This window comes from Roseburia sp. OF03-24 (assembly GCF_003463035.1).
GTDB classification, from domain to species: Bacteria; Bacillota; Clostridia; order Lachnospirales; family Lachnospiraceae; genus Roseburia; species Roseburia rectibacter.
Genome location: NZ_QSCK01000001.1, coordinates 1 through 57671 on the forward strand (window position 1 = coordinate 1; position 57671 = coordinate 57671).

The window sequence follows — 57671 nt, forward strand, 5'->3', positions numbered from 1 at the left end:
TTGGGAAGATGTAATCATGTTTTGATTACATTTTGCGGAAACTCAAGATTCCAATCACAAGACTTTTTCTTTACTAAAATTACATACATTCCATCCACGTTTCACCTGTAAATTTCAGATTTTATTTTATCACATTTATTTCTTTCCATATAATATCCCCATCCCACTGATCATCCACGGCGTCGTCACAAATCCCGGAATAAAATCAAGTTTCTTTTCCAGATCACCGATATAGTGTATCTCAGAGATTCCTTCGGCTTTTAATACCTCAACAAATGCATCCATATCTCCGTACAACGCTTTCTGTGAAAACATATCCTGAAATGAAAATACCCCTCCTTTTTTTACCACCCGGAGTGCCTCTCTCACCACATTCCGCTTATCTTTCGTCGACCGTACTTCATGAAACACAAAATTGCTCACTGCCGCATCAAATGTTTCATCCGCAAAATCCAGCTTTGCTGCGTCTCCTTTTTGAAATGACACGCGGTCTGCAACACTCTCTAGTCTTACATTTCTCTCACACTGCTCCTTTGCGTAACTCCACTCTGCTCCCCAGTAATCCATCGCCGTGATCTGCGCTTTCGGGAAAGCCTTCGCGCACCGGACCGTAAGTGCAGCAGCACCACATCCGATATCGAGCATTTTCCCTTCTCCATCCCAGTCAAGATGCTCTACCAGATGTTTATGCACACCTGCCATCATATTTCCCTTTCCAAATGCAAACGCTTCATGGCAGACCAGCATATAGACCGCCATCGCAAATGTCAGCGCACAAACCACTCCCGCGATCACCGTGATAACCGGTATCTGTACCATAACTCCAAGCAGCACCGTGACCACAAGAAATACCCCCGCCAGTCCAAACAGCAGATACAGAGCCTTCTCCGGCACCCAGTTTCCATAATTTGTTTTTTCTTTCATGATGAAATCCTCCTTTTTCCTCCTTGTTTTGCGAGCGCATAACAATTTTTCTGATCTGTTATGTTTTGCAATAGAAAAAGCCTACCGCATCATCTGCGATAGACTTCTCTTTGTTCTTTTAAATATTGAATTAATGCCATCGATCCTGCGTCGGCATGTATGCCTATCTCCCTCGCAAGCTTTAGTCTTTCTTCCACGGTATAATCTCCTTCTATCAGTTCCATGTATCCGCGAAGCCGCATTGCAACCAAAATCCGGATCATTTCCGAATCCGGCTCACTTCCCATAAACTTTGAAAAATAGCTGGTAAATGCCGCCTGCATCTGGCTGTATACTTTTTGCCGGAAGCCCTCATAACGGCTGCCCTCTGATCTTTCCATCAGAATGATTGCCTCCGCCCGGTGCTCCGATAAATATTCCATGATCTGCCGTTCATTATCATCCGCTGTACCGGGATCCTCTTCTTCCCTTTGCGCCAGTTCGGCGCACATATGCTCATAATCAGCGATCACCGGATCTAAAATGGCTGTCATTAACGCTTCTTTACTCTCAAATGAGAAATAAAATGCTCCAGTCGTGACACCGGCTGCTTTGCAGATATCCCGGAGACTGGCTTTTACATAACCCTTTTTTAGGAACTCTGCCCTGCCGGATCTGATCAGTTTTTGTTCTGTCTGTTTTCTGCGCTCATCTTCCATAACACAAGTTATGTTAGCACAAACTAACTGTTTTGTCAATTTTTGATCTGAACACTCACGCCATCACCATATATATATCCCATATTTATTTCTTTCTTCCATATAAATGCAAATCTCCATTACATCACACGACATCCATTCTGATCTCATCAATGATACTCTTATCCTTTTGCTTAGTTGTTTCAGCCCATGTGATAATCATCACTACCACAGTCAAGACGACCACTCCTGCTATTAACATTCCCCATGGAATATGATATAACACCGGAAACGCTTTTCGTATAGACAGATTCATTGCAAATGGTATTGCAATTCCGAGTACAGTTCCTGGTATCAGTGCTTTTATAATGCATATCAGGCTTTCACAGTAAAGCATTTTTTGAATGGAAGCATTTGTCATTCCAACACTTTTTAAAATTGCAAACTCTCGTCCTCTGATCCTGATATTTGCCGCAAGCGTGTTGATCACACTTGCAAATCCCATAAAAATCAACAGAATAACAAATCCATATAGAATAATTTCCGCAAGGATAATTGCGATATTTAACATTTTTGCCATCGTATCCATGCGGCTTATTCTCACCGTATATCCCTGATCCACATAGGAATCCTCTGTAAGTACCGGATAATATTCATCCATGATTTTTCTGGCATATTCTGCAAATGCCTGTTCATCATCCGGTGTACAAAACCAGTCGAAATATCTGGCAGTAACATCCGGCACAACAATCCTTACCGGATCAGGAGACATATCACGAAATCCCGGTTCTTTCAGATCTTCCTGATATAAAAAACCTCCAATTTCAATCCTTTTCTTCTCTTCGGCTGCATTTATCAAAGTGATTTCCGTAACCGTTTCTCCAAAGGGTTTTATGCTCTTTGTTCTCCCATTATCATTATACTGGTAACTGTTTATCAAAAGATTACTGCCGTAAGGAGCTCCTGCTCTGTCACACAGCTTCTGATATAATTTTTCATCCACCGATATGAGAGAAACCCCTGCTTCTGCATTCTCATCAAAAATGTCTGGAGCCTCTGACATATCCTTAGACAGGAAATTCTTATCCAGGATTGCCTGATATGTACATGCATCATTTCCTACTCCATATACTTCTATATTACCATATTCAGCTAATCTTTTTGTTATTTCGTTATAAGTTATAGAGGATATTGGTGATACGATCTTTTCTTCGGTACGTCCGGTTCGTTTATTCACCTCTATATTGCGAATTGAACAATAATCCACATCCATCTCTTTTGAATCCGGCGTCATCCATTCCTGAAACTCTTTCGCTTGTTCTGCCAGTCCACCTGTCATCAAAAACAGTAAAATTGCAAGTGATAATGCCCGTACTGTTGCTTTGTATCCTGATTGATTCCTTTTAATATTTTTCCATGCAATCTCTCCTTCACATCCAAAAATTTTTCCAGCCAATCCACCTTTTACAGCAAGCTCTTTTAGATTTATGTCTGTCGTTATACCTTTTACACACTGTATTGCAGTAAGCCTTCCAACAGTTTTTGCAGGCTTGTACGCAGATCTAAGAACAATCAAAAATGAAAAAAAGGAAGCAAACAGATATGTCCATACCGAAATATGAAATGACAAAGAAAAGGAAAACGGTCTCATAATAATACTTTTTGAAAGTTGATCGATATTCGAAACAAAATATCCTGTGATTTTTATACCAATATATCCAAGCAAAGTTCCTGCCATAAGTCCAAGCGGAATACCAACCACACAAAGCCACAAACTTTCACAGATAACACATGCTCTGATCTGTTTTCCGGTTCCACCTACACATTTTAAAATACCAAATTCCTGAATCCTTTTATTGGCACTTGCCACAAAAATATTTGATATCACCGTTACCGACATAAGAGCGATCAATATCCCTAAAATTAAAACCGGAACGAAAATCAAAAGAAAATACACACTGCTATAGTCTCCATATCCCGGTTCTAAAAAAACCGTAAGCATCCTGTTGCCACTGGTTACAAAACACATAACTGCCGTAACAAGTGCTGTTGCCAGTGAAATAGCAGAAATCCCTGCCATTGTTCTTTTTTTATTTAATTTTAGCTGACTGAGTGCGAGCTGTGATGTAATTTTCATGATTTCATCACCTCATCTTTTACAATTTTCCCGTCTCCGATCGTAATGATCCGGCTCGCCTGCAAGGCAATTTTTTCATCATGCGTAACTAAAAGAATCGTCTGCTTATACTTTTGATTGGCAAGCTTTAAAATATCCATAATCTCTCTGCCCGTCTTACTGTCAAGGTTTCCAGTCGGTTCATCCGCCAGTATAAAAGCCGGCTCATTGATCAGTGCCCTTCCGATTGATACTCTCTGCTGCTGTCCACCGGACATCTGTCCCGGAAGATGTTTTGCCCGTTCCAAAAGCCCAAGCAGCTGCATCATTTCTGTTAATCGTTTTTTATTTTCTTTTCTTCCATCCAGTTTCCATGGCAGCATAATATTTTCCTCTGCAGTAAGCGTAGGAATCAGATTGTAAAACTGATAAATAATTCCCAGATTTCTTCTTCGAAAAATAGCAAGTTCATCCTCGTTCATTGCAGCAATATCATTTTCCTCGATCACGACAGAACCACTGGTTGGATGATCAAGTCCTCCGATCATGTTCATAAGGGTAGATTTTCCTGAACCGGAAGCTCCGACAATCGCAACAAATTCTCCTCTTTCAACAGAAAAAGAAACATGATCAAGTGCGGTCACTTCCGCTTCTCCCTGACCATATTTCTTTGTCAGCTCTCTTACTTCTAAAACAGCCATCGCATTATCCTCCCTTTTCACTACTGATCTTAACAATGTAAAATGACTGTTCCGTGACAAAACCAAAATCAATTATGACAATTCTGTCACTTAAAAAATTTTATGATAAACGTCGTACCGCATCCATAGTTTCCAAAATCAATATCTATATCTCCGCCCTGTCCTTTGACAATTGATAACGCAAGCGGCATCCCAATCCCAAAGCCATTTTCATTTGTGGAATATTCAAATCTTTTAAAAAGGGCTGCGTACTGCTCTCTACTCATTCCTGCACCGCTATCCTTTACCGAGATCCAGCTATACAACGGATTTCCACCGCTGTCTATTTCGATTTCACTATCTTTCGGAGAATACTCGATCGCATTTTTTACAAGATTCGTAAGTGCCTCCACCGTCCATTGCTTATCACAACTGATAACGCTGTCATTTTTCAGTATAAGTTTCTGATTATTAATATCTAAAAGTATCGCAACCGAAGGATTTACAGCTTCAAGCAATTCTGATGTCTTTATATCTTTTTTTATAAACTCAATGGCATGTGCATCAATCTTTGCCATCTTAAGCAGTGCGCCTACAAGCCACTCCATCTTGTTTAAAGAAACTCTGATGTTATGAATAAATTCCGCCTGTTTTTCCGGTTCTGCATCTTCTAATAAATCTGCCATGATCATCATGGAAGTGATAGGTGTTTTAAGCTGATGAGAAATATCTGCCATATAGTCAGAAAGAATGTCTCTTTCCGATTCGATCACCTTGATCTGTTCATTTTTCCTGTTAACCAGAGCATAGATGTCATTTTTTAAAATCTGAAATGCACCCTCTCTGTTATCACGGATATCAAATTTCTCACCGGAAATATAGCCTTTCACAAACTCAGACAATTTTTCTACTTCTTTTTTCTTAATCCACACGATATCCCATTCCTCTCACAGTCTCGATCTGTAATGCCGCCCCGAGTTTTTCACGCAGTCTTTTCACGTAAACAGTGAGTGTATTATCCTCCACAAAATTACCATCTATATCCCAGATTTTATCTAAAATCTGCTGTCGGGATAATAAGACTCTCTGATTATTAGCAAAAATAAGAAGCAGTCTGTATTCTAACGCAGTAAGATCAACAATCCTGTCATCCACATAAACTTTTGCCTCATCCGTATTGATCTTGACCTGTCCTATGCAAATGATATGATTCTTTCCCGTCTGCTTATTCTGAACCGATAACACACGCCTTACTCTCGCAAGCAGTTCCCTGATCCGGAAAGGCTTTACGACATAATCTGCTGCACCTTCATCAAAAGCCCTGACAATCGTATTTTCATCATCAACTACAGTCAGAAAAATGACGGATGTATCTGTATTTTTTAATTTATTGCCTATATCAGCCCCCAGTCCGTCCGGCAGCTGCATATCTAAAATTGCAAGATCAAAATATCTTTTTTCGATGAAACCACACGCATCTGCAACGGTCACAGCATGACAGACTTCATAGCCTTCCATTTCCAGTGCATATATAATTCCCGATGCGATCATAGTATCATCTTCTACCAGTAAAATATAATTCATCTGCAACCCCTTTCTCATTCTGACCAGTCACTGCTTTTCAAAAAATCCACTGTAAAATAATAACACAAAATAAAGAAAAAGCCTACCGCATCCGCTGCGACAGGCTTCTCTTTATTTTTCAATTTTTTATTATCACAGGCATTCCTGCATCAGCAGCATAGCAATTATGTCCTTATGCCTCAGCCTGCTCTGCGATCTTCTTATATCCATCCATGTCATCATAGATGCTGTTTGTCCATGGATTCTTTTTCTTCTGGACAGATTTGTAGATCATAAATACAAATACTGTAACGTTAGCGATCAATGCTAAAGCACTTACGATGTTGTAGATTACCGGATTGTAGGTAGAGTTTACAACAACTACCTCATCCTGGAACATCGGCCAGCACTGCGCGAAGAAGCACCAGATGGAAAGTGTTCTGGCACGGTTCTCAAGCCATGCACCCTTGTTGATAAGAAATGCTGCTGTTGTCGGAGCTAACAGTAATGCAAGTCCGCAGTACCATGCGTGGCTCGGCAGACAGTTATATGTATAAGCAAAGTTCCATAAATCGTATGCAACGATCCAGAACCACATCATATCCGGCCAGATCATATCGCGTGAACTGTCTTTGTCACTCTTTTTACGTACACATACGCCAAACCAGCCTGCGATCGTAACCGCATTTAAAATACCTGCGATACCATTCATAATATTCCATGGTCCGCCAAGTACGAACATGCCCGGCTCATCGGCGAGTTCTGTGATATTGCCCCAGTACTGCATTGCAACCTGGAAATCACGGGAACAAGCCTCGAAAATATTGATAGCAAGGATTGCCGGAATTAAAAGCATGAAGATCTTGTTGTTTTTCAGTTCCCAGGTCGTACCGTCTTTTCTTGTTCCCTTGACATAACGGAAACACCAGAAGAAAATACAGCCTGCGGTGGATGAATAATACTTTGCAAGGTGGAACCAGTCGGTATAGGCAATACCTTTTAATACCGTAAACCATGTAACTGTTCCAATGACCGGAAGTATGAACCAGAAAAAGAAACCGCTCCACTTCCATCTTCTTGATACTTCATTAAGCAGAACCAAAGCTGCAAATACTGCTACCCAGATCAGAATTACCGTAAGATTCGAAAATCCATTTCCCGCTGCGGTAAATCCTGAAGGGCCTTCATGAAATGTAAACATATACATTCCTCCCTTATATAGATTAGTTTTATCTGGTCATACCAGACATTGTTATAATTTTAACATTAATTTTATAAAGTTTCAATATAATTTATGTTTTTCTGCAAAAATGGCACTTTTTCGTCCTTTTGAACCAAAAAGTGCCATTTATTTCTTGTGGTATAACCAGTTTTATTTTTCATCCTCGATCGTAAGCGTTCCAGGTCTCACGTTCAGATAGATACTGCCTTTATCGGGAGTTTGACACATTGAAATGCAAAAAAGTACCGCAAAGCCTTGAAATAGGCTTATTTTTTTGTCAAATTTTTATTTTTATTATATAGTAATATTTAGTGATATCGTCTTGAAACACTGAAATATAAAAGTGAAAAAGAGGATGCTACTGTCATGATCCCATTTCATTCCAACAGACTCATGGACTATAATAAGCAGAAACTTTTTTCTGGCGGATATCTTTTTCTTCAGTCTATTTACTATGGACTTAAGCTCGATTCTGTCTGCCGAAAAATCAAAAGCCGACATAAATTCGAGTATGATCTTAATTCGATTTTATCTGATTTAATTTATACAAGGGTTCTAGAACCTTCCAGCAAAAGTTCTTCTTTCCGAGCAGCAAAACAGTTCCTTGAGCCTCCCACTTATGAACTTCATGATGTGTACCGAGCTCTTTCTGTTCTTGCTTCTGAAATGGATTTTATTCAATCAGAAGTTTATAAAAATAGCTTTTTTCTCGGTGACAGAATGGATCGGATCCTTTATTATGATTGCACAAACTACTACTTTGAAATCGAACAGGAAAATGGAGATAAAAAATACGGAAAAAGCAAAGAGCACCGTCCGAATCCCATTATTCAAATGGGTCTCTTTACGGATGGTGACGGAATACCTTTGGCTTTCTCACTCTTTCCTAGAAACCAAAATGAGCAGAAATCCTTAAAACCTTTAGAAACAAAGATTCTCCAACAATTCGGCTGTGATAAGTTTATCTATTGCAGTGACGCCGGACTTGCTTCTGAGGATAACCGTGTTCTTAATCACATGGGACAGAGGGCATTTATTGTCACTCAGTCCATCAAAAAGCTGCCTGCTGAAGACCGGGCATGGGCTTTAAAGAAAACTGGCTTTAAACGTCTCTCAGATGATAAACCTGTTGACCTCACAAAACTGACAGATGATGACAAGAACCAGCTTTATTATAAAGACGAACCATTTACAACAAAAAAACTGGATCAAAGATTGATCATAACCTACTCCCCTAAATATGCCGCTTATCAGAAATCCATCCGTGCGGAGCAGATCTGTCGGGCAGAAAAAATGGTTGCAAATGGCTCTCTAAAAAAACAGCGCAAAAATCCAAATGATCCTGCAAGATTTGTAAATAAGGTAGCTGTAACCAACGAAGGAGAAAAAGCTAAGATCCACTATTATCTCGATACGGATAAGATTGCTGAAGAAGAAATGTATGACGGGCTTTATGCGGTATGTACAGACCTGCTTGATGATAACGTTGCAGATATCTTAAAAGTCAGTGAAGGAAGATGGCAGATTGAAGACTGTTTCAGAACTATGAAAACAGACTTTGAAGCCAGACCCGTTTACTTAAACCGTGAAGACCGAATTAAGGCTCATTTTCTTACCTGTTTTCTTGCTCTGTTACATTTCCGGTTATTAAACCGCTCCTTGAAAGGGACTTATACCACAGAACAATTACTTCACACTTTAAAAGACATAAAATTTACGGATATAGAAGAACAGGGCTTCATGCCGGTATATGAGCGTCAGGAAATCACTGACGATCTCCATGAAACCTGCGGATTCAGAACGGACTATCAATTCATAACAAAACGGAAAATAAAAGGAATTCAGAAAAAAAGTAAGCGGAGATAAAACATTACTATATTTCGTGTATGCAGATAAAAGTGCCACACCCCTTGTATTTACAGGGATTGTGGCACTTTATTAACTAATCAACTGTCAAAAATGAGATTATACACGCCTGTTCTCAAAATGCAAGGTTTTTATCCTGAGCCATATAGAGTTCCGCAAAATATGGATCTTACTTCATCAGTTTCTCAAAAGTCCCCTGGCAGAATCACGAACCGGGCAGGAAAGATTCACCTTTTCCAGTGCCATCATGATCTCATTCGGAAACTGCCTTTCCACGCGGAATATGACCAGTTCCATAAATCCGCGTATCAGATAATGATTTAACATTTCCTCATGATTAAGGACTTTCTCTTTCATTTGCATCAAAACTTTCAGCAATACATTCGACACTACAAAAACAACCAGATATCCGCATAATTCAATAGAAAAGAATTAAATACCCCAGGCACGAGACAGCCAGATGTAACTAATAAGTTATGATCGATCACAGTGGTAATATTACATCAAAAACCGTTCCTCCAGACGGATTTGATCTGACTGCAATACTGCCATCATGCACTCTCACGATTTCACGGACAAGCGCAAGTCCAAGTCCTACACCGCCAAGTTCCCGGCTTCTGGATTTATCCACACGAAAGAATGGTTCAAACACGCGTTCCCTGAGTTCCTCAGGGATTCCGTTTCCCGTATCCTCCACGGACAGATAAACATGTTTTTCCTTCCGGTATGCAGTTACTGTAACCTGTCCGCCTGAATGATTATATTTTATGGCATTCTCAACAAGATTGTATACCAGCCTGTAAATAAGAATGTCACTTCCAACCATCGTTATATTTTTACATTTTCCAGTAAGTTTTATATTTTTTTCCTGTGCAAGAGGATCCAGATCTGCTAACACTTCATCAACAAGCGCGTCAACCATAATTTCATCATCCCGTCCCACAGTCTGGAGTTCACTCATATCAAGGAGCGTTTTTACCATTTTACTGAGTCTTCCATTCTGCTCGGTAACCATCTTTATTGTCTGCAATGTATCAGCATCATTATCCGGATGCCGTGTAGAATTATAAAGATCAAGCTGTACCTGCATCAAAGATAATGGCGTCCGCAGTTCATGTGCTGCATTTGCGGTAAATTGCCTCTGTATCTCAAATGCGTCCGAGAGACGTTCAAGCATCTTATTATACGAAACGCTAAGCTGGTTCAATTCTTTAACTTTATTTTCTTCTATTCGTGAAGCTGCCAGATTTTGCGCCTGTACTTCTTCAATTTTATCAGAAAATTCACGGATTGGTCTGAGTGCATGCCCACTTATAAAATATGTAACTACCCCGCCAATAAGAGCCAATATGGCTGATATCAGCAGACTGTTTTTTTTGTAATCTTCCTTATTATTATATGCCTGGATAGAAAAATCATTGGCAAACTCATCCCACTTATCATCTGGAATGCTGATATATATTTCATCCGTATCCTCCCCGTTATCCTCTCCCTGGGCATCCACAGTCTCCTGCAGGGAATCGATATAATACACGCCATTTTTATAGACAAACATCGTCAGACATCCACATATAACTGCAATATATACTGTAATGATACAGGTAAGCCTCCACTGCAGTGACATTCTTTTCATCGTTCAGACTCCTCCCGTATTTTATATCCCTCTCCCACCTTGTTTAAAATCGGATCATATCCAAGTTCAGCCTTAAGCTTTTTCCTAAGCGAAGACATGTGTACTCTGATGGCACCACTAAAGCTATCCACGGATGCATCCCAGACATGTTCCATCAATTCCTCCTGACTTACCGGTCTTCCAGGATTCAGAAGTAAATATTCCAAAATGCCATTTTCTTTTCTTGTCAGGGAAATCATTTTCCCTTTTGCATATGCCTCACGTCTTACCGTATCGAACTTTATCCCACCACTTTCCAGACACACATCTTTCTGCACAAATTTTCTTCTTGTCAGACTTCTGATACGCGCCTCAAGTTCCTGCAGATGAAATGGTTTTTCCATATAGTCATTTGCCCCTGCATCCAGTCCTTCAACCTTATCCGCAATCTGCCCTCTTGCAGATAATATAAGAACCTTTGTCTCCTCATTTCTCTGTCTGAGTTCCTTTAAGATCTCCATTCCATCCATACCGGGCAGATTCAGATCCAGAACGATCAGATCATAATTCTCCGTCAGGACACTTTCAAAAGCCTCTTCCCCATCATAACAGGTATCCACCTCGTACCCTGCATCATACAGCCGTTTTGCAACCATGTCACACATTTGTTTCTCATCTTCAACTATCAATAATCTCAAAATTCATTCACCTGCTTCTTAACACAAATTTTACAACAGCTATTGTATAATACTAACATCAGCTGGTCAATAAATACAACAAATGAAAGGAGTAAAATATCTTGAAGTGCAAAAAAATCTATCAGTCGATCCTGCTCATCTCAGGTATCACCATGATAAGTTACGGTGCGGTCAGAGGAGAAGCAGCTGTCGTGCTCGGTAAAGCAATAAAATTATGTCTGGAGTGTGTCGGAATTGGATAAAAAAAAGAATTTTCTATCAAAAAAAATAGCTGTACTACGCGGATGGATACAGGCAGCTGCCACACTGCTCACGAATATCCATATTCCTAATTTATGGAAAGGAAAAATATATCAGGGCAGCGTAAAAAACGTATGTGTACCAGGATTAAATTGTTACTCCTGTCCGGCGGCAACAGGAGCATGCCCAATTGGCGCTTTTCAGGCGGTTGTTGGTTCATCAGGATTTAAATTTTCATACTACATAACCGGATTTTTTATTTTACTCGGTGTAACACTCGGAAGATTTATATGTGGTTTTCTGTGTCCGTTTGGATGGTTTCAGGATTTACTTCATAAAATACCTGGGAAAAAATTTTCTACAGCCCGGCTCAAACCGCTGCGCTATTTAAAATACATCATCCTGATCATTTTTGTTATACTTCTTCCGATGCTGGTAACGAACTCTATCGGAATGGGAGATCCTTTCTTCTGTAAATATATTTGTCCTCAGGGTGTCCTGGAAGGAGCTATCCCTCTCGCACTTGGAAATGCCGCTATACGTTCTGCACTGGGAAAACTTTTTTCTTTTAAATGCCTTATTTTAATCACAGTTATTGTGTTAAGTATTTTGTTTTACAGACCATTCTGTAAATGGATCTGTCCTCTTGGAGCAATCTACTCATTATTTAATAAGGTCAGCTTTCTTTCTATTAAAATTGAGAACAGCAGATGCATCGGATGCGGGCAATGCCAAAAGGCATGTAAAATGGATGTGGATGTGTGTAAAACTCCAGATCATCCGGAATGCATACGATGCGGAGCCTGTATAAAAGCCTGTCCTAAAGATGCGATCCACTACCAGTTTATGGGGAAATCATGTAAAAAAAAGAACAACAGTAACCAGCAGTCATAAACCAGTAACTATCAATCTTATTACAATTTAAAAAGGAGCAATTATCCATGAAAACAAAAATTACATTTATTTCAGTTGTCACACTCAGCATCGCACTGCTGCTTACATCCTGCAGCGGAAAAGGAACTGTAAGCACCACAGAACCACAGAATACCACGGCTGAAGACAGCACGGCATCAGCGGACAATTCCAACACAAAGCTGGATGATTTATATCAGCAGGAGAACCGGATCTTTGCAGAGCATAAAGATATATGGGACAAATTATTTGGTCTGATGAATAAAAACACTGCAGATTCAAACGGAAATTATGCTGATTATCTGGCTGATACCGCTGAATCAAACAAAGATTCTTTTACTGATGACGAATTCAAAACACTTACTGATGATATTGAAACCATACGAAAAATCGAAGAACAGATCGCAGAAATTGAAAAAGGAACTACAGAATCCGATAAAAATGGGCAGAATACTAATTCTGAAGATGCATCACCATTCAAAAATTTCTCAGGTCAGGATTTCGATGGTAATTCTGTTGACGAAAGTCTTTTTTCCGAAAATGCAGTAACTGTCATCAATTTCTGGTTTACCGGCTGCAAACCCTGTGTTGCTGAGTTATCCAAACTGAATGAATTAAATGATGCAGTCAGGGCAATGGGAGGAGAAGTAGTCGGCATCAACACAGAAACCTTCGATGGAAATGAATCGGCTATCAAAGAAGCTGCCTCTGTTCTTGAAAGCCAGGGTGCTAAATACCGCAATCTTTCTATTGATTCATCTTCAGATGCAGGCAAATATGCCTCCAATATCATGGCATTTCCTACCACAATACTCGTCGACAGAAATGGTAACATCGTGGGTGATCCGATGCTCGGTGGAATCGATAATCAGGATAACTATGATACTCTGATGAAACAGATCCAATCTGTAATCGATGCAGACAGCTCAAATAAATAACCCTTTTATGATACTCTTTTGTACATAACCGGCACATCATACCCAACGGTTCTATTTTCATTCACTCCCGGACTTTCAGATACCTCCCGGCAGGTATCTGAAAGTCTCTCACATTACCGGTATAGCTTTCTTTTTATCTGAATTCTCCTTATGCTTTCTTAAGTCGTTCTCTTTAACGTTCCAATATAATCTCCATTATGATAAACAAATGGTCCGGGTTCTCCCTCTTCTCCAAAATATTCCGGTCTTAAGGACAAGATATCGAGCAGTTCATCAATCGTCTGCACCTTAGTTGCCTGATATGGCTGTTCAAATGCAATCTTTTCTACAAACAAATAATAATCACTATACTTTATCAGGATACCAGTATGACCTACAAAAACTGCATCCGAATATGGATCATATATTACGATACTAAGAAGTGATATTCTGTCATTATCTATTTGAAATCCATATTCTTTCCAGCGGTCGCAAAATGCAGATTCCGGATGTCTGTCATCCGTAACACTCTTTTCACCATAAAGTGTGGTAAACATGTCTTTGTTCTCTTTTATGATTTCATATCTGTCCACATTATCTATCGCTTCTGTGTCAAACATCAGATAGGTTCCCTCATAATGATCTTCCGTTAATTCTGAGTGGATCACCCCATCTAACAGGAGAAAAGCTGTCATTCTACAGTCCGCATCTGAATACTCATGATTCTGTTCCCAGCCATCCATACATTTACCGATATCCGCTTTCATTTTCCCAGGATCTGACCATGTATCTTCCAGCTTCGCATTTTTTCCTGCGGAATCTGCAAAATCAACCGCCCATTCCCGAAATATATCTACATGAGCAGCTCCCGCAGAGTCAAGTTCTTTACAGATCTCAGTAATCGTATTGTTCCCTCCCATATATGTTGCACCAGGTATCTTTTGTTTCTGCACTGTTTCTGTGCAGGCCGCCAGCATCATAAATGCAGACACAATCATAGCAGACAGTTTCATTGCTGTTTTTGTTCTGGTTTGTCTTTTCAACAGATATTACCTCTTCTCCCCTAAATGATCATGACGTAAAAGTCGTTCCTGTCAATTCTTTTCATCCTCGATCGTGAGTGTTCCAGGTCTTACATTCAAATAGATACTGCCCTTGTCCACTTTATACATATCAAGCAGCATTACCCAGAGACGGTGTATTGCATCAAGTAATACATTCGATACCTCTATGCTGTATGGCAGCAGCGCATGAATATCAAAAAAACGCATCCCAAGTGGTGGTAAAAATACCATATTGCTGGATTTTACTTTCTGCTCTCCTGTGCTGCTGTTTGCAGTCTTTAACATTTCATAAGTGATCAGACAGAAATCTTTTCCTTTGTATTTGCAATAATAAGAAACATAACACTCATCAATCGTCCAATCCAATCCATCTTCATGCTCAACGGGTTTTTCTTCTACCGGATTTGCCTCCGTAGTCTGAACCTCTACACTCCAGCGGATTCTTCCCTCTTTTGTCTCTCCCATCATATCCTGGATCTCATGGAAAATTTCTTCCTGTTTTTTCATATTAATCTCCATTTCTAAGCAGCTAATGATATTATTTTTTTCATAAAAGCTATATATTTTGCCCGGAAACAAATAGCCGTACTAGTCCCTCACATAAATATCCGAAAGGTTCTCAAGAATCGCTCCTGCAACATCCGGTTTGTTCATCGTATAAATATGTACATGGTTGACACCGTTTGCGATCAGATCGATGATCTGGTCTGTCGCATAGGCGATACCTGCCTGTTTCATAGCAGCCGGGTCACTGCCAAAGCGGTCGACGATTGCAAGGAAACGGCGTGGCACCAAACTTCCCGACAATGCAATGCTCCGTTTTACCTGATTTGCGTTAGTGATCGGCATGATTCCTGCCACAACAGGTACATCGATTCCATGTTTTAGTGCTTTGTACATAAAGTTATAAAGAATATTATTGTCAAAAAACATCTGTGTTGTGAGGAACTCACATCCGGCATCCACTTTTTCTTTCAGATGGATCAGATCTTCCTCTAATGTCTGTGACTCAGGATGTCCTTCCGGATAGCAGGCTCCGCCGATACAGAAATCTCCCTGTGATTTGATATCATAGATCAGCTCACTTGCATGTTTATACTGATTTGGCAGCGGGAAATCCGCGTTCTGCGGGATATCTCCGCGCAGTGCAAGTACATTTTCAATCTGCTTTTCTTTTAACTCCTGAATCACAGAGGCAACTTTCTCCTTAGTCGAAGATGCACAGGTGAGATGTGCCAGTGCCGGAATATGATTCACATTTCGCACTTCATTTGCAAGTTCTACCGTATAATCAGAAGTTCCGCCGGTTGCACCATAAGTAACACTCATATATGCCGGTTTCAATGCTGCCATATCTCCGACAATCTTTTTGTAGTTGTCTAACTGTGCACCCTGTTTCGGCGGGAACAGTTCACAGGAAATCGTTACATTCTCTGTATTTAATAATTCTGTAAGTCTCATAAATCCCTCTTTCTGCTAAAAGCGTCTTATTTTATCGGAACCGTCATCCACGGTATTCTCGATCTTCCGTATTACGACATAATAAGAATAATTCTCATTGACAGCCACTTCCACGCGGTCACCAACCTTATGTCCAAGCAATGCCTTTCCAAGCGGTGACTCATTGCTGATTAAATTTTTTAAAGAATTACCGCGGACTGTTGTCACGATCTTATAAACCTCTTCCTCGTCGTCCTCCTCAAAATAAACCGTCACCGTATTATTCATACCAACTTCATCCTCTGCAGAATCCGTTGAAATCACTTTTGCTGTTTTGATCATTCTCTCTAAATAGCGGATACGGCTCTCATTCTGGTTCTTATCTTTCTTTGCCGCATGGTACTCGAAATTCTCACTTAAGTCTCCCTGCGCTCTTGCCTCCTTCACTGCCTCTAAGGCCTCTTTGCGCACCACAAGTTTTCGGTACTCAATCTCCTCTTCCATCTTTTTTATATCCTGTTCGGTCAATTCGTCGTACATGAATCTTCCTCCTTACTTGTCATTTCAGCGATTATTATAAATTCTTTCCAGTTTTCCGTCAAATAAATTTCTGTGTAAACATCTCTTTACTGATCCATTGAATTTCGCATTTTGTACATTTTTTCGCACATACTGACAATATATATCCACTTGCGGGATCATAGCTTTGCAGATACCATTCTCCCGTCTGCCCCGCTTTTAAAAATTTAACCTGATCCTGCAGTACACAAAACGATGCAAGATCCAATGCTATCCCTTTTCCAACCGCTTTGATATAACTTTCTTTTCTTGTCCATAACTCTGTAAAATAACAGTCTGCTTTTTTCATTTTTCCCTTTTGTAATGCCAGATATTCCTCCGGACAGAAAAAATGTTCTGCCACTTTCATCTGTCCTTTCCGGATCTGTTCCACATCAATTCCCACTTCACTGTCCGAAAAAACACCTGCCACATATCTTCCCGAATGTGACAGGTTGAAATATATGCCGATATTCTCTTTTAATACCGGCTTTCCATTCTCTCCGAATGTAAGAACCATTTGCTGCATTTTCCCAGGTAACAGACTGATTCCATATTCCCGCAACGCATACTCTAACAGTATCCCTGCTGCCAGTGATCTGCACCGGTCTTCTTTTTTCTTTAATTGAACGATTTTATTTTTCCGGTCTTCTGTAATAAAGGGCAGCATCTGCGAAAATATCTTTTCATCCTCCAATGGAAGCGTATCTGTCATATAAATCTTCACGTATCTTATTCTCCCTTTGTCTGGATAATGCTTCTAAGATGTTCCCTTTCATCCAGCAATTCCTCATACACCGGCATCAGTCCATCATTTTTCCCAGCACGAAGCGGCTCTACGATTTTTACAACCGTCTCAAACATCGGGGTAATACCCATATTTGCAAATACACCCTTTAATGTATGTGCGCAGTCAAATGCCTTTTTTCTCTCATCTGCTGCAAGTGCCTCTTTCAAACCATCAAAAGACTCGTCCTCTACCACCATCGGAAGACAGCTTTGATATAATTTTTCATCCCCTAAAAAACGCTCTAAAGCTCCTTCTAAGTCGCATCCCCACGCATTTAATCCTTCCAATACCTCATTCATTTTCTATCATTCCTCCGATTGTTCTTTTGTCTGTTCCCTCTCCCCGGATTTACGCTTTCCGGATAACAGCAGTCTGTATTTTTCTAATTCCCATTCCAGTTGTTTTGGTTCTGTCACATTCAAAAATACACCATATATGATATGTTTATTTCCTACGATCCCAACATCATATAGTTTTAAAAAAATATAAAATTCTTCCCCTGCCTCATTTTTCTTTGAGAACTCACATTGTGTTTCATGTCCGGTATCTGCTGTATGAGAAAATGCATCCAGAACACGTTTATGATACCGTTTGGGAATTTCCTGGAAAATATCTTTTTTCTGGCTGATATCCTGATATCCAAACATTTCATAATATGCATTATTTACGCGAATGGTCTCAATCTGATCTTTGCTGTACTCATAGACAGCCACCCCCTGTTTTGCATTTAAAAAGAGGGTTTCAAGCTGGGATGCCGGCATCCACAGGCTATCTATATCAACTAACCGTTCTGTATCTTTCTCCCTCTGTGAATGCGGTCTGTCAAACTGCAGCTTTTCATACTCTTCCACCGGCATAGGTTTTGCAAAATAATATCCCTGTACATACTCACATCCTATGCTTCTTAAAAACTCCACCTGCTCGATCCGTTCGACACCTTCTACCACAACCGGCATATTCAGCCATTTTGCCATACGTATCACGGCAGCCATGATATTTTCTCCGCGTCCTTCCTTATCATCCCCGGAAAAGAATTTCATATCCATCTTTAAAACATCTACCACTATATCCTTTAAAACATTTAAAGAAGAATATCCGCTTCCAAAATCGTCCATCAGAATATAAAATCCCTCTTCCCGCAATCGCTGCATCATTTCCTGCACCGCTTTTGGATTGGTATTGTACGCACTCTCTGTCAGCTCTACCTGAAAAAGGCTGCGCGGAATCTGATATTTGTCTACTAGATCGCAGATCACTTCCACTACTTCTTTATTATATAGACTAATCCTTGAAAGATTTACCGATATCGGAAGCGGCTGTTTTCCCTCGTCTAACCACCTTCTGAGCTGGATACAGGTCTGTTCCCACACATAATAATCCAGTTTTGTGATAAAACCGTTCCGTTCAAATACCGGTATAAACTCTCCCGGCGAGATCATCCCCCGTTCCGGATGTTTCCAGCGCACCAGCGCCTCTGCACCTGCAATCTGATTATCGCTAAGTCCGTATTTCGGCTGGTAATAAACAACAAACTCATGATTTTCAAGTGCGCTTTTCATACTGTTTACGATACGCTGTTCCTTTTCGATCTCCTGACTCATTTGCCGTGTATAAAATGCATAATTGCGGATATAATTACCCTTACAGTGTTTTGCCGCAAGGTTTGCCCTGTCATACATATGGTTTGGTGTTATTTTCTTCCCCGCGATCAGATAAACACCAAATATCGGTACAATATCAAAATCAAGCGGATATCTGCTCAAGATATCCCTCATCTTATTAAAACTTTCCACCAGTTCTTTTGTATTTTCATAGGACATGCAAAAACAGAAGATGTCCGCATCCATCCTGCCGAAAGTGATGTCATTGCGGTTTTTTACTGCGCGTATCAGAAAATCTGCAATATATTTTAACAGCTCGTCCCCGGCACTCATTCCAAAGAATGAATTGATCAGCTGGAACTTTTCAATATCCATCCGCACAAATGCAAAATGTCTGTCCGGATATCGCTCTAACATGGCAGATGTTGCCTGAAACATATTCGTTTTATTGTAGATGCCGGTAAGAATATCATATTCCGCACGGTACTTTAACGCTTTGCTGATGTTTTTACTGCTGCTGCCGATCACGTTCTTCAAACGAAACCTGACAACATCCACATTATACGGTTTCCGTATAAAATCCCATGCCCCCATGCTAAGACATCTGACTTCTGTTTCAATATCAATCTCCATCGTCAGCACGACCACAGGAATTGCCTGATACATCTGTGCTTTATGATATCGCTCTAAGAAATAATAACCATCATACTCCGGCATAACGATATCCAAAAGCACCGCAGTTATCTCCTCGCTTCGTTCATAAAGGATCTCAAATGCTTTTTTGCCATTCTCTGCTTCAACAACCTCGTATGTGTCACTCAGAATCTTTTTCAACATGACACGTTCGATCTGCTTGTCATCTACAATTAATACCTTACCCTTTTCAGCCATACTCTCACCTATCTGCCCCATAAAAATCCAAAAAAAACCTGACTTTATCATAGCAAAGTCAGAGTTTCTTTTCAATAGACATAATTTATCCTTATTCAAAAATAACATTGATTTTTTTACTGAGACGGATATCTGCCGATGACGCTCCAACCTGAATTTCATAAGTCCCACTCATCGGCAAAAACATCTTTTTTTGCACATCATGATGTGCAAAATCCTGTTTATCCAAAGTAAAACAGATCTGTTTTTCCTCACCAGCAGCCAGTTCCACTTTTTCAAATGCTTTTAATTCCTGAAATATTCTGTTTTTTTCCTGCTCCCGTGCAACATAAATCTGAACAGTTTCTTTACCCTCCCGGACACCTTTATTTTTCACAGTACATGAAACCTTAACAGTCTGTTTTTCACTCTCCTGCTGTGCGATTTTAAGATCATCATAAACGAAATCTGTATAGGAAAGTCCGTGTCCAAACGGAAACAATACATCTGTTTTTTCTGTATTATAATAACGGTAGCCAACCATTACCCCTTCCCGGTATTCCACACGGTCTTTCTTTCCAAAAGTTCCGATCGTATGTGCCGGACATTGTGACGCATCTCGGATAAACGTTTCTGCAAGTTTTCCGGACGGATTTACCTTTCCAAACAAAGTCTCTGCTATCGCAGTTCCGCCTTCCATACCTGCATAATAACTCCAGAGAATTGCTTTTGCATTTTCTGCCCATGGCATCTCAACCGGTGACCCTGCATACATGCAGACTGCCATATCCGGTGCAGCCTTTAACAGAGCCTCTATCACCGCATCCTGCCCGTAAGGCAGCTTCATGTCTGTGCGGTCGAGTCCCTCCACATCAAAATCGTGATTCAATCCGCCCACAAAAATAACGATATCACTCGCCTTTGCAAGTGCAACTGCTTCCTCTAAGGCTTCTTTCTGTTTTTTGTGATATGCATCCGCTGTGGCTTTCTGCTGTTTTCCCTGCGTACTTCCACTTACAGTACATTCATTTTCCGTATCCCCGGCATTCTCTGTACTTGCCGCCTGCCAGTTGATCTCAGACGCTTCCTCTTTGTCCGGGATCACATATCCCGGTGCGTAGGAAACATTGACATTTCCGCCGAGCAGCTTTTTGATTCCCATGAGCGGCGAAATCTCATACAATGCCTTGATCTCTGCACTTCCGCCTCCATTCGAATGGATTGCTGCGGCATTTGCACCGATCACGGCAACCCTGCAGCCGGATTCTGTGCAAAGAGGCAGTACATGATCTTTATTTTTCAGCAGGATCATTGACTCACGTGCCACATCAAGCACTGCCCTGCGGTGTTCTTCCGTATTATATGCACCGGTTTTACGGTTCTTTTTCTCTGGTCCGATCATCTTAAGACGCAGCATCATCCGAAGAATATTACGCACCTTTTCATCAACCATTGATTCCTCAATGTCTCCATCTCTCACAGCTTTTAAGAGCGGATCTGCCATGTACTGCTCATGGAACTGATATTTGACATCCATCTCAATATCCAGACCGGATTCTGCTGCCATTTTCGTATCGTGTACCGCTCCCCAGTCGGAGATCACGACTCCATCAAATTTCCAGTCTTTCCGCAGCTTCTCATTAAGCAGGGACTTACTCATACAGCAGTGCTCGCCGTTTAACAGATTATAAGCTCCCATCAGTGCAAGCGTGTGTCCTTTTTGTACTGCTGCTTTAAATCCCGGAAAATAAATTTCTTCCAGTGCAGCCTCATCAACGATCGTATCAACCCAGAGTCTTTCTGTTTCCTGCGAATTTGCTGCAAAATGTTTTACACATGCTGCCACATCATTTTCCTGGATTCCATCGATCATCGGAACCACCAGTTCTTCGATGAGTCTTGGATCTTCACTCATATATTCAAAATTTCTTCCACAGAGCGGGCTTCGTTTGATATTAATACCTGGAGCTAAGATCACATCCTTACCCCTGCCTCTTGCCTCTTCGCCTAAAACCCTGCCTGCTTTTTTCGCCAGATTGCGGTTCCACGTGGATGCGATGGCGCTGTTACATGGAAGATAGGTCACATAATCTTCCGTCGTTCCAATATTGCGCCATTCATTGTCTGCAAATTCTGCCCGCACCCCCATTGGACCATCTGACATGTAAAGCGGCGGTATGGAAAGCCGCTTTACCCCTTCGGTGCGGAATAACCCCGCACCGTGGATCATGCCGATCTTTTCTTCTAAAGTCAGTTCATTTAAAATCTGTTCAATATATGTTTCCTGCATTAAAATACAACCTCTGCCTTGCCGTTACCGTCAAATGCTACGATGACATTTTCCCCATCCTGTGTATAGGATGCACCGGTTACCTGCTTTGGAGTGCCAACGTTCATCAATGCCACTTTGGATGCCTTATTACTCTCTACCGCGATCTGATAAGAAGATCCGTTCTTTACAACATTTGCAGATGCTTCTTTTTCATTTTCCGTTCCATATACGACAGTTTCTGCCTTGATGCCATCTTTTAATGCATATGCACGGAATGTCACACCATCTGCATAGTCATAAACTGCATTATCATTTCTTGCTCCCATAGCCACAATACTGCCCTCTTTGACATAAAGAGGAATACTTAAGTAACCATGTTTCTCTTTGTACCATTTACCGCCTTCTTTGACTTCTCCGGTCAGTAAGGATGTCCAGGTTCCCTCCGGCAGATAATATTCTGCAATGCTGTCATCACGGAAAATCGGTGCAACCAGCAAGGAATCCCCTAACATATACTGAGTTGCCAGGTAAGCGCAGTTTTTATCCTCCGTAAATTCAAGCACCATGCTCCGCATCATTGGGATACCGGTCTTTGATGTCTCGATCGCATTGCGGTACAGATACGGCATTAAGGATGCCTTAAGCTGTGCAAAATAACGCACCACATCTACTGCTTCCTCATCATATGCCCACGGCACACGGTAAGAAGTAGATCCATGCAGCCTTGAATGGGAAGAAAGAAGTCCAAACGCACACCATCTCTTGTATACATCCGGTGTGGAAGTACTCTCAAATCCTCCGATATCATGACTCCAGTATCCAAAACCGGAACTTGTCAGTGACAGACCGCCGCGAAGACTTTCCTCCATGGATTCATAATCAGACCAGCAGTCACCGCCCCAGTGAACCGGGAACTTCTGTCCGCCCGCAGTTGCAGAACGTGCAAAAAGAATTGCCTCTTTTTCGCCTTTTTTCTTCTTTAATACATCAAATACCACCTTATTGTAAAGGTATGTATAGTAGTTATGCATCTTAACCGGATCAGATCCGTCATAATATACTGCATCCGTCGGTATTCTCTCACCAAAGTCGGTCTTGAAGCAGTCCACACCCATATCAAGAAGTGCCTCTAATTTTTTTCCATACCACTCGCAGGCTGCCGGATTGGTAAAGTCAACAATGGCAAGTCCCGGCTGCCACATATCCCACTGCCATACATCGCCGTTTGGACGTTTTAAGAAGTAACCACCCTCAACGCCTTCTTTGAACATGGAGGACTCTTGTCCCACATAGCTGTTGATCCATACACAGATCTTTAAACCTTTTGCTTTCAGTCGTTTTAGCATTCCCTCCGGATCCGGGAAAACTCTTGAATCCCAGGTAAAATCACACCAGTTAAAATCTTTCATCCAGAAACAGTCAAAATGAAATACTGATAACGGAATCTTGCGGTCAAACATTCCATCGACAAAACTGTTGACTGTCTTTTCATCATAGTTGGTCGTAAAAGATGTGGACAGCCAGAGTCCAAAAGTCCACGGTGCCGGAAGCGATGGTTTTCCGGTGATATCTGTATAACGCATCAGCACTTCTTTCATCGTAGGTCCGTTGATCAGGAAGTAATCAAGATTTTCGCCTGGTACGGAAAACTCTACTTTTGTCACCATCTCTGTTGCAACCTCAAAAGAAACGCACTCCGGATGATTTACGAATACACCATATCCTTTGTTTGAAATATAAAACGGAATATTCTTATAAGACTGCTCTGTGGAAGTACCGCCATCTTCATTCCAGATATCCACACTCTGTCCATTTTTTACAAATGCGGAAAAACGTTCACCAAGACCATAGATCAGCTCACCCACGGAAAGAGATAACTGCTCTCTCATATAAGCATCTTCCGGTCCTTTGTCATAAGCAAAACCTTTCCAGTCGGTTTTCATATATGCAAGGTCTCTCCAGCCGCTTGCCGTGATTTTCTCCTCACCGCGGTAGAAAGTCAGTGCCCCATTCTCTTTCTGCACCTCCAGACGCAGTGATCCGCTTGAAATAATCAATTTGTCTGCTGTCTCTTCCGTCTTTAAATGTCCGCTCTCTGCCGGTGCGATCTCAAAGGATGGTGCTTTCTTCTGCACGCCCATGTGATGATAAGTCTGAACCCTAAGCACTTCCTCATACGGTGCTGAAATCACGATCGTGAGGTTGATTCCGCCAAGGGTATCGCCGCGCTGTGTGATCTTGCTTGTCGGCGCACAGATCGTCACCTGATCTTTCTCGATTTTTGAAAAATATACTTCTGCCGGAGAAAAGCACTCGCAGCGCTCTTTCTGCAGCCAGCATCCATTACTGAATTTCATATGATAATCCTCCCTGTTTTCCGGAGAAAAATGCATGCTATGTTTTTTATAGCATTTGCCTCTTGCAGGCGCAGAGGATTTTTCTCCCTGTAATTATCTCATTTTGTCTCATCTTACTATACCCACCCTGCAAAAAATACCCTCTAAATTGTACATAAAACACTCCGTAAATTTGACAAACAAAACATTCACATTTATACTTACTTTTAGTTATTTTATCACTGGAACAGGAAGGTTATAGTATGTATCGGGTTTTAATCGCAGATGACGAATCCATTATTCGTGAAGGTATCAAATGTCTGTTTGACTGGGAGGCTCTCGGCTATACGATCGCCGGTGAAACTGCTAACGGTGAGGCTGCTTATCAACAGCTCCTTGCCTTACAGCCGGATGTCGTTCTTTTAGATATCCGCATGCCGGGAATGCTCGGACTTGATGTCATCCGTGAAGCAAGGGCACAGGGTTTTACCGGAAAAGTTATTATCTTAAGCGGCTATTCTGATTTCAAATATGCGCAGGAGGCCATCCGTTATGGCGTGCAGTATTATCTGACAAAGCCTATTGACGAGGATGAACTAGAAGAGATTCTTTGCTCGATCAAAAAAACTTTAGACAAAGACACTGCAACTGCAAATACAAGGGAGCATTACCGTGAAAAAGCAAGGGAAACCATCATCCGGGATCTTTTAACGAATGAAATCGATCTCTCCCACGTAAATGCTGCAGATCTGCATCTGACAGCAGATACTTACCAGGTTGTGATCTATGAGAAATACAGTCATAACACTGCAGATGCCTCCTACCGCTTTTCAGATCTTTTACGTGTGACCAATCAGGATAATAATTCCTATGATAATATCACCTTGCAGTATCAGGAAGTTATTTTGCTGAAAGGAACTTTTGCGATCCAGAAATTTAATGATTTTTTAGAGCGTTACCAGAGGGAAAGCCGCCCTCAGGAGAACTCGCCGCTCGACAGTCTTTTTATTACATACGGTGCATGCGTGTCAGAGCTTTCAGAAGTCCATACTTCTTATATACAGGCAAAACAGCTCTTAGAGCGCCGCTTCTTCTGCGAACAGGAACAACATACCATCGGCTATGATGAGCTGCCGGAACCAGACAGTTTAAAACTGATCTTAAACGATGTTTTTTTAAACCGTTATGCCACCAGTTTGTTTGAATATCTTCAGGCATTCAACCGCAACATGTTAGCGGAAAACTTAACACAGCTTACCAATGAGCTTTACCATGCTGCCGATACGATCGATTCCATACGGCTTTTTCTGACAGACCTTTATCTGCAGATCAAGGAACAGACAAACCGCCTTTATAATGGCGCAAATATCCCATTTCCAAGCAATGCAGACATCATCCGGCTGATTGAAGAAAAATATTATCTCTATGAGATCATCCTTTTCTTCACGGAACAGTTTGAAATGATCATGTCCTCGATCGGCAACTCTTCCCGTGAAAGCGTGCTGGATGATATCTTACATTACATCAACCACAATTATGCAAGCAATATCACATTGGAAAATATTGCACCGCTGTTTGGTTACAACAGCTCGTATCTCGGAAAGATCTTCCGCAAAAAGATGGGCGAAAACTTTAACTCCTATGTCGACCATGTCCGCATCAAACACTCGATGGAGCTCCTCTGTTCCTCAGAGTTAAAAGTTTATGCGATCGCAGAAAAAGTCGGTTACCGGAATGTCGATTATTTCCATATCAAATTCAAAAAATATGTTGGAAAAAGTCCGGCAGAATACCGGAAAGAACATAAAAATGAATAAATTTTCATAAAAACTGCCGCCCTACGGGTGAATAGATTTCCCCCTTTCTCTGTAAGTTCAGAAAAAGGGGGGCATATCACCGTGAGGCGGCAGTTTTTATTTTTAAGATCCGAGTGTCAAACGCTGGCTTTAAGTTTTTCGATTGGCAAATGGCACCGCATTGCCTGTCATTTTAAGAAATCATACTGTGACATATAAAGTTTATAATACTCACCCTTCTGTTCCATCAGTTCGTCATGATTTCCACGCTCTAAAATATCGCCTTTATCCACATATAAGATGCAGTTTGCATTTTTGATCGTAGAAAGTCTGTGTGCAATGATAAAAGAAGTCCGTCCCTTCAAAAGTTCGTTCAATCCTTTCTGCAAAAGCAGTTCCGTCTCGGTATCAATGCTCGAAGTCGCCTCATCTAAGATCAGGATCTTCGGATCTGCAAGCAGTGCCCTTGCAAAGGAAATAAGCTGTCGCTGACCGGCAGAAAGCCTGCTTCCTCTTTCATTCACTTCTGTTTCATAACCGTTTTCCATCTCCATGATAAAATCATGTGCACAGACTGTTTTTGCTGCCCGGATCACTTCCTCATCCGTTGCACTGCGGTTGCCATAGCGGATATTATCCATGATCGTTCCTGCAAAAATAAAGCTGTCCTGCATCATGATCCCCATCTGGGTCCTTAAGGAGTGCAATGTCACCTTCGAGATATCAATGCCATCGATCGTGATCACTCCGGAATCTACATTATAAAAACGGCTGATGAGGTTCACGATCGTGGATTTTCCTGCCCCGGTCGGACCGACGATCGCATAAGTTTCACCCGGTTCTGCCGTAAAATTAATATCTTCCAGAATCTTCTGCCCCGGTTCATACCCAAAAGACACATGGGAAAATTTCACTTCTCCCACCACTTCCGGCATCGGAATTGCATCCGGTGCATCCTTGACACCAACCGGCTCATCGATCGTCTCAAAAATCCTCTCCAGATAAGAGATTGCTGTCAAAAGTGAATTATAAAATCCTGCCAGCGTGTTGATCGGTGCCCAGAAACGCCCGATATATGCGGTAAATGCGATCAGCACACCGACTGTCAGTGTCATATCCGGTGCTAAGATCCATCGGACACCCAGCACATAGATCAGTGCCGTCGTAAATGTAGAGATAATATCAACACTCGGTCCCATTGTAAAATTAAACATTACCGCACGCATCCAGGATTTCCGGTAATTTTTACTTAAGTTGTTGAAGATACCTGTATTTTCATTTTCCCTCACAAAAGACTGTGTCACACGGATTCCGTTGATGCTTTCCGCAATATAAGCATTCAGGTTTGACTGTTTATTGCTCTGGATCTGCCATGCCCTGCGCTGTTTTTTCTTGATCAGGATGATCACAAATACAAGCACCGGCAGTCCGCACAGGCAGACTAATGTCAGCCGTACATCTAATGCAAACATGAAGATCAGAATGAAGATCAGATTGCACAGATCTGTAAATGTATTGACAATACCATTGCTTAAAAGATCACTTAAACTGTTCACGTAATTAACCACGCGCACCTGTATCTTTCCGTGTGGTCTGTCATCATAATAGGAAAACGGGAGTTCCTGCAGATGACAGAAAATATCGTAACGGATATCATGCACAATGTCCTGTCCGATCACACTCATGGTCTTAATCTTGATCCGCAGGGAAAGACCGGAATAAAGTGCGATCAGCAATGTTGCAGCGCTGTAAAAGATAATGGAGCTCATATCTTTCTGCGGAATACTGTTATCCATGACATTCTGAAAAAAGATCGGGATTGCCATGGTAAGCGCCGAGGAAGAAAGCATTAAAAGTATAACGCCTGCCATCTTCTTTTTGTATGGGGCAATATAGCCTGCCAGACGTTTGAGCTGGTTTACATCAAAGCTGTCCTCTAATATTTCATCCATATCATATCTGTTTCTTGCCATCTCATTTTTCCCCCTTTCCGCTTAAAATCTCCTGTGGGATCTCACCATACTGGTTATGGAAAGCTGTCGCATAATAACCGCCTGCTGCCACCAATTCCTCATGGGTTCCCTGTTCAATGATACGTCCGTTATCCATGACAAGGATCAGATCTGCATCTTTGATGGAAGAAATACGGTATGCTATGACAAAGATCGTGCATTTGTTATCCAGTTTTTTCAACTGGCTCTGGATATAACTCTCCGTCTCCATATCCACCGCTGACGTCGTATCATCCAGGATCAGAATTGACGGATCTTTTAACAACGCCCTTGCAAGCGAAATACGCTGTTTCTGTCCGCCGGAAAGTCCGACACCACGCTCACCTACAATTGTTTCATAACCATCCGGAAGTGCCCCGATAAAATGATTGGCATCCGCCATGATTGCAGCCTGTTTTACCTCATCAAAGGAGCAGGATGGTCTTCCGTATGCAATATTCCCTTCGATCGTGTCCGAAAAAAGGAATACATCCTGCATTGCCATACCGATATTATCCCGCAGGTTATAAAGATCCATGTCGCGGACATTCACACCATCCACAAGTACCTCTCCCGAAGTCGTGTCATAAAACCGGCAGAGCAGATTCATGATCGTTGATTTTCCGGCTCCGGTAGAACCGATAATACCGACGGTCTGCCCCGGTTTTACCTTAAAATTGACATCCATGACAATGTCTTCATCATCTGCACGGTAAGATACATTTTTAAACTCGATCTCACCTTTCAAATGCTTCTTTACCACTCCGGATACCGGTGTTTTTACATGCGGTTCCTCACTGTAGGTCGCATAGATTTTCTCCACGGAAGTTGTGAAATTGCTGATATCATTGACCAGCCATCCTGCCTGACGCAGCGGGTTGTTTAACATCCATAAATATCCGTTTACGGTAACAAGCTGCCCTAACGTGATTTCTCCCTGAATCACCATATAGCCGCCATATAGGATCAGAATGATCGTCAGTGCATACGAAAGCACCTCAAATACCGGCACATATTTCATCCAGATCTTTGACGCATCAATCTGTGCCGCACGGAATTTATCATTTTCCTTATTAAATTTTTCAATCTCAAAATCTTCTTTTGCAAATGCTTTTACCACGCGGTTTCCACTGACATTTTCCTGCACAAACGCATTGAGTGAAGAAAAACAGTCACGGTTGCGCTTGAATGCCGGACGTACCTCTTTTGTCTGACGATAAGTTGCAAATGCAGTAAACGGCAGTACCACAAGCATGGCAAGTGCCAGTTTTGTATTGACGGTAAAGATCATAAGCAGCGCAAACACAAACATCAGCACACTCTGATAAACCATGTAGACCACATACGCCACAAAATGACGGATCGCATCCATATCTCCGGTCTGCCGGCTCATCAGATCCCCGGTACGCTTCTTGTTATAAAATGCAAAATCCTCTTCCAAAAGTTTTCGGTAAACCTTATCCCTCATATCGTACAAAACACCCTGCGACGCTGTCTCAAATGCTACCTGAAACAGAAAACGTAAGATCCCCATCACGACCGTAACGCCGATCAGACAGCCGATAAACGGCATCAGCTTATCATATCTGCCCCCGCTTATGACCTGATCCACGATCTGCCCGGATATGTACGGATTGACCACCGATAACACAGATACCGCTGTGGTCAGTAAAATACCAATTATCATCAGTCCCCGGTACTTTTTCAGAAATGAAAAGAACCATTTCATTGGTGTCATAATAACCCTCCTACTCCCTTTTTGTTTTTCTTTCGGATTTTCAGTATAGTACTTCTGGGGTAAAAAGGAATGTACTATCTTGCACCGTTCATGTTATTTTTTGCAACGGAGGGGATGGTTTCTGATGGGGAATGTGATATACTATGACATGATTGACAAAATAATTTTTCAGACTTATACAAAGAAATGGAGATTACTATGTGCTGTGACAACCAGGAAGAACTGCTTGACCAACTGAATCCTACTTTTTTATTTACCTGGAAAGGCACCCGTCTGAAAGACGAGGAACTCTATCACAGCCATGATTTCATCGAGATGGCTTTTATTTTGTCCGGTCACGGAAGATACCGGATCAATGGCTCCTTGTATGATATCTCCGAGGGCGATATCATTATTTTAAATCCGGGGCAGAAGCATCAGGCACTCTGCACAGACCCTTCCAATCCGGCTACGGAATTTTTTGTTGGATTATGTGACGTCCGTTTTGGGGATTTCCCGGAAAATTATCTGCCGCTGCATTTAAAAGATCTGACATCCGATCCAGCCACACAGTCTCCTATTTTACATACCTCCGGCGAACTGCGCCAGAAGCTGTTTAAGATCTGCACAGCCATGAGCGTAGAAAATGACGTCTGCCGCAGCGGACGTTATATCATGTTGAAAAGTTATCTGATGCAGATGCTGATCCTGCTGCTGCGGGAACAGAGTGAACCGGTAAAAATCAATACCGGCTGCTCTTTTGAATCTACCAGCAAAAAATATGTAGTTGACCAGATCGTAAATTATTTTGAGGATCATTACAGTGAAAAGATTTCTTTAGATCAGATTGCAGAAAATATGTACTTAAGTCCTTTTTATATCTCACGTATTTTTAAAAGTGAGACAGGCGATACACCGATCCGCCACCTGATCAATATCCGCCTTGAAAAAGCAAAAGAATTGTTGGAAAACGGCTTTGACGGCAGCATCCAGGAAGTTGCAGCCGAAGTCGGCTATGATGATGTCTATCATTTCAGCAAGCTGTTTAAAAAACGGTTTGGGATGCCGCCGTCAAAGATCCGTAAATTATTATGATTCATTTAAAAATTTTTTCCAGAAATCTTTCGAGCCTGCGAATTCCAGTTCCTTGCCATTCTGGAATCTTTTACTGATAATGCCATCCTCTCCAAAACTTGGTGTGTATGTCAGATTTTTATATATTCATCGTCATATATGGGGGAATGCATATAATTCCATCTTTTACAATTAAATTTCTTGGATGAATAATATAACTTTCCCCTATGCGCTCCTTGTATTTTTCTCTGAAATTATTTAATGAGGTCGTTTTGTATTGCTTTCCTGACTTCACTTCAATCGGAAACATCTTATATTTTAATCTGCTGTTATTGGAAATGATAAAATCTATTTCCATATCATTTCGATGCTTATTTTCATTATAGTGTGTATAAAAATATAATTTATGTCCATTTGCCACCAGCATCTGAGCTATTGCATTTTCATAAAGCATTCCTTCATTAATCTGTAATTTGCCTGCCAATATCTGTTTATACACTTCATCTTCGAGTAATTCATTCTCATCAAATGCATGGCTTACCAAAAGCCCGGTATCTCCCATATAACACTTTACATAGCTCCTTGTCTCATTTAATGATAAACCCACATTAGGGGCATTACACAAAAAACACTCATTAGATATCATAGAATCCGACAACCAGAAAAATGTTTCTTCATACTGGTCTGCATAACTACCATCTTGTAGCTTTTTGAATACAACTCTTTTTTCATGCTGTGAAAGGAATCCCGGAATCTGGTCAAAGATTGCAAGAACTTTGCTTCTATATCTCATATCTATCTTCATAATATCTTCCCGATACAATTTAAGAATGTCCCTTTTTTCTCTATCCGCTTCTGTAAAATCTTTTTTGCTTTCAATAAATGCTACTACAGGCATAGGCATCCCACCAACAAGCATATACTGATGAAACAAAAGCATTGCCTGATTATGCATACTTCTTTCCAAAGGTTCTCTTTTTTCAAAGCATTTTTTTATATATTCAACCAGCAAATCTTCTTCTAATGCTATTGCAAATTCTTCAAAATCCAATGGATACATATTGATATGTCTTTCTTCTGACGGTATGACGATGTTCTTTACATTTTCTCTGATAGATATCAATGAACCAGTTTCGATATAATCATATCTTCCATCTGCCACTAAATATTTTATCGCTGCTCTTGCCTGTGGAAACATCTGCACCTCATCAAAAATAATAAGAGAGTTTCTCTCTGTCAGTTTTGTTCCAAAATGTGTCTGTAATAACATAAAAAATGTATCCAGATCATTCAGATATTTCTCAAAATACCCCTCAACTTCCTTATCTTTTTTAGCAAAGTCAATCAGAAGAAAACTTTTGTATTCGCTTTTTCCAAATTCTTCGCAGATGGTAGACTTTCCAATACGTCTGGCGCCTTCTATCAGTAAAGCTTTTTTCCCCTGACACTCCTTTTTCCATTCCAGTAGTTTTTTATATATTTTTCTTTTTAATATCATAGCTCCTCCAGATTATGCGCATATATATTCGTTCTATATTTTATGATTATACGCATATTGTAAATTGTTTTTTGATTATACGCAAGTATTATAACCATATTTTTTATGATTATACGCACATTCTATAAAGTCATATGTTCATGCTTTTCCTCATTTCCAATCATAAATCTTACCTAATTATATCGGGAAAAGCATTTTATATTATATACTGTGTTATTAATTTTCTGGAATTTGCGATGATATATTATATAGTACTGATTCTAAACGGATTTTGAATTTATTTGCAGGGAGGCTTTTATATGTCAATGAATATTAACGGTTTAGGTAATACCTATAATAGTATCAATACAAATAGTAAACAGTATAAGGCATTGAAAGAAAAAAGCTGGTTATCTGGAGTAATTGAAAATGAATCCATGATGTCTCCGGAAGAAAAGATGATATATGAAATATTCGGTGGAAGGGATACGATTATTAAAAATCTGATGAAGCAGTTTGATTCGGACGGAGATTTATTAAATTCAAATGGTGTTGCAGGTATGGATGTTACTGGAAAAGGTACATCATGGCAGAAACTTACAAATATATCCGAAGATCATCGTCAAAAAATGTTTGATAATGTGAAGCGGGAATTTATTCAGGAAAAAGGTCTTTCAAATGGTGACACAACAAAGCGTTCCGATATTTTCAAAGATTATCAGTTGAGCGTCAGCAAAGATAAGCGTTTAAGTGGTACATGGACTTTAGAACAATATGAAGGACAGTATAGAGCTGCTATGTATGCGGCAGTAAAATCAGCCAATCCAAATTGGAAGCCCAGACAAGCATTTGATGCAAGCATTCTTGATAATGTCACAAGAGAATCCGTAGAAGCTACACTTGTCCAAAATGGTAACAGACTCGTTCATAATTCTATTGATGTATCGGTATAAAGGAGAGAAATGTATATAGGCGGCAAATTATTAACTAATCTGCCGCCCAACTTTTAGCTTCCTTATTTCTGATATTTACACCATTGATTTCACAGCATTTGCTATTTCTGTACACTATTCTTCATTATTAAAGGTGTCATTTTTTCCATGAGTGCATCCGCGATACCTCTGTTGGCACACCACAGGTGCGAACCCCTTCACCGACGCCGCGCTCGGCGGAATATTGTCAAGTGTGTATGTAAGATTTTATGAAATTGCTTCTATTCTCATCTGAATAAACTAAACTGAAAAATCAAATCTTCCGCCGATTTTATTCTCCTCCGACTTGATGGAATCCCAGTCAACGTTTTTGATCTTATCCAAAAGTTCTTCTTTTGAATTTGCCTGAACCGTAGTTTTTCGTACTTCGATTTGCTTGGATTGTTCCTTTTTCTTTATCTCTTTCTTCTCAGCAGCTTTCTTTTCCTGAATTTTTTCAAGATATTCTTTCTGACTGGCTGATGATTTTTCTAACTCTGCATAGAATGTTGTAGTTCCGTCACTATTAAAAGAGATGCCAAATTTTGTAATTTTTGTATCAGTATCTGCATTGCCGTTAGTCTTACCGAATACTCTTTCAAATCCGAACTGGGCATTGATTTCATCTGACATACGCAAGGCTCCCTCAATGCTATGCATTTTTTCTGCATAATACTTCGAATCTGATTATTTACACCTTCAAATCAACCTTGTTCTTTTTTATAACTTCTTTATGCTTTTTCATCGAGAATACTTCTTTTTCTTCCTTTGTATCCTTTGCTTTTTCCAACTGCTTCTGTAGGATTTCTTCGGCTTTTTCACTCATATTCTGGAGAAAGGATTTTACTTTTGAATCTTTATGTCCTATTGCCCATGAACTAATATTTCCATCTTTATCTATTGCCCATCCCTGTTCAACTCTCCATCCAATATCTGCTTGTTGCTTTGCAAACTGCTCATCTAGTTTTTTCATGTTACCAATTTCTTTTATGTACTCATCTTCTAAGTCTGAATCATTTGCCATTTTTGTTAAAAACTGAGGAGAAATCACTACATTCATGGTAGTTGATTTACCATATTTCATCCCCGGACTATAATTTGCTGATGTAAAACTATAATTGTCATTTTTTAGAAAGATAGGAAAGTTCATCCGCTGCAGTTTTTCGGGTTGTCCCTGTCTTTACATCTTCTGTTTGCTCCACAACCTGCTTTTCTGTGGTTTCCTTAGCATTATTTTTCTGTATATTACCGGTATAAGCATTTGTGTAAATATTAGAGTAATTGTTTACACCTGTAACTGCCATACTAACATCTCCTTTCGTATTACAAAGCTTTCATTACCTTTTATTAGCATAATAATCCCAAATACCATTAAGCATTTTCCGATCACCATCTGATACATTCAGACTTAGCCTTAAATCTTTCCAGTCACCCGAATACTGCTGCGATAATTTCTGGTTATCCGACTGGATGGCGGATAAAAATGCCTGATATGCCGAATTTTGGATACCCCCCTTTTCTTTAGATTTAGCAGTATTCTCCTGGTTCTCACCTATGTTCTGTTCATTTGCTGTCTGTTCACTTCCTTTATGGTAAACTACCGATGGGGTAAAATCCTGTAATTCTGACCAGATTTCTGTTGAAGTTGCCATAAAATTACTGTGATTTTCATATGCCTGATTCAGCATATCCAGTTCTTTTTCTTTGGTTAATTCCTCAATTTTGCCCGATTCTGTCACATAATACTCCGGCTCATAATCTTGTTCCGCATATTTTTCTTCAATGCTGTTTTTCATTTTGTTATATGCTTCTGCCATTCTGTTTACATGATGTTCAAAGGAATCAGTTTTTACACTCTCTGTATCTTCTTTGACAAATATATCCGTCACTTCCTTCTCAAAACGGTTCTGATAATCCATAGAACTGACAGAAGATAAATGTCGAAAGCTCTCCTGCCCTGTTTTGGAAATGGAAAGTGTATCTGTATACTGTGTCATTTTCCTTTCTAAATCTGCCGGAACATTTTGCTTTGTATTTTTCCTGCTGTTATGTTCGATTGCAGAATATGTAATATTTGTATTATTGTAAATCTTCATAGCTGTTTCCTTCCCAGATAAATACCATCAGACTCTAATATCAATCGGCACATACCTTTTAATTGTGTCTGTTTGTACCATTTCTGCTGCCTCTAAACTATCTGTAGCAAGCTGCTCCTGCAAAACCTCGTCTGGAAGTTCTTCCATATTCTCCACAGTTTTTTCCGTCATCTGCTCTGTCATTTCTTCGGTTGTCTCCGAAAGTTCGTCCATGATTTCAGACATCATGCCCTTGTTTTCCTCTGTTCCAAGAGCTTCATCCACCATTTCTTCCTTTCGTTCTTCTTCTGTTTTAGGCTTATTCCTCTCAGCAGCTTCCGCAATCTTTTCGCCATGTTCTTCTGCCTCGTCCATGACATGAAACATCTGTGAATTATTATACTCCTGATTTGCTGCCGCAATTTCATCCTCATAATTATGAAACATTTCCAGCTTTTCAGAGATTTCTTCCAAACTGTCAGCCTTTCGGTTTTTCAAATTTTCTTTTTGTGCTTCAAAAAAAGCCACCTTATTATCCCGTTCCTGCTGTCGCTGCAATTTTTCCTGTGTACTTTTCAACATATTAGAACTATTAAATCTATTTATCAGTAAACCTCCACCGGATAAATTGACTGTAAAACTCATCTGGTTCCTCCTTCCCGACAAATTAATACAAAAGATTTTTCTTCTTGTCATTTAGGCTTAACATACTATACTTCCTTATCTATCTTACTTGACGTTAGAGAGGAATCCTTTTTAGAATATGTACCATTGTTTGTATAAGTCGCACTTGCGCGGTTCGCAGCATTTGATATACCAGTTGCTTTCTGGGCTGTTTTGCCTGCAAAGGAATTGTAACCTGTAAAAACCGTTTTCAATGAACTGATATCTGCTTTCTTCAATTCATCTTCATCCAGCTCCAGCTTGTTACCCTTTCCTATGGTAATACCTATTTTAGAAAGTAAATGACTGGTTTTGTCTGTCATGCCTGTCATCCATGAAGCATTTCTAAGGACATCTTTTGTATTGGATTCTCCTGCCTCCTTAACAACATCATTATAATCATCAATAAAAGATTTCACTTTTTTGGTAATTGCATCCCAGTCATAATCCTCTACCTCTGTTTCTTCCCCGGTCTTTTCATCCTTCTTTTTTATTTTCTTTTTTTCCCAGAGTGACGCATCGTTTAGTGCATCTGCTGATTTTTTCAGGGAATCCGCACTTGTTTTCATCAGTGTAAGCTTCTGTGAAGTATCGCCTTTCCCCGATAATTTTTCTGCATCCTGCTTTGCATAATATGCTTTCATAAGTTTTCCATAGCTTCCGTTTTTAATCGCAGCATAATCAGAAAGCATATTGGTGTTTCCTACGGATGAACTGTCGGAAGTTTCTCCAAATAATGCGGAATAATCTACATTGCTGTTATATTTACTTTTGTAATCACTAAAACTCTTAATCTCTGACATAATACCATTCTCCTTTACCAACTATAAACGAATATCAATCGGTGTATACACTGCCTGCTGTGTTGCATTCTGTGCATTTTCCAGAGTCGGTGTTTCTACTGTCACCTGTGTTTCCCCTTTGATATCCGTATTCTTTACGCTGTCTGTCTCCTCTGCCGCAGCCCCCGCAGATTCCTGTGTTTTCTCGGATTTATCAGTATTGTTCTTTGTTGCAGTGTCTTCTGTATTGCTGTTCTCCGCTTTTGCAGCTTCTTCTACTGATTTATTTGCATCTGCAAGTGTAGACATCTGTGCTGCTGTCGCAGACTGTGCCTTTGCCTGCAGCTCTGCCAGTTCTTCTTCCTTCTTCTCAGTATTTCCTTTTCCGGCATCCTGTTTGATTTCAGATTCAAGCACACTGGCACGTCCCTGTATCTGTGTTGCCATACTTCCCTGCACCTTTGCCTGTTTCATGGAAGAATCTGCGGAGATCATCGCCTGCATACTTGCCTGTGACAATCCGGTGTCTTTCTTTTTAGAAGTGTTACTTGTTCCAGCCACCATATCATCCATAGATGACGAATTTTTACTCTGCTGTTCCTTTCTCTGCTCGATCTGGTGCTGTCTTAACTGCTGATTGAGATTGTTAATCTCCTGCTGTATCTCCTGACGCTTTTTCATCTTATCCTCTAATGACATTTCTTCATTCGATGATAAATCCTGTAGCTTCTGCTGTGCATTTGCAATCTGATTCTGAATATTTTTACTTACAGAATCATTCCCCTGTGTCATTCCCATTGTTCCTGTCTGCGTATTTGTCCCACTAAATCCATTGATTCTCATTTTAATCCTCCTTGTTTTGCGAAGCAAAATCCGAGTCCCATGGCGAGGAGAGGATTTAGCCTCCTTGTTTTGCGAAGCAAAATCCGAACCCCATGGCGAGGAGAGGATTTGGCCTCCTTGAGCTTAAATTCTGAAATCCGTTTCCTAAAAAATCTGTACAACATGATTTCTCTTTACTGATTCTTTCGGCATATCTTTCTTTACAATAAACAGCGATGTTGTGAACCGCCCTTTTTTTGTTGTGAAGCAAATAAAAAACACCTCGAAGGTGCTTTTTGTCCTTATTCTACCTGTAACATAATACTTAGAACCACTTCCTGATTCTCCTGCTCTAAAGATATATCTCCCATATACATCCTTGCAACCCTCCGGATATTATGCAGTCCAATTCCATGCTCCTTCCCGGATTTCGTTGTTTCCGGCAGATCACTGTCCTTATAATTTAACTCTCCCTCATATCTGTTCTTTATGGTTATCATAAAAATACTGTTTTTCCGAAAAGAAGAGATACTGATATAAGGATTTTCTCCACTTACATTTTCCATGCAATTATCCAGTGCATTGTTTAAGATCACGCTTAAATCAAATGCATTTAATTTCGTATCCCCCGGATAATGAAAATCTGATATAAAACGAATCTGCTTTTCCTTTGCTTCTCTTAACTTTTCCATCAGAATCACATCAATGACAGGACTCCCCGTTTTTATCTCAGGAGATATTTCATTCCACTCCTTTTTCAAATGCTCCATATATTCTGCTGCATCATCCATATGATTCTCTGCCACAAGATGTTCCAGCATCTGTATATGATTCCCCATGTCATGACGCAGGCTGCGGATATCCTGATACAGCTTTTCCACTTCCCCGATATGCTTTTTCATATTACTGACCTGATTTAATACCAGCTCCTGACCTGTCTGTTCTTCCTGTGCCACCTTCCAGTTTTGAAACATCGTAGTCATAACAAGAATTGCTATGATAGAGATAAAATAATGCACAAAGCTTAAAGCTCCATAAAATCCATAGGTATCTGTCAGGCTCTTTCCTGTATCTTTTTCATAAATATTCAGATAATATTGCAGAATGCCATATCCTGTAACTCCCACAAGAGAAGGTATGATGAGCATTACCAGCTCTTTAACGTTCATTTCATCATTTTTGTATACATATGCTTTATTGATCAGACCGATTGCAACTGCAAGGAAAACGATACAAAGCACAATATCCAGAATTCTCGTTCCAGCATAAAGTCCATATTGCAGCCATTGTCTTCCTGCAATCGTATTCCCAAAAACCAGAGCTTTTGTGATAAAATCATCCAGTCTGTCTGCCATTGCAACCGCAAGCCAACGGATAGAAAAAAATGTCACTGCAAGAAATATTTTCTGATAGATGTTTCTTCTGTCCTGTATATACATCACAAGAAATGCAGCCACAACCCCCAGCATATATGCAGAAAAATTGCCAATCTGCTGCGGTATCAGATACAGCACAGACATAATTCCAATATAAACAATACTGACCAGAGCAGCTTCCCTTTTCTTTTTCATATATGGATATACAAAAACACCAAAACAGATTCCTGTAATAATCAAAATTGCAATAACAGAAAACTTCGATGTGATCATCCAACATCTTTCCACTAAACTCATCTGACTTCATTTCCTTTCCTCTGGTTATACTTCAGATACCTCCTCACAAACTCCGGATAATTCTTTTTTGCAATCAATGCAGTTCCATTTTTCATAGTTACACAAGTTGCATCATATTTTTCTACATATTTAAAATGCACAAGATAGGCTCTGTGTGTTCGGAAAAAATCTGTTCCTGCCATATCACTTAATTCCTGTAATTTACCATAGTATTCAATATCCGTACTTCGTGTATGGATAATAACTTTCCGGTTATACACCTCGGCATACACAATATCACGCAGAAAAATCTTTATATGACTTCCGGCGGTCTGTACCATAATATACTTTTCGTCTTTTTCAAGTCTGGAACTCCTTTTTATGTTATGGACTGCCTTTGTCACAACCTCTTTCAATTTCTCATCGGAAAATGGCTTAACCAGATAATGAAATGCTCCGACATCAAATGCCTGAAAAACATACTCCTCTGCTGCTGTCACAAAAATGAGTATCATATTCTCATTGTCCTGACGAAGCATCTTTGCCGTTTCCATCCCATCCATTCCCGGCATCTGAATATCCAGAAAAAGAATATCCGGCTTACTGCCACTTGCGATCAGTTCATCACCCGATAAATATTTATCTATAACCGCATCCGGCAATAACTTTTTTATCTTTTCTTCCAGTATCTGAACCATAGATACTTCATCATCACAGATAGCTATTTGCATTTTGCCACTTCCTTTTTGTCTGATAAATATATTTATTATATCGGACGAACAGATTATATCTGCCACAGTTGTTGTGAAATGACCTTTTTTTGTTGTGAAAAGAGCAGTAAACCATTATTGGTTCACTGCCCTGTCTTTTAGTCATGTCTGCACTATTAAAGAAATGAAATAAACTCCTTCATTGGTATACGCTGGGATTCGTGTCTATTTGCATCTGCTTTATCTTTTAACTTATCGGAATACTACTTTTATCTAGAGTAGTAGTAATTTATGAACTCAATGCCGCTACCAGCGATGAATATCTTTCCGTTTTTTATCTACTATTTACTAAAACGCAATCAACAATCTAAATCTGCAAATCAATAGTATTTCCTTCATTATTGTTCTTTTCCTTTGATTCCTCTGCGGATATATCTGCCTTTATTTTGCTATAAGAAACATTTCCTTTCGCTTTTTCGCCATACTCTTCCTTCAAACGGGCTAACTCATCATTATAAATTGATGTAAACACTCTTGCTCTTGCAAATTCTTCATCTGTACTTATAGCTTTCCAGTTTCTTGACTCTGGATTATAAGAAAGCGTTTTATTACCTTTTGAATCCCAAAACATACATGCAGCATTCATTTTGCCACCAGTTTTTTTCATGCTTGATTCATATATAGCCTTTCTATCAGGAGATACTGTTTCTCCATGCTGCATACACAATTTTCGGTAAGCATCATCATCCCTTTTTCCAGTAACAAATTCTTTTCTTGCAAGTTCTTTTATTGCTTCGTCAAATTCTTCTTCTGACATCGCAGGTTTATCTCGTTTTGTCATGATAGTATCCCAGTTCGGTTTTGTAAAGTTAATATCCACAGGCTTAAATCTTAATGAAAAATTGCCATAATCACATTGTGCTAACGGATCATTTGAACTTGCTTTTTTCCCGAACATCTGCTGAACCATTTGAGCATATTGCGAATAATTATCTCTTGTTATCTGCATAATATTATTCCTCCATATTGGCATATATTTCATCTGTTCCAAATTCACTAAATTGAAAAATCAAACCTTCCGCCGATTTTATTCTCCTCCGGTTTAATGGAATCCCAGTCAATGTTTTTGATCTTATCCAAAAGTTCTTCTTTTGAATTTGCCTGAACTGTAGTTTTTCGTACTTCGATTTGCTTGGACTGTTCCTTTTTCTTTGCCTCTTTTTCTCCTCAGCTTTCTTTTCCTGAATCTTTTCAAGATATTCTTTCTGACTGGCTGATGATTTTTCCAATTGTGCAAAGAAGGTTGTAGTTCCGTCACTATTAAAAGAGATGCCAAATTTTGTTATTTTTGTATCAGCATCTACACCACCGTTAGTCTTACCAAATGCTCTTTCAAAGCCGAACTGGGCATTGATTTCATCTGACATACGCAAAGCTCCCTCAATGCTATGCATTTTTTCTGCATAATATTTCGGATCAGACGCCATCTTCTCCATTTCTTCCTTTGAGAAAATAACCGTATACTCCTTATCACTTTGGGCTAAAATATCTTTGGCATTATCACCATTTTCAAAATCGGCAACCATAAAATCCATGTCGTTTCTTGATCCACGCAAATTCTCCAGCATTTTTTGTGCCGCTTTACTGAGATTTTTTTCAGCGATGCTTTCAGTCGTATTTTTCTTTAATTTCGTATTTTCTGTTGTTTGTGCTGTTTCTTTTTCTTATTTGCTGTACCAGTCTTGTAGTTGTTCTGGTAACTTGCATAAGCAGCCGTGGTTGTGCTTACATTCATTGACATATCCGTTGTCCTCCTTGTACATATCACATCGTAAATCCGTTTACCTGTTCTTTTCTATATATCGGCATAATTGTTTCGATTATGAATCTTATCATAAAGTTCTGGACTTCACGTGAAAAATCAAAAGTGCCACCTGGCACTGCTCCTATGCTCATTTTTTCCTTGCGCACAATATTTATTTTATGCTCTGGCTTCAAAAGATGGTCTATCCTGATCCAAATAATCCGGCATCTCTCTCAATTCTGAACTTCCATTCTCTTTTACGAAATTATATTCGCTCCAATAAATAGAATAAAATTCATCTTTTTTTGCAAGTTCCGCTGGTGTCATCTCATAGCCCCAGCCATTTCCAAGATTAGATAATACCGTTACTCCCTGATACTGAATTTCAGCACCATAACCACCAGTAGTTAGAATTGGACAATTCAATGTTCCTCCTCCCGCCAGTGCAAACTTCTTTTCAGCAAAATTACTGCTTTTTCCTTCTGCCTTCTCCAAAAAATCCAATAATGATAATTCTCCACATCCTTTGCATTTCGAATTGCCAGTTTGTTTTTTTATAGTATTTTTAGCCTGTTCATATAATTGTTTTCTATCAGGTGCAACATCTGATAGATATTCTGCCCGTAAACCAAGAACCTGTCTGGAAATATATTCGTACTCTGTCTTATTTGCTGTCGTAGCTGCTCGTCGTGCCAGTTCTTTAATTTCACTAACAAATTCCGCATGCGTTTTTGAACTTTTCCCTTTTGTTGGAATATAAGACCAATTCGGTTCTCCGTTACTGCATGAGGAAATTAATTGCTCTTTTCCAACAGTTCCTATACCTGACAATGATATACCCATTAACTCAACTCCTTATGTGACACTTCATAATCACCAAATATGTCATTAATTCTTGTTTCATATGCATACCACCGTGTAAATACAGACATATTCCCCAGGAAATTTTTAACTTTAGAGGTATCTTCTGACTTCGGATAATAATCTTCCATCAAATCCCAGACATTACAAATTTCCCCTTCCGATCCGGTGCGTAACGTCTGAAATGGAACCTTTAAATCGTAATTATTCTCTCCGATTGTTATTTTCAGATTTCCATTAAATTTATTGTCCTCTGTAAAAGATGTTACCTGTTCCTTGAAAAACATCTTAAAATTCTCAGGCGGTATCGCTGATTCCTTTGCCAGACTGCTCCTGCCAGCCTGATTTCTAAACTCAAAATTCCATGTGCTGTTAAAATCAAAACCACCATCTAATGTAAGACTGGAATTTGCTTCGATTTTATCACAGTCAATCTCATCCAAATCCCATTTTTCGATCATTTGCTTGACAGATTCCCTCAATGCCGCATTGGTTTCATTGCATTGATAGTAATAATCTGAATTATAATAAGTCCAGTCACTGTGACTATCAGAATAGTATTTCTCATTCAATGCTTTTCCTTCCTGATAGTTTGCCTGACTTGCTGCCCTTGCATTTTCTTTTGCAAATACCTCATACATCTCACTTACGATTTGCGTATTATCTGCTTCATTGGTTCCGGATGTCTGATGCTGACTTGTCCGATAGGTACGCATGGAAGTACAACATTCCTCAAAATAGGAATTAAGTTCACCCCTGCTCACCTTTCCGGCATAAAAATTGGTCATATGACTGGATATATCTTTCTGCATATCATAGCCAAAAGAATCTCCGAAGTTACTCTTGGGCATCCCTGTCACTACATTAAATTTTTGATAACAGTCACATACATATACCAGTGGTTCTGCCATATATGGATTTATATTTTCATTTTCCTGAACCGCACATTCCGTACTAAATTGAGGGATATTATTCTGCTTACGTTTATTATCATACGGCACGCCATTCACAGAATAATTAGCATTAATCTGCATAGTGCAAGTCCTCCTTATTAATCACGTGACACTTTATAATTAACATAATCACCGTCACTTTCATAATGACTCATTAGATTTTTTGTTTCCTGAACATTGCCATACATTGCTCATTCCCATATAAGACACATTATTAAATCACACATTTTACGCTTTCATATCGAAGTTGCCTTGTGATATTATGTCTTCGTTTATACTGCCAGCCTTTTCTTCACTATTTAATGCTTTTCTCGCCTCACTAAATGCCTCATAATATGTCATTTTTAATGCTGAATGAACCTGTGACTCTGCTTTTGTTTCTTTTTTCTGCCAGCCTACTCCCCCTGTATAGGTCAAAACTTCTTCGCCATCTTCATTGTATACATGAATTGCCGAGCCTGTCCCTGTTCCCTGATATTTTGCCTCATAAGGTATTCCAAACAACATACAGAGCCATTTTTTGTCTGCTTCCTCAACTTCTTTCATTGCTGACATATTACCTGAATTCATTGATTGACTAAACTTTCCAATTAAAGCAGCTCTATTCGGGGCTACTTTGCTTACTTCCGTCTTTCTCAAATTCATAAATGCATTTCCCATATATACATTGTCCTGTGCATCTTTTTTTGCCAGATCAACAATCTTCTCTTTTAAAGAATCCGTTAATTTCCATTTGTTTTTTTCAGAAGATTTAGAAACATTTTTATTCGATGTGTTCCACACTTTTGCTGTGCTATAATTATTTGATATTTCCATTTAATTGAATCACCTCTCTGTTCTGTCATTTATGTAATCATACAATTCCTTATATGACAGATAACCTGATAAGTTGTTCGAATCATATTGTAACTGCATAAATTCTTTAATCATGCTCATATAGTCTTTCTTTTCATTTATGCTGTCAGAATCATAAGTGATGTTGCCATTCACACCACCAGCCGCATTCATGAAATCTCCAAAAGCATTTTTCGTAAAGCCTTCTACATCACTATATGTTGTATATGCAAGCATTTCCAAATAACTTGCATTTCTTGGATTAACACCATTTATCTGTACATTTGTATCTGTGTAATTTCCTTCTTTGTCCCAATATCTTACCCTGTATTCCGGGTTCGCCGAATCATATGTATCTGATTTATATACAGATGCACTACTGCCATCCGGAAATCCTATTGCTGTTAATGCATTTCCACTATCTCCCGTTCCCGACATATGTAATGTAATATTAGAAGATGTACTACTTACATTTGATAACAAACCAGAATTCATACCGTTTGCTTTCGCAGTGTTTCTTTTTGTTCCTGTATAATAATTTGAATAATTATAACCGTTAATTCCTGCTATACTCATTTTCGTTTCCTCCAATTATTTTCATTCCTCTGTCATTCGGAATCTATTCACTCTCCATAGCATAATAATCCCAAATACCATTAAGCATTTTCCGATCACCATCTGATACATTCAGATTTAGCCTTAAATCTTTCCAATCACCCGAATACTGCTGCGATAATTTCTGGTTATCCGACTGGATGGCAGATAAAAATGCCTGATATGCCGAATTTTGGATAACCCCCTTTTCTTTAGATCTTGCAGTATTCTCCTGGTTCTCACCTATGTTCTGTTCATTTGCTGTCTGTTCACTTCCTTTATGGTAAACTACCGATGGGGTAAAATCCTGTAATTCTGACCAGATTTCTGTTGAAGTTGCCATAAAATTACTGTGATTTTCATATGCCTGATTCAGCATATCCAGTTCTTTTTCTTTGGTTAATTCCTCAATTTTGCCCGATTCCGTCACATAATACTCTTGCTCATAATCTTGTGCCGCATATTTTTCTTCAATGCTGTTTTTCATTTTGTTATATGCTTTTGCCATTCTGTTTACATGATGTTCAAAAGTATCTGACTTCACCCCCTGTGTCGTATCTTCCTTTGCAAATACCTCTGTTACTTCATTTTCAAACCGATTGACATAATCCATAAAACTAACTGATGATAAATGCTTAAAGATTTCCTGCCCTGTCTTTGAAATAGAAAGTGTATCTGTGTACTGTGTCATTTTCTTTTCTAAATCTGCCGGAATATTTTGCTTTGTATTTTTTCTGCTGTTTTGTTCGATTGCAGAATATGTAATATTCATATTATTATAAATCTTCATAACTGGTCTCCCCTAAAAGCCTTACCTGTACTCATATATTCACTTGTTTTCGCATTAATCTGTGTCCCTGCATTATCAATTATTTTTTGATTTGTTTTTTGGGCTGAAGCTATATAGGATTTCAAATCAATACTTTTGTCAACATTTGTATTATGTGTTCTTCCTTTCGTATTTTTTACAAGCTTTTCCTTTCCTGATGCGCTTATCGTTAAAGTATCTCTTGTACCGCTGCAACCTGCATCTTGACTTCTTGTAGTTTTTCGTTGTTGCCCATACAGCGTATTAATGAATGACTGATTGGTATAAATTCGACTGTTAAAAAAAATATTCATAATATCACCAATATCCTTAATATAACTTATATCATGTTCCATTCTTTTATAGTTTTATCGGCACTATTCTTCTCATATTTTATACGCTCTGCACCAACTACGATTTTTTTGCACCAACTACGATTTGAGCACAAAAAAGGACGAAACCGCCCTTTTCATGAATTCAGAAACAAATCTGCTACAAATCTGTTTCCATCCTGTTTTAATTGTAAATCCCCATCATACTTATCTATGCTCTGTTTCACATTTAAGAGTCCTATCCCTCTGCCTTTTCCCTTATCTGATACCGGCATACGTTTTTTCCATTTTACCTTTCCACAACTGTTTTCTATATGAACTACCGTCATCTTATGATAGGCACTGATTTTAATAAAAATGTATTTGTCTCCGTCAGCATTTGCGGCAGCTTCAATCGCATTGTCCAGCAGATTCCCGAAAATAGTTGTTATGTCTATCGGCTCTATGTAAGATAATTCTACATTGTCTATCTTAATGTCCGAATGTATCCCTTTCTCCTGCATGACAGCATTTTTATCTGTCAGCAGAATGTTCAGTATCGGATTCTCTGTGTAAGATATAGGAATCAGTGGTGCCAGTGTACTTCTGATTGCCTCTGCATATTCGCCAGCCGTATGCTCCCTCTCTGTTCCATACAAATTCTCGATAGCCCTGATATGCTTATCCACATCATGTAATATCCGTACTGTCTGACTATATTTTTCATTCTGTGCAAGATAATACTCATACTGCATTTTTGCCTGTTGCTCCAATGCCTTTACGCGGTTTTCATAGTATCTCTTTTCGTCTGCCATTTTGACATAATACAAAAGATACAGGTCAGCCAAAACGATGCAACCCATATTTACCGCTGACAGATAGCTTTTCTGTCCATCCCTGAAATTCTGCACAATCACAAGCATATTGACCAGACTGTAAAAAAGCAGGATTCCATATATGATATATTGTTCTCTGGAACAGGCTACCTCTGTCCTTTTTATCAATCTGTTTATCAAAACATAGTATAGGAAAATCAGCACTATCTTTGAAAATGTCACTTCCAGACAATATTGCATGACCACATCAATATTTGATATTCCACAAATCTGCAAAAAACAGTGTAACAGAAGCACTCCCAGCGTTTCACATACAGACATACATAAAACCAGTACTTCACACTCAGTGATTCTACGGATTGGTCTGTCTGCATCTTCGTAATACAGAAAATATACCGTTACACCAACTCCAACAAACCATATCAGCAGATTCAATATTGCAAAGTTCAGCATATTTATGCCAAATGCAGTGATTCCCATCGCTATCTCTGCTGCTATGTACAAAGTTTTATTGCTGTAACTTTTCTTATATCTTTCATTCATAAATTGAAAAAGAATTGTACAGATAATAAAACAGGAAAGTCCATTACATATCGCAAGTAAAATCTTATCCATCTTCTATTCTCTCCTCTGGGTTTTCTGCAAAAATTTATTCATTTCTTCCCGGAAATCAGAGTTTCTTTTTTGTGCAAGGGACAGTTCTTTCCCATTGTCCAGATAAATATGAAATCCCTGTATCTTCTCAATATGTCTCAGATTTACAAGACAGCCTCTGTGATTTACCGCAAAATCATATGGTTGTAATTCTTCCACAAGGTTTTCAAATGTACATTCACATTCATATCTGCAATCTTCCAGAATAATTGCTGCTTTTCTGGATCTTTTTATGTACTCAAAATATAATATCTCGTTTAATTTCAAACGCACACAACCTGCTTTTGTTCCTGATTCATCTAGTATTTCAAATTCCTTTTCTATTTCCGGACATTTCTCCTGCCCCAGAATTTCCATAATCTGCGTTTTCATTTCTTCTTCATTGATCGGTTTACACAAAAAAGAAAACGCATGTACCTTATTAATCGCCTGTGCCATGTATTCTTCATAACTGGTAATGTATATAATTTTTATATCATGATTTTTTTCTTTCAGCTTTCTTCCGAGCGTAATTCCGCCCAGTTCTTCCATGGAAATATCCAGTATTCCGATATCAATCTTGTCATTATTGTTCAGCAGCTCATTCGCCGATAGAAATGACCGAATCTGATATTGAACCTGATATTCTGAAAGAATTTTATCCAGCATCAGCGCCGCTTTGTCAAGATCTTCCTTATCATCATCGCATATTGCTACTTCTAACAATCCATTCTCCTCCCTGTAATAACTTTTATTTTTCTATTATACCATATCGGCACTTTTTATAATTGCCGATATGGTATGGTCATCAAAATTATTTTTACCTTCCCTCTCTGCCTCGTTTCCTTGTACCCTGTCTGCCATATGCCTTCGTTCCATGGTATTTCTTTCTGGCTTCCAGTTTCTCTAAGAATTCATCATATACACTCATCTTATAACGGATACTCTTCATCTTAGCCGCACCATATCTCATCCTGTTCTTATATGCTTCAAACTCCTGTGACGTGTCCTCTGTTGGCGGCGGAAGCTGTCTGACACGCTCATGCATTGACATCTTCGTATAATCTGGTGGTATCTCCTGCTCTTCTTTATGGGAAGTCGGTTCTGTCTGTTCTTCTGATGCTATTCCCTGCCACTCCCGATTAAATTCATCAAACGCAGCACCATAGAACACTTTCTCCTCGTCATCACGAATGTTCTCTTTCTCACAGAACCGGTCAAAGCCCTCATATACACTGATATCCCCTTCTGTCTTTTCATATTCCTTTTGAACACTCCCTGCTGTATCTATACCGACACTTTCCTTAACATCAGATATATCCCATTCCGCATAATCATCATATCTTCCAGATTCCTGTTCAATATCAGCCTTTATGCGTTCATACTCCAGTCTGCTCTTTTCCTTCTTTTTCAGATATTCTATGCAATAGTTGTCTTCTGATTGGAGACTCTAGAAAAAGTGACATGATTACTGCAGAGATCGTCATGCAGGCAATCAATAATAATGAGATTTAGCAGTAAAAGCAGGGCAGCCTGCTTTTATTGTATTTTCCCTGATCTCTTAATCTGCATCATTTTTTATGTCGATCAGATAACTTGCAGATGTTGGTGCAGACAATCTGCGGATGCATAACAAATAAGATCTAAATCAGGTGCATCTAATTTGACGGACAACATTATATTCTCTGATCTTCTCTGTCATAATAAAATCCTCTCTTTCTTAAATTGCATACTTTTCTTTTACCTCTTCTGCTGTTGGGAAAATTCCGGTATCAACATATACTTTGTTTTCCCCGGCAACTACCTCTGCGATATGCGTATCATTATCTGCCATAAGCAGTTTTTCCGCTTTTGCACTCGCATTCTCCAAAGCTTCTTTTATCTCAGCCTCCTGCACCTTTGCACGGATTGCTTTTGTTTTTGGCATGAACTTTGCCCTGCGCCGCCTCTGATACATGGCATTGCGCTCACGAAGTCTTTGTTTTTCCTTTATTTCAGCCAGTTCTTCTTCCGTCAGTTCCTGTGCCGGAAGTTCCACTTTACCGATGAAGTTAAGGTAAATCTCTATCTCCATCACACGCTCGCCATCAATCTTTTCCGCTTTGTGGACAAGTATCTTATCCACAAATTCATTGATGATGACAGGTGTTAATTCCGTGATATCCGTGTATTTATGGACTAATGCCAGAAATTCCTCCGTCCGGTCTGTATCCTCGTCATACTGCGTAAGCTGCTCCCTGCATGCCTTAATGGACTGTTCCAGTTCTGCCTGTTCTTTTTCATACCCTGCCGATAGCATTTCATATCTTTTGTCAGGCAGTCTGCCAAGGGCATTGTCCTCATACACTTTTTTAAGAAGGATATCAAGCTCTGCATACCGCTTCTCCTGATGCTTTAACGCAGCCTTCAGCTTCTTCGCCTCACTCTGTTCCCGGATTTCTAATGCACTGCGGATGCTTTCGACAAATGCTCTCTCATCCATCCTTACACTTTTACACGCATACTGAATGGTTTCAAGCACAAACTGGTCAATCACCTTTGCCTGTATATTGTGCGAACAGCAGACCTTTCCTGACTGGTCATGGCTGTTATTATAATTGCCGCAGTTATAACAGGCTGGAGTTGTTCTGACACTGCCATCCGGCAGTCCTCTCCATTTTCTTCCGGCACGCTTTCCCTCATTACGATAATGCATCTTTCCACCGCAGTCCGCACAGAAAATCTTACCCACAAACGGATTTGACTCGCCCTCTGTGTTTATCCTGCGTTTGGTCTTTCTAAGCTCCTGCACCATATACCATGTTTTTCTGTCAATGATCGCCTCATGGGTATCCGTAAAGACCACTATCTCGTCACTATCATTTTTTACAGCAGTCTTATCCTTATAGGAAAGCTTCTTTGTACGGAAATTCACTGTATCTCCCATATATTCCGGTTTTTCAAGCATTCTTACGACACTTACTCCTGCCCATTCATATGGCTTTGACATATCACACCGGTTCTTATCTTCCGGATCTTTGATATATCCGTATGGCGGATTGTTGGTAATTGGTTTCCCGTCCCTGCCCTTTGCCTGCAATACCGCCTTTATCTTGCGGCTGCAGTCACGCAGATACCATTCATTCATGATATTTAAAAAAGGGGCGAATTCGCTGCTGGTGTTAATATCACTGTCAACACCATTAGAGATAGCAACGAAATGGACACCTTTTTCCCGAAAGAATACCTCCGTGTAAAATCCTACCTGTAGGTAATCCCTCCCGACTCGGCTCATATCCTTTACAATGACTGTGCCAATGCTTCCGTCTTCAATCTGTCGGAGCATTTCCTTCCATCCCAGTCTGTCAAAATTTCCACCGGAATATCCGTCATCTGTAAAATGCACCAAATCGGTATATCCATTACTCTTTGCATAGTCCTCCAGCATTTTCTTCTGGTTCACTATACTGTTGCTGTCTCCCGCAAGCTCATCGTCCCTTGAGAGTCGCTCATAAAGAGCAGTTATTCTGTTTTTCGATTTGTCAGTTGTCTGTCTGGTTCTGTTCATGCCGAACTCCCTTCCGGCAACTGACTTATTTGTGGTAGCTCTATCTTATCATAATCCGCTTTCTCTGTCAGCACCTCTCTTGAAATAATGTGGGAAATCTTGCCCGAAAAGGTATCTGTACTGTTTTTACTCGTTAATACCCTGATTTTGTAAACTGTCCCACCAATCCTGCGATAAAAAAATCCAGCTTCACATGAGCCGGACTTTCTATCGCCATTATTTAGTTTTTCTGCCTCCATAATCAATCCTTGCCTTTCTCTCTGATAAAAATTATAATTGTTTCATGCTTCCGCTTCGTGTAACCGAAGCTTTTGTTTATCCATACTTCATATCCTTTTTGCTCCTTTCTGTAATTGCTTTAGTGATAAAAAGAATTACTCTCTTCACTAATAGGAGAAATACGGCTACAAAATCGGAAGTGTTTTGAAATTATTTTTGAAAAAATTTTTAAGGACTGATTAAATTGCCAAAATATGAGGAACTAAAAGCTTTCCGCAAACAAAACTTAATACCGGAATACAACGATTCTTCCAGTGAGAAAACTATGCTGCACAGGGAAGCCCGTGCATTGGCAATCAGCCGTCTTGAAGAAACTGCACGAACCGAGGAAGAATTTGCAAATGTTATATCGTGGTGGGATAAACTTGATGACAACAGGGAACGCAGAGAGCGCTACCATGAAATCGGACGCTCTGAAGTACCGCTTGAATGGCACGCCTCTGATTATATCCTGCCCGGTAATGCCAACTATGATATGGTGCTGTGGCAACAGATACTTGCCGGCGATTTTATTGATTATATCTTTGATGAGCCGGATTACATCCATGAGCTTGTACGCAGTCAGGATTTATGCCTGATATTAAAGAATATGAAGGAACACCAGAAACAGCTTTTGTACTATGTGATTGTCCGGTCATACTCCACTCTCCAATACGCTGAGCTGAATGGAAAGACTGACCGCAATGTGCATGGTGTAAGGGAAACTGCCATAAAGCAGATAATAAAGAAATATAAGACTGCTATTGAAACAAGGCTGCTTCATCTGCCTTGGACACTTACATTGGACGAAAAATATTTTCTTGAAAATGGGGCAAGAACTAAAGACGAAAAGAATTCTGAAAAACAGTGACTATGCTGCCTGAAATATATAACAGGGTAATATGATACTTTTAATGTTTTGTCAAAAAAAAATTGCGTTGAAATTTCAGAATGATAACCCTTGACCTATAATGTGTAATCGAATAGAATTGTTAATAGATTACAGTTTCTTTATATAGAAGTTATACGAATTGAATTTCAGACGATTGCTCTGATTCCAGTTAAATCAGATTGGAGTCTTTTCATGAAAAATCTATTTGAACATACCAGTTCCCCATGGATACGGTACAGTAGTTATGAATACAGCACTGCCGAAGATGGAACATTGTATATTGTAGTATCTGCGGATGCCAAACCAGAAATGTATAATCCTATGAAAGATGCAGAATCACTTGTACTGGATGCTGTCAACATCGGTTTGTAGGTCATGCATAAAGCGCCTGAAGATGAACTGAAAAGTATGGTACTTCGTTTCATCAATTCCTACGGATTTTTAGGCTTTATGACTGCACTTCCGACAACTGCGGAATTTATCACCTATGAATCTGTATATCTTCCGAAAAACCACTTTATTAAAGAAGAATCTCTATCAACAGAAAGTTATCTCGATTACTTTTATCCGTTTGATAAGATGGATTTTCATAAAAAAGGGATAGAATCCAGTTGGTCAGTATCTGACAGGAATGGCATTGCAATCGCACTTGCAACGGGAAAGAATCCACAGGCTGTTACGATGAGTTTTCAGAAGGAATATGCAGAACGCTATGACTGGCTGGTGAAAGAATTTTCCGACTGGGCATTTACCTTTACCACAAGTTTCTTATATTATATGGACTACGACAGTCTTGATGAACAGACAAAAAACCTGTATCGTCAGGGTATGTCTGCATTTGGCGGAATATCCCCGACTTACCATATCTCATTAGTGGAAAATGCCCCGGTTATCGTATGGAACTTCCATTCCCTGCTCGTCATGATCCAGATGTGCTTTTCTTTTATGCTTACGGATTCTGACTGCGATATGGAGCTGTGTAAGCACTGTGGCAGGGCATTTATCGCAAGCCGTAAGGGAAATGAGTTCTGCTCTCCGAAATGCAAGAATCAGTATAATGTCTATAAGACAAGGGTTAAGAAAAAAGAAGAATAGCTCCAATATACAAAACAAAGACGGCAAATCATCAACAACTTGTTGACGATTTGCCGTCTCTTATTTTTGCTAATGATAGTTACGCCATTGCAGACTCTCTCTTCTTAATAATCGCCTCAACTTCATCAACACCTGTTTCAGCTACATCTGCGATCTGATCCAATGTATAACCCTTTTTATACATATTCAGAATAAACTTTTCGCTTGTTTTTTCAGTAGCTTTTTCAGTAGCTCTTTCTTCAATTCCTGTACTCAGATTACACATAATTCTCACATCCTCTCTGAATTCTTGACTGATTGGAATATTATATTCATGTTCTATAATATCCAATTTTTCCTGTTCTTTCAATTCACTTGAAAGTAATGCTCCAATCAACCGGTGCATTTCATATTTTTCATCATGTTCCGGAATCTCATTTGTGATTCCTATTAACACAATGTTTAACAGATCGAGATTACCTTTCCAGTTACATGGTTTTAACATCTCATCTTTTGTCAAATGGATGTGGCTTAAGCTGTTATCATCCATGTTCATACATATCCATATGCTGAATACCTGCTTAATGTCGTCGTAGTTAGTATTTACAAAATCTCTTTCCTTTTGTGACGAAATCAGAATACCTCTGTCGCATTCTGCCATATTTGCCAATCTGATAATTGCTTCCATCTTCCAATTCCAAATCTGGAATCAATACATCGCCTTCCCAATGATATGTTAACTCCATACGCTGCTCCTTCCTTTGTGCTAAATGTTTACAGTTTCAATTAAAAGAGTATCACCTTCTTAATACAACATCTGCAATCTATCATTCACCACAAATGAGCCAGCCGCCTATGTTGTGTTATATCCGCGAACAATGAGCCAAGCTGACACGCTGGCGTGTCAATTTGGCGAATGTCGCGAGAGTCAAATGCTTGCATTTGACTAGCAGATGGAGGTTTCCGCTAAACAACACTGTTTTGGGAAATCTGACATCTACACTTCACAACATATCACTTCATTTCCGTAAGCCTGTGCCGTATCGATATGACGGTATCAAGGCTGACTGCCGCTTTCACTGCCTCTGCTGCCGCATTGTCTTCAATAAACCATGTTCCAAGTCCAAGCTGTGGAATCTTTACACCATTATTTAATGTTATCATTTTATCTGTCATCATGAATGATACCTCCTTTTTCCGAAGAGCATATTCCATGAAGTGAACTTCAAGTCAAGTATTTTCTTTCAATTTTTTCACTTTTTATTTTTCAGATACTTTTTTGTCTGCAGCCTTGCATACATACATATTCCGATCTGCCGCCGCGATCACATTTTTTAACTTTTCATGTTCGCCAATCGAATAACCGACTGCTGCGGTGATCGGTATTTCACAGTCCACCTGCACGGCTGCAAGTGTCTGTTTCCAGATTTTTATCATCTTTTCTGCCGTTTCACCGGTTCCTCCGGGAATAAGTGCAAGCATTTCATCACCACCGTACCGGAATGCCATACCGGTGTCACCTAAAGCAATCCGTATTGACTGCGCTGTTTTTACGATCATCTGGTCGCCTGCAAAATGCCCATAAGTATCGTTCACATGCTTTAAGCGGTTAATGTCCCAGTAAATAACAGCGATCTGCTGGTAATCATACGTCCTTTTCTCAATGATCGAAAGAAGTTTATTTTTATTATAGAGTCCGGTCATCTCATCCGTTGCAGCCTTCTGCTCCATCTTCATTGCACTTTTCAATGATTTCCGTATCACCTTGTTTACAATGTTCGATACAAACACAAATGAAATCGCCATGAGACAACGCGGCAGTACATAATATAACGCAATCGTCATACCCGGATCATCGTTAACCTGATTCAATAGAAAAATACCGTTTTGTGAAGAATTATCTAAAGAGCTCGTGGTAAGCAGCACCATATTTGCATCACAAACACCATAATAATACCCGGCATAAGTGCTGACTATAATCGAAAAAACCGTAAGCACAAATGTATAGATGGATAGACGTTTCGACGTATACATGCCTGCTATGATGATCGGCACCACAATAATAATGACCATGTGATACGTCAGTGAAATACTGGCAGCCATGATAATGAGGCTGATCGATGTTATACTGACATACTTTGTCAATGGATGCTCAAGTCATAACAACAGCAAAATCACAATATACAGGACAGCTAAAAAGCACCCGGTAAAATAACCTCTTGCAAAAATCGTTTTATCAACAATAAAAATTCCAGCGCAGTTTAACAACATTTCCACAGAATAGACAGCAATGCAGAATATAATAAAACGGAATACATAAATATTCTGTGTCACATTCTCTTTTTCATCATCTGGATCTTTACTGAATAACTTATGTATGGTAACATCCCATTTTTCCATTCACTGCACCTTACCCTTTCGGCTGATACCGGATATCCGACACATGATACACCGTAATAAATGCTTTCGGATCTTCATGATTCATATAATTCATTAATTTCTGATACTCATTTTTATCCACGATGGTAATAATCTCGTTGCGTTTCTGCATATTGTAAGCACCGATTGATTCATAGATTGTTGCCCCGCTGTGCAGATCATTGATGATAAAATTACGGAGTTCCTCTTCCTTCTCTGTAATAATGCATACACGGCGTTTGATATTATAATCAAAAATGAAATGATCTAAGATAATTCCATTAAAATAAGTTCCTAAAATACTGAGTACCACTGTCTTTTTATCATAAACAAAGGCTGCTGAAAGTGCAACACACATTCCTGATACAGACATTGCCCTTCCGAGATCCATATGCAGATATTTATTCATGATCTTTGCCACGATATCGAGTCCTCCTGACGATGCGTTACGGTTAAATAAAATACTTAACCCCACACTGACTACTAAAATATAGCATAATACATCCAGTTCCTGACTGTCTGTCATCGATCCGAAATCAGGAAAAACTCTTTCAAATACACCTAAAAATACCGGAAGCATGATGCTTGTATAGACAGTTTTCACTCCAAATTCCCTTCCACAGGTAAAAAAGCCGATGATAAGAAGCACCACGTTCAAAATCATGGTGATCGCCGACAACGGCAGCTGAATGAAATTTGAAAGCACGATTCCAAGACCGGAGATACTGCTGACAGATGCATGACTTGGCACCAGAAAAAAATACACTGCCGCCGCAATGATCGCCACTGCTGCTGTTAAGATCGCAGTCTCCTTCATAATCTCTATATAATTCACTTGTTTTTTCATAATGCTCCTCATTTCCATGCAATTTACTGCTAAGATATTTGCCAATGCAAATTGCTGTTTTTCTGATCATACTAGGTTTTCTACTTTGTTTTCCTTTGATGAAACACGGGATTTTTTATCAGCATTACGATCAAAGGTATCACCATGATGATCCATGTGACCGGTTCTGTCCAGATGACACCCCAGTAACCGAAATACCGGACAAAGACCGCTGTAAACACGATCTTACATATCATTTCTATAAAACTTGAAAGTATCGGTGTCTTATAATCTCCCACGCCCTGCATCGTATTCCGCAGGATCACGATCCACACACAGACCATTTCAAAGAGCATGTCCACCCGCAGATAGGTCGTTCCCCAGTACAAGATTTCTGCATTCTGTGTACTTGCGATAAAACTGACCAGATAACCGGCAATCGTATACGCCATGATCATTACCATCACTGCCCAGCCACATCCGAGCAGCAACGCTGCCTTTAACCCGGAAGTAATCCTGTCATATTTTCCGGCACCATAATTCTGCCCGCTGTATGTTGCCATGGTAGAACCAAGTACTGTGACCGGGAGTCCCCATATCTCGAATATTTTTCTTGCCGCTGTATGTGCCACGATCACAGATGTTCCAAGTGTATTGATCCCGGTCTGTAAGATCAGTGTTCCAAGATTTACAAGGCTCGACATCATTCCCATGGAAAGCCCGCCGGACAGCATCGCAAATACTTCTGATTTGTTCAGTTTAAAATGTCTGCGCTCCACCTGAAGGATTGGGAAATGCTTTTTGATATGTATCACACAGAGTACCACCGATACGACCTGCGAGATCACAGTCGCCACTGCCGCTCCGCCAACGCCCATGGAAAATACCAGAATACATACATAATCTAAAATCACATTCAGCACCGCCGCTAAGA

General features: G+C 39.7%; 61 protein-coding genes and 1 pseudogene (1 of these 62 running past the window's edge). 10 read left to right on the plus strand and 52 right to left on the minus strand.

The features are described from left to right. Window positions 1-135: 135 nt before the first annotated feature. The 7 genes from DXA60_RS00005 to DXA60_RS00035 form a co-directional block, all read right to left on the minus strand. On the minus strand, window positions 136-924 hold the full coding sequence (locus tag DXA60_RS00005; protein WP_117918459.1) for a class I SAM-dependent methyltransferase: 789 nt from the start codon (window positions 922-924) through the stop codon (window positions 136-138). Between the two features lie 89 nt (window positions 925-1013). Then, window positions 1014-1661 (minus strand): TetR/AcrR family transcriptional regulator, encoded by a 648-nt coding sequence (locus tag DXA60_RS00010; protein WP_147345365.1) that lies wholly within the window; start codon window positions 1659-1661, stop codon window positions 1014-1016. 85 nt (window positions 1662-1746) lie between these two features. Next, a complete protein-coding gene (locus tag DXA60_RS00015; RefSeq protein ID WP_117918462.1) occupies window positions 1747-3738 on the minus strand; it encodes an ABC transporter permease in 1992 nt (663 codons plus the stop codon). Next, window positions 3735-4418: an ABC transporter ATP-binding protein gene (locus tag DXA60_RS00020; RefSeq protein ID WP_117918465.1), complete on the minus strand. Its 684-nt coding sequence runs from the start codon at window positions 4416-4418 to the stop codon at window positions 3735-3737. Before DXA60_RS00020 ends, DXA60_RS00015 begins: the two co-directional genes overlap by 4 nt. Window positions 4419-4504: 86 nt before the next feature. Continuing rightward, complete coding sequence (locus DXA60_RS00025; RefSeq protein ID WP_117918467.1) at window positions 4505-5329, minus strand: sensor histidine kinase; 825 nt, start codon at window positions 5327-5329, stop codon at window positions 4505-4507. Further along, window positions 5319-5981 carry a response regulator transcription factor gene (locus DXA60_RS00030; protein WP_117918772.1) on the minus strand — a complete coding sequence of 221 codons (663 nt, stop codon included), beginning with the start codon at window positions 5979-5981 and terminating at the stop codon, window positions 5319-5321. Before DXA60_RS00030 ends, DXA60_RS00025 begins: the two co-directional genes overlap by 11 nt. A gap of 172 nt (window positions 5982-6153) precedes the next feature. Then, window positions 6154-7161 carry a DUF5692 family protein gene (locus tag DXA60_RS00035; RefSeq protein WP_330418356.1) on the minus strand — a complete coding sequence of 336 codons (1008 nt, stop codon included), beginning with the start codon at window positions 7159-7161 and terminating at the stop codon, window positions 6154-6156. A gap of 339 nt (window positions 7162-7500) precedes the next feature. On the opposite strand from DXA60_RS00035, the pseudogene DXA60_RS00040 reads away from it, so the two are divergent. After that, a pseudogene (locus tag DXA60_RS00040) lies at window positions 7501-9048 on the plus strand (IS1634 family transposase); the annotation flags it as partial. 177 nt (window positions 9049-9225) lie between these two features. On the opposite strand, the gene DXA60_RS00045 reads toward DXA60_RS00040, so the two are convergent. The 3 genes from DXA60_RS00045 to DXA60_RS00055 all read right to left on the minus strand — a co-directional run bounded on the left by DXA60_RS00045 (window position 9226) and on the right by DXA60_RS00055 (window position 11325). Beyond that, the gene (locus tag DXA60_RS00045; RefSeq protein ID WP_147345366.1) at window positions 9226-9405 is read right to left on the minus strand and encodes a hypothetical protein; all 180 of its coding nucleotides are present in this window, start codon (window positions 9403-9405) and stop codon (window positions 9226-9228) included. Between the two features lie 127 nt (window positions 9406-9532). Further along, on the minus strand, window positions 9533-10681 hold the full coding sequence (locus DXA60_RS00050) for a sensor histidine kinase (RefSeq protein WP_006855999.1): 1149 nt from the start codon (window positions 10679-10681) through the stop codon (window positions 9533-9535). Continuing rightward, complete coding sequence (locus tag DXA60_RS00055; RefSeq protein WP_015520501.1) at window positions 10678-11325, minus strand: response regulator transcription factor; 648 nt, start codon at window positions 11323-11325, stop codon at window positions 10678-10680. The genes DXA60_RS00050 and DXA60_RS00055 overlap by 4 nt, the downstream gene beginning before the upstream one ends. A 134-nt stretch (window positions 11326-11459) precedes the next feature. Between DXA60_RS00055 and DXA60_RS00060 the strand changes: the two genes are divergently transcribed. From DXA60_RS00060 to DXA60_RS00070, 3 genes are read left to right on the plus strand one after another with little or no spacing between them, the layout of a single operon-like run. Beyond that, complete coding sequence (locus tag DXA60_RS00060) at window positions 11460-11600, plus strand: CD1871A family CXXC motif-containing protein (protein ID WP_006859626.1); 141 nt, start codon at window positions 11460-11462, stop codon at window positions 11598-11600. Then, entirely contained in the window at window positions 11593-12492 is a 900-nt protein-coding gene (locus tag DXA60_RS00065) for a 4Fe-4S binding protein (RefSeq protein ID WP_022113240.1), read from the plus strand. The genes DXA60_RS00060 and DXA60_RS00065 overlap by 8 nt, the downstream gene beginning before the upstream one ends. A 47-nt stretch (window positions 12493-12539) precedes the next feature. Then, window positions 12540-13448, plus strand: coding sequence for a TlpA disulfide reductase family protein (locus tag DXA60_RS00070; protein WP_117918474.1), 909 nt, complete (start codon window positions 12540-12542; stop codon window positions 13446-13448). Window positions 13449-13606: 158 nt separating this feature from the next. On the opposite strand, the gene DXA60_RS00075 is transcribed toward DXA60_RS00070, so the two are convergent. The 9 genes from DXA60_RS00075 to yicI all read right to left on the minus strand — a co-directional run bounded on the left by DXA60_RS00075 (window position 13607) and on the right by yicI (window position 24379). After that, window positions 13607-14440 (minus strand): DUF4300 family protein, encoded by an 834-nt coding sequence (locus DXA60_RS00075; RefSeq protein WP_117918774.1) that lies wholly within the window; start codon window positions 14438-14440, stop codon window positions 13607-13609. Between the two features lie 81 nt (window positions 14441-14521). Then, on the minus strand, window positions 14522-14998 hold the full coding sequence (locus tag DXA60_RS00080) for a hypothetical protein (RefSeq protein WP_022113237.1): 477 nt from the start codon (window positions 14996-14998) through the stop codon (window positions 14522-14524). An 81-nt stretch (window positions 14999-15079) separates the two neighbouring features. Further along, window positions 15080-15952, minus strand: coding sequence for a methylenetetrahydrofolate reductase [NAD(P)H] (gene metF, locus DXA60_RS00085; RefSeq protein WP_006859631.1), 873 nt, complete (start codon window positions 15950-15952; stop codon window positions 15080-15082). Window positions 15953-15967: 15 nt separating this feature from the next. Continuing rightward, window positions 15968-16471 (minus strand): transcription elongation factor GreA, encoded by a 504-nt coding sequence (greA, locus tag DXA60_RS00090; protein WP_015560761.1) that lies wholly within the window; start codon window positions 16469-16471, stop codon window positions 15968-15970. A 58-nt stretch (window positions 16472-16529) separates the two neighbouring features. Continuing rightward, on the minus strand, window positions 16530-17216 hold the full coding sequence (locus tag DXA60_RS00095; RefSeq protein ID WP_243006704.1) for a 4'-phosphopantetheinyl transferase family protein: 687 nt from the start codon (window positions 17214-17216) through the stop codon (window positions 16530-16532). Window positions 17217-17221: 5 nt separating this feature from the next. Then, window positions 17222-17578 (minus strand): Hpt domain-containing protein, encoded by a 357-nt coding sequence (locus DXA60_RS00100; RefSeq protein WP_117918476.1) that lies wholly within the window; start codon window positions 17576-17578, stop codon window positions 17222-17224. A 6-nt stretch (window positions 17579-17584) separates the two neighbouring features. Further along, window positions 17585-19771 carry an EAL domain-containing response regulator gene (locus DXA60_RS00105; RefSeq protein ID WP_117918780.1) on the minus strand — a complete coding sequence of 729 codons (2187 nt, stop codon included), beginning with the start codon at window positions 19769-19771 and terminating at the stop codon, window positions 17585-17587. A 91-nt stretch (window positions 19772-19862) separates the two neighbouring features. After that, window positions 19863-22040: a beta-glucosidase gene (locus DXA60_RS00110; RefSeq protein WP_117918478.1), complete on the minus strand. Its 2178-nt coding sequence runs from the start codon at window positions 22038-22040 to the stop codon at window positions 19863-19865. Then, window positions 22040-24379 (minus strand): alpha-xylosidase, encoded by a 2340-nt coding sequence (yicI, locus tag DXA60_RS00115; RefSeq protein ID WP_117918480.1) that lies wholly within the window; start codon window positions 24377-24379, stop codon window positions 22040-22042. Before yicI ends, DXA60_RS00110 begins: the two co-directional genes overlap by 1 nt. Window positions 24380-24621: 242 nt before the next feature. Between yicI and DXA60_RS00120 the strand changes: the two genes are divergently transcribed. After that, window positions 24622-26175 carry a response regulator transcription factor gene (locus DXA60_RS00120; protein WP_117918483.1) on the plus strand — a complete coding sequence of 518 codons (1554 nt, stop codon included), beginning with the start codon at window positions 24622-24624 and terminating at the stop codon, window positions 26173-26175. A 167-nt stretch (window positions 26176-26342) separates the two neighbouring features. Here DXA60_RS00120 and DXA60_RS00125 read toward each other — a convergent pair whose 3' ends face one another. Continuing rightward, window positions 26343-28127 (minus strand): ABC transporter ATP-binding protein, encoded by a 1785-nt coding sequence (locus tag DXA60_RS00125; RefSeq protein ID WP_117918485.1) that lies wholly within the window; start codon window positions 28125-28127, stop codon window positions 26343-26345. A 1-nt stretch (window position 28128) separates the two neighbouring features. Further along, complete coding sequence (locus DXA60_RS00130) at window positions 28129-29883, minus strand: ABC transporter ATP-binding protein (protein ID WP_117918488.1); 1755 nt, start codon at window positions 29881-29883, stop codon at window positions 28129-28131. Between the two features lie 198 nt (window positions 29884-30081). Between DXA60_RS00130 and DXA60_RS00135 the strand changes: the two genes are divergently transcribed. Next, on the plus strand, window positions 30082-30957 hold the full coding sequence (locus DXA60_RS00135; protein ID WP_117918490.1) for an AraC family transcriptional regulator: 876 nt from the start codon (window positions 30082-30084) through the stop codon (window positions 30955-30957). A gap of 118 nt (window positions 30958-31075) precedes the next feature. On the opposite strand, the gene DXA60_RS00140 is transcribed toward DXA60_RS00135, so the two are convergent. Then, window positions 31076-32434 (minus strand): ATP-binding protein, encoded by a 1359-nt coding sequence (locus DXA60_RS00140; RefSeq protein ID WP_117918492.1) that lies wholly within the window; start codon window positions 32432-32434, stop codon window positions 31076-31078. 305 nt (window positions 32435-32739) lie between these two features. On the opposite strand from DXA60_RS00140, the gene DXA60_RS00145 reads away from it, so the two are divergent. Next, window positions 32740-33366 (plus strand): DUF3879 family protein, encoded by a 627-nt coding sequence (locus DXA60_RS00145; RefSeq protein ID WP_117918782.1) that lies wholly within the window; start codon window positions 32740-32742, stop codon window positions 33364-33366. A 279-nt stretch (window positions 33367-33645) separates the two neighbouring features. Here the strand turns inward: DXA60_RS00145 and DXA60_RS00150 are convergent, their stop codons facing one another. The 23 genes from DXA60_RS00150 to DXA60_RS00255 all read right to left on the minus strand — a co-directional run bounded on the left by DXA60_RS00150 (window position 33646) and on the right by DXA60_RS00255 (window position 51508). Further along, window positions 33646-34017 (minus strand): DUF6033 family protein, encoded by a 372-nt coding sequence (locus DXA60_RS00150; protein ID WP_241070959.1) that lies wholly within the window; start codon window positions 34015-34017, stop codon window positions 33646-33648. Window positions 34018-34075: 58 nt separating this feature from the next. After that, window positions 34076-34468, minus strand: a complete 393-nt coding sequence (locus DXA60_RS00155) for a DUF6033 family protein (RefSeq protein WP_199536166.1) — start codon at window positions 34466-34468, stop codon at window positions 34076-34078. 37 nt (window positions 34469-34505) lie between these two features. Beyond that, window positions 34506-34688: a hypothetical protein gene (locus DXA60_RS00160; RefSeq protein WP_117918496.1), complete on the minus strand. Its 183-nt coding sequence runs from the start codon at window positions 34686-34688 to the stop codon at window positions 34506-34508. Between the two features lie 33 nt (window positions 34689-34721). Then, on the minus strand, window positions 34722-35480 hold the full coding sequence (locus DXA60_RS00165; protein WP_117918498.1) for a hypothetical protein: 759 nt from the start codon (window positions 35478-35480) through the stop codon (window positions 34722-34724). Between the two features lie 27 nt (window positions 35481-35507). Continuing rightward, window positions 35508-36104, minus strand: a complete 597-nt coding sequence (locus tag DXA60_RS00170) for a hypothetical protein (protein WP_006859435.1) — start codon at window positions 36102-36104, stop codon at window positions 35508-35510. A 65-nt stretch (window positions 36105-36169) separates the two neighbouring features. After that, entirely contained in the window at window positions 36170-36925 is a 756-nt protein-coding gene (locus tag DXA60_RS00175) for a hypothetical protein (RefSeq protein WP_241070958.1), read from the minus strand. Between the two features lie 21 nt (window positions 36926-36946). Further along, window positions 36947-37747 carry a FlxA-like family protein gene (locus tag DXA60_RS00180; protein WP_117918503.1) on the minus strand — a complete coding sequence of 267 codons (801 nt, stop codon included), beginning with the start codon at window positions 37745-37747 and terminating at the stop codon, window positions 36947-36949. A gap of 281 nt (window positions 37748-38028) precedes the next feature. After that, on the minus strand, window positions 38029-39399 hold the full coding sequence (locus DXA60_RS00185; RefSeq protein ID WP_117918505.1) for a GHKL domain-containing protein: 1371 nt from the start codon (window positions 39397-39399) through the stop codon (window positions 38029-38031). Next, entirely contained in the window at window positions 39396-40109 is a 714-nt protein-coding gene (locus DXA60_RS00190; RefSeq protein ID WP_055193281.1) for a LytR/AlgR family response regulator transcription factor, read from the minus strand. Before DXA60_RS00190 ends, DXA60_RS00185 begins: the two co-directional genes overlap by 4 nt. Before the next feature lie 346 nt (window positions 40110-40455). Then, entirely contained in the window at window positions 40456-41097 is a 642-nt protein-coding gene (locus DXA60_RS00195; RefSeq protein ID WP_241070957.1) for a hypothetical protein, read from the minus strand. 4 nt (window positions 41098-41101) lie between these two features. After that, a complete protein-coding gene (locus DXA60_RS19035) occupies window positions 41102-41716 on the minus strand; it encodes a DUF6033 family protein (protein WP_442969706.1) in 615 nt (204 codons plus the stop codon). A gap of 353 nt (window positions 41717-42069) precedes the next feature. Beyond that, window positions 42070-42735, minus strand: coding sequence for a hypothetical protein (locus DXA60_RS00205; RefSeq protein WP_117918507.1), 666 nt, complete (start codon window positions 42733-42735; stop codon window positions 42070-42072). After that, entirely contained in the window at window positions 42735-43787 is a 1053-nt protein-coding gene (locus DXA60_RS00210; RefSeq protein WP_117918509.1) for a hypothetical protein, read from the minus strand. The genes DXA60_RS00205 and DXA60_RS00210 overlap by 1 nt, the downstream gene beginning before the upstream one ends. A gap of 17 nt (window positions 43788-43804) precedes the next feature. Continuing rightward, window positions 43805-43894, minus strand: coding sequence for a DUF3879 family protein (locus tag DXA60_RS19855; protein WP_408639572.1), 90 nt, complete (start codon window positions 43892-43894; stop codon window positions 43805-43807). A 40-nt stretch (window positions 43895-43934) separates the two neighbouring features. Next, window positions 43935-44522 carry a hypothetical protein gene (locus DXA60_RS00215; protein WP_117918510.1) on the minus strand — a complete coding sequence of 196 codons (588 nt, stop codon included), beginning with the start codon at window positions 44520-44522 and terminating at the stop codon, window positions 43935-43937. A gap of 9 nt (window positions 44523-44531) precedes the next feature. After that, a complete protein-coding gene (locus DXA60_RS00220) occupies window positions 44532-45116 on the minus strand; it encodes a hypothetical protein (RefSeq protein ID WP_117918512.1) in 585 nt (194 codons plus the stop codon). A 43-nt stretch (window positions 45117-45159) separates the two neighbouring features. After that, the gene (locus DXA60_RS00225; RefSeq protein WP_117918520.1) at window positions 45160-45924 is read right to left on the minus strand and encodes a hypothetical protein; all 765 of its coding nucleotides are present in this window, start codon (window positions 45922-45924) and stop codon (window positions 45160-45162) included. Continuing rightward, on the minus strand, window positions 45921-46256 hold the full coding sequence (locus DXA60_RS00230) for a hypothetical protein (RefSeq protein ID WP_241070956.1): 336 nt from the start codon (window positions 46254-46256) through the stop codon (window positions 45921-45923). Before DXA60_RS00230 ends, DXA60_RS00225 begins: the two co-directional genes overlap by 4 nt. Window positions 46257-46411: 155 nt before the next feature. Further along, a complete protein-coding gene (locus tag DXA60_RS00235) occupies window positions 46412-47704 on the minus strand; it encodes a sensor histidine kinase (RefSeq protein WP_117918541.1) in 1293 nt (430 codons plus the stop codon). 3 nt (window positions 47705-47707) lie between these two features. Beyond that, window positions 47708-48448, minus strand: a complete 741-nt coding sequence (locus tag DXA60_RS00240; protein ID WP_117918543.1) for a LytR/AlgR family response regulator transcription factor — start codon at window positions 48446-48448, stop codon at window positions 47708-47710. A gap of 94 nt (window positions 48449-48542) precedes the next feature. After that, the gene (locus DXA60_RS00245; RefSeq protein ID WP_117918545.1) at window positions 48543-48896 is read right to left on the minus strand and encodes a hypothetical protein; all 354 of its coding nucleotides are present in this window, start codon (window positions 48894-48896) and stop codon (window positions 48543-48545) included. 546 nt (window positions 48897-49442) lie between these two features. After that, the gene (locus DXA60_RS00250; RefSeq protein WP_241070955.1) at window positions 49443-51269 is read right to left on the minus strand and encodes a DUF4368 domain-containing protein; all 1827 of its coding nucleotides are present in this window, start codon (window positions 51267-51269) and stop codon (window positions 49443-49445) included. After that, a complete protein-coding gene (locus tag DXA60_RS00255; RefSeq protein ID WP_117918546.1) occupies window positions 51266-51508 on the minus strand; it encodes a transposon-encoded TnpW family protein in 243 nt (80 codons plus the stop codon). The genes DXA60_RS00250 and DXA60_RS00255 overlap by 4 nt, the downstream gene beginning before the upstream one ends. A gap of 224 nt (window positions 51509-51732) precedes the next feature. Here DXA60_RS00255 and DXA60_RS00260 point away from each other — a divergent pair, with 224 nt between their 5' ends. The 3 genes from DXA60_RS00260 to DXA60_RS00265 all read left to right on the plus strand — a co-directional run bounded on the left by DXA60_RS00260 (window position 51733) and on the right by DXA60_RS00265 (window position 53514). Further along, window positions 51733-52398: a sigma-70 family RNA polymerase sigma factor gene (locus tag DXA60_RS00260; RefSeq protein WP_117918548.1), complete on the plus strand. Its 666-nt coding sequence runs from the start codon at window positions 51733-51735 to the stop codon at window positions 52396-52398. Window positions 52399-52611: 213 nt separating this feature from the next. Continuing rightward, on the plus strand, window positions 52612-52791 hold the full coding sequence (locus DXA60_RS19860; RefSeq protein ID WP_330414579.1) for a hypothetical protein: 180 nt from the start codon (window positions 52612-52614) through the stop codon (window positions 52789-52791). Between the two features lie 3 nt (window positions 52792-52794). Next, window positions 52795-53514 (plus strand): hypothetical protein, encoded by a 720-nt coding sequence (locus tag DXA60_RS00265; protein WP_330414580.1) that lies wholly within the window; start codon window positions 52795-52797, stop codon window positions 53512-53514. A gap of 79 nt (window positions 53515-53593) precedes the next feature. On the opposite strand, the gene DXA60_RS00270 is transcribed toward DXA60_RS00265, so the two are convergent. The 7 genes from DXA60_RS00270 to DXA60_RS00300 all read right to left on the minus strand — a co-directional run. Further along, window positions 53594-54043 (minus strand): hypothetical protein, encoded by a 450-nt coding sequence (locus DXA60_RS00270; RefSeq protein WP_243006705.1) that lies wholly within the window; start codon window positions 54041-54043, stop codon window positions 53594-53596. A gap of 46 nt (window positions 54044-54089) precedes the next feature. Next, window positions 54090-54239 (minus strand): TnpV protein, encoded by a 150-nt coding sequence (locus DXA60_RS00275; RefSeq protein WP_330414581.1) that lies wholly within the window; start codon window positions 54237-54239, stop codon window positions 54090-54092. Window positions 54240-54507: 268 nt separating this feature from the next. After that, entirely contained in the window at window positions 54508-54672 is a 165-nt protein-coding gene (locus tag DXA60_RS00280) for a hypothetical protein (RefSeq protein WP_330414582.1), read from the minus strand. Window positions 54673-54753: 81 nt separating this feature from the next. Further along, on the minus strand, window positions 54754-55638 hold the full coding sequence (locus tag DXA60_RS19040) for a GGDEF domain-containing protein (RefSeq protein WP_241070953.1): 885 nt from the start codon (window positions 55636-55638) through the stop codon (window positions 54754-54756). Between the two features lie 12 nt (window positions 55639-55650). After that, complete coding sequence (locus DXA60_RS19045; RefSeq protein ID WP_241070952.1) at window positions 55651-55893, minus strand: hypothetical protein; 243 nt, start codon at window positions 55891-55893, stop codon at window positions 55651-55653. 10 nt (window positions 55894-55903) lie between these two features. Continuing rightward, window positions 55904-56758, minus strand: a complete 855-nt coding sequence (locus tag DXA60_RS00295) for a YitT family protein (protein WP_117918550.1) — start codon at window positions 56756-56758, stop codon at window positions 55904-55906. Window positions 56759-56838: 80 nt separating this feature from the next. After that, a protein-coding gene (locus tag DXA60_RS00300; RefSeq protein WP_117918553.1) for an MATE family efflux transporter crosses the window boundary here: on the minus strand, window positions 56839-57671 show its 3' portion. It continues 514 nt past the right edge of the window; only the last 833 of its 1347 coding nucleotides appear in the window; its start codon lies off the right edge, out of view; the stop codon is at window positions 56839-56841.

Coding starts and splice junctions, on each gene's coding strand:
- DXA60_RS00005 (WP_117918459.1), bottom strand. CDS start 924: ATGAAAGAAAAAACAAATTATGGAAACTGGGTGCCGGAGAAGGCTCTG.
- DXA60_RS00015 (WP_117918462.1), bottom strand. CDS start 3,738: ATGAAAATTACATCACAGCTCGCACTCAGTCAGCTAAAATTAAATAAA.
- DXA60_RS00020 (WP_117918465.1), bottom strand. CDS start 4,418: ATGGCTGTTTTAGAAGTAAGAGAGCTGACAAAGAAATATGGTCAGGGA.
- DXA60_RS00030 (WP_117918772.1), bottom strand. CDS start 5,981: ATGAATTATATTTTACTGGTAGAAGATGATACTATGATCGCATCGGGA.
- DXA60_RS00035 (WP_330418356.1), bottom strand. CDS start 7,161: ATGTTTACATTTCATGAAGGCCCTTCAGGATTTACCGCAGCGGGAAAT.
- DXA60_RS00045 (WP_147345366.1), bottom strand. CDS start 9,405: ATGAAAGAGAAAGTCCTTAATCATGAGGAAATGTTAAATCATTATCTG.
- DXA60_RS00050 (WP_006855999.1), bottom strand. CDS start 10,681: ATGAAAAGAATGTCACTGCAGTGGAGGCTTACCTGTATCATTACAGTA.
- DXA60_RS00055 (WP_015520501.1), bottom strand. CDS start 11,325: ATGTGTGACATGGTTGCAAAACGGCTGTATGATGCAGGGTACGAGGTG.
- DXA60_RS00070 (WP_117918474.1), top strand. CDS start 12,540: ATGAAAACAAAAATTACATTTATTTCAGTTGTCACACTCAGCATCGCA.
- DXA60_RS00075 (WP_117918774.1), bottom strand. CDS start 14,440: ATGAAACTGTCTGCTATGATTGTGTCTGCATTTATGATGCTGGCGGCC.
- DXA60_RS00080 (WP_022113237.1), bottom strand. CDS start 14,998: ATGAAAAAACAGGAAGAAATTTTCCATGAGATCCAGGATATGATGGGA.
- metF (WP_006859631.1), bottom strand. CDS start 15,952: ATGAGACTTACAGAATTATTAAATACAGAGAATGTAACGATTTCCTGT.
- greA (WP_015560761.1), bottom strand. CDS start 16,471: ATGTACGACGAATTGACCGAACAGGATATAAAAAAGATGGAAGAGGAG.
- DXA60_RS00100 (WP_117918476.1), bottom strand. CDS start 17,578: ATGAATGAGGTATTGGAAGGATTAAATGCGTGGGGATGCGACTTAGAA.
- DXA60_RS00105 (WP_117918780.1), bottom strand. CDS start 19,771: ATGGCTGAAAAGGGTAAGGTATTAATTGTAGATGACAAGCAGATCGAA.
- DXA60_RS00110 (WP_117918478.1), bottom strand. CDS start 22,040: ATGCAGGAAACATATATTGAACAGATTTTAAATGAACTGACTTTAGAA.
- yicI (WP_117918480.1), bottom strand. CDS start 24,379: ATGAAATTCAGTAATGGATGCTGGCTGCAGAAAGAGCGCTGCGAGTGC.
- DXA60_RS00120 (WP_117918483.1), top strand. CDS start 24,622: ATGTATCGGGTTTTAATCGCAGATGACGAATCCATTATTCGTGAAGGT.
- DXA60_RS00125 (WP_117918485.1), bottom strand. CDS start 28,127: ATGGCAAGAAACAGATATGATATGGATGAAATATTAGAGGACAGCTTT.
- DXA60_RS00130 (WP_117918488.1), bottom strand. CDS start 29,883: ATGACACCAATGAAATGGTTCTTTTCATTTCTGAAAAAGTACCGGGGA.
- DXA60_RS00135 (WP_117918490.1), top strand. CDS start 30,082: ATGTGCTGTGACAACCAGGAAGAACTGCTTGACCAACTGAATCCTACT.
- DXA60_RS00140 (WP_117918492.1), bottom strand. CDS start 32,434: ATGATATTAAAAAGAAAAATATATAAAAAACTACTGGAATGGAAAAAG.
- DXA60_RS00145 (WP_117918782.1), top strand. CDS start 32,740: ATGAATATTAACGGTTTAGGTAATACCTATAATAGTATCAATACAAAT.
- DXA60_RS00150 (WP_241070959.1), bottom strand. CDS start 34,017: ATGTCAGATGAAATCAATGCCCAGTTCGGATTTGAAAGAGTATTCGGT.
- DXA60_RS00155 (WP_199536166.1), bottom strand. CDS start 34,468: ATGAAATATGGTAAATCAACTACCATGAATGTAGTGATTTCTCCTCAG.
- DXA60_RS00160 (WP_117918496.1), bottom strand. CDS start 34,688: ATGGCAGTTACAGGTGTAAACAATTACTCTAATATTTACACAAATGCT.
- DXA60_RS00165 (WP_117918498.1), bottom strand. CDS start 35,480: ATGAAGATTTACAATAATACAAATATTACATATTCTGCAATCGAACAT.
- DXA60_RS00170 (WP_006859435.1), bottom strand. CDS start 36,104: ATGAGTTTTACAGTCAATTTATCCGGTGGAGGTTTACTGATAAATAGA.
- DXA60_RS00175 (WP_241070958.1), bottom strand. CDS start 36,925: ATGTCAGAGATTAAGAGTTTTAGTGATTACAAAAGTAAATATAACAGC.
- DXA60_RS00180 (WP_117918503.1), bottom strand. CDS start 37,747: ATGAGAATCAATGGATTTAGTGGGACAAATACGCAGACAGGAACAATG.
- DXA60_RS00185 (WP_117918505.1), bottom strand. CDS start 39,399: ATGAGTTTAGTGGAAAGATGTTGGATGATCACATCGAAGTTTTCTGTT.
- DXA60_RS00190 (WP_055193281.1), bottom strand. CDS start 40,109: ATGCAAATAGCTATCTGTGATGATGAAGTATCTATGGTTCAGATACTG.
- DXA60_RS00195 (WP_241070957.1), bottom strand. CDS start 41,097: ATGCAGATAACAAGAGATAATTATTCGCAATATGCTCAAATGGTTCAG.
- DXA60_RS19035 (WP_442969706.1), bottom strand. CDS start 41,716: ATGCTGGAGAATTTGCGTGGATCAAGAAACGACATGGATTTTATGGTT.
- DXA60_RS00205 (WP_117918507.1), bottom strand. CDS start 42,735: ATGGGTATATCATTGTCAGGTATAGGAACTGTTGGAAAAGAGCAATTA.
- DXA60_RS00210 (WP_117918509.1), bottom strand. CDS start 43,787: ATGCAGATTAATGCTAATTATTCTGTGAATGGCGTGCCGTATGATAAT.
- DXA60_RS19855 (WP_408639572.1), bottom strand. CDS start 43,894: ATGTATGGCAATGTTCAGGAAACAAAAAATCTAATGAGTCATTATGAA.
- DXA60_RS00215 (WP_117918510.1), bottom strand. CDS start 44,522: ATGGAAATATCAAATAATTATAGCACAGCAAAAGTGTGGAACACATCG.
- DXA60_RS00220 (WP_117918512.1), bottom strand. CDS start 45,116: ATGAGTATAGCAGGAATTAACGGTTATAATTATTCAAATTATTATACA.
- DXA60_RS00225 (WP_117918520.1), bottom strand. CDS start 45,924: ATGAAGATTTATAATAATATGAATATTACATATTCTGCAATCGAACAA.
- DXA60_RS00230 (WP_241070956.1), bottom strand. CDS start 46,256: ATGAATATTTTTTTTAACAGTCGAATTTATACCAATCAGTCATTCATT.
- DXA60_RS00235 (WP_117918541.1), bottom strand. CDS start 47,704: ATGGATAAGATTTTACTTGCGATATGTAATGGACTTTCCTGTTTTATT.
- DXA60_RS00250 (WP_241070955.1), bottom strand. CDS start 51,269: ATGAACAGAACCAGACAGACAACTGACAAATCGAAAAACAGAATAACT.
- DXA60_RS00255 (WP_117918546.1), bottom strand. CDS start 51,508: ATGGAGGCAGAAAAACTAAATAATGGCGATAGAAAGTCCGGCTCATGT.
- DXA60_RS19860 (WP_330414579.1), top strand. CDS start 52,612: ATGAAAAATCTATTTGAACATACCAGTTCCCCATGGATACGGTACAGT.
- DXA60_RS00265 (WP_330414580.1), top strand. CDS start 52,795: ATGCATAAAGCGCCTGAAGATGAACTGAAAAGTATGGTACTTCGTTTC.
- DXA60_RS00270 (WP_243006705.1), bottom strand. CDS start 54,043: ATGGATGATAACAGCTTAAGCCACATCCATTTGACAAAAGATGAGATG.
- DXA60_RS00275 (WP_330414581.1), bottom strand. CDS start 54,239: ATGGAGTTAACATATCATTGGGAAGGCGATGTATTGATTCCAGATTTG.
- DXA60_RS00280 (WP_330414582.1), bottom strand. CDS start 54,672: ATGATGACAGATAAAATGATAACATTAAATAATGGTGTAAAGATTCCA.
- DXA60_RS19045 (WP_241070952.1), bottom strand. CDS start 55,893: ATGGAAAAATGGGATGTTACCATACATAAGTTATTCAGTAAAGATCCA.
- DXA60_RS00295 (WP_117918550.1), bottom strand. CDS start 56,758: ATGAAAAAACAAGTGAATTATATAGAGATTATGAAGGAGACTGCGATC.